Annotated in this window: 42 protein-coding genes, 3 rRNA genes and 1 riboswitch (2 of these 46 running past the window's edge); of the genes, 10 read left to right on the top strand and 35 right to left on the bottom strand. The window is 41.5% G+C overall.

Annotated elements, in window-relative coordinates; translation table 11 throughout:
* The 18 genes from SRRS_RS04635 to SRRS_RS04550 all read right to left on the bottom strand — a co-directional run.
* Positions 1 to 739 (bottom strand): 23S ribosomal RNA (locus SRRS_RS04635); it reaches 2,176 nt to the left of the window's first position.
* A 330-nt stretch (positions 740 to 1,069) separates the two neighbouring features.
* Positions 1,070 to 1,186: ribosomal RNA gene (gene rrf, locus SRRS_RS04630) — 5S ribosomal RNA — on the bottom strand.
* A gap of 196 nt (positions 1,187 to 1,382) precedes the next feature.
* Positions 1,383 to 3,030, bottom strand: a 16S ribosomal RNA gene (locus SRRS_RS04625).
* The 16S, 23S and 5S rRNA genes sit together here, the layout of an rRNA operon.
* A 542-nt stretch (positions 3,031 to 3,572) precedes the next feature.
* Positions 3,573 to 4,991, bottom strand: a complete 1,419-nt coding sequence (gene hydG, locus SRRS_RS04620; RefSeq protein WP_371366658.1) for a [FeFe] hydrogenase H-cluster radical SAM maturase HydG — start codon at positions 4,989 to 4,991, stop codon at positions 3,573 to 3,575.
* A 113-nt stretch (positions 4,992 to 5,104) separates the two neighbouring features.
* Complete coding sequence (locus SRRS_RS04615) at positions 5,105 to 5,368, bottom strand: TM1266 family iron-only hydrogenase system putative regulator (protein ID WP_371366656.1); 264 nt, start codon at positions 5,366 to 5,368, stop codon at positions 5,105 to 5,107.
* Positions 5,369 to 6,195: 827 nt separating this feature from the next.
* Positions 6,196 to 7,470, bottom strand: coding sequence for a sensor histidine kinase (locus SRRS_RS04610; RefSeq protein ID WP_371366654.1), 1,275 nt, complete (start codon positions 7,468 to 7,470; stop codon positions 6,196 to 6,198).
* A 1-nt stretch (position 7,471) separates the two neighbouring features.
* On the bottom strand, positions 7,472 to 8,146 hold the full coding sequence (locus SRRS_RS04605) for a response regulator transcription factor (RefSeq protein ID WP_371366652.1): 675 nt from the start codon (positions 8,144 to 8,146) through the stop codon (positions 7,472 to 7,474).
* Positions 8,147 to 8,237: 91 nt separating this feature from the next.
* Positions 8,238 to 8,495: a hypothetical protein gene (locus tag SRRS_RS04600; protein ID WP_371366651.1), complete on the bottom strand. Its 258-nt coding sequence runs from the start codon at positions 8,493 to 8,495 to the stop codon at positions 8,238 to 8,240.
* 156 nt (positions 8,496 to 8,651) lie between these two features.
* Positions 8,652 to 10,325, bottom strand: a complete 1,674-nt coding sequence (locus SRRS_RS04595) for a ribonuclease J (protein WP_371366649.1) — start codon at positions 10,323 to 10,325, stop codon at positions 8,652 to 8,654.
* 1,403 nt (positions 10,326 to 11,728) lie between these two features.
* On the bottom strand, positions 11,729 to 13,078 hold the full coding sequence (brnQ, locus tag SRRS_RS04590) for a branched-chain amino acid transport system II carrier protein (protein ID WP_371366647.1): 1,350 nt from the start codon (positions 13,076 to 13,078) through the stop codon (positions 11,729 to 11,731).
* Between the two features lie 204 nt (positions 13,079 to 13,282).
* Positions 13,283 to 14,029: an ABC transporter permease gene (locus tag SRRS_RS04585; RefSeq protein WP_371366645.1), complete on the bottom strand. Its 747-nt coding sequence runs from the start codon at positions 14,027 to 14,029 to the stop codon at positions 13,283 to 13,285.
* A complete protein-coding gene (locus tag SRRS_RS04580) occupies positions 14,026 to 14,778 on the bottom strand; it encodes an ABC transporter ATP-binding protein (RefSeq protein WP_371366643.1) in 753 nt (250 codons plus the stop codon). Before SRRS_RS04580 ends, SRRS_RS04585 begins: the two co-directional genes overlap by 4 nt.
* A gap of 2 nt (positions 14,779 to 14,780) precedes the next feature.
* A complete protein-coding gene (locus SRRS_RS04575; RefSeq protein ID WP_371366641.1) occupies positions 14,781 to 15,737 on the bottom strand; it encodes an ABC transporter substrate-binding protein in 957 nt (318 codons plus the stop codon).
* Between the two features lie 134 nt (positions 15,738 to 15,871).
* Positions 15,872 to 17,401, bottom strand: a complete 1,530-nt coding sequence (locus SRRS_RS04570) for a sensor histidine kinase (protein ID WP_371366639.1) — start codon at positions 17,399 to 17,401, stop codon at positions 15,872 to 15,874.
* Positions 17,382 to 18,062 carry a response regulator transcription factor gene (locus SRRS_RS04565; protein WP_371366637.1) on the bottom strand — a complete coding sequence of 227 codons (681 nt, stop codon included), beginning with the start codon at positions 18,060 to 18,062 and terminating at the stop codon, positions 17,382 to 17,384. The genes SRRS_RS04570 and SRRS_RS04565 overlap by 20 nt, the downstream gene beginning before the upstream one ends.
* Positions 18,063 to 18,181: 119 nt before the next feature.
* Complete coding sequence (locus tag SRRS_RS04560) at positions 18,182 to 18,655, bottom strand: DUF4342 domain-containing protein (RefSeq protein ID WP_371366635.1); 474 nt, start codon at positions 18,653 to 18,655, stop codon at positions 18,182 to 18,184.
* A gap of 176 nt (positions 18,656 to 18,831) precedes the next feature.
* Positions 18,832 to 19,767 (bottom strand): hypothetical protein, encoded by a 936-nt coding sequence (locus SRRS_RS04555; protein WP_371366633.1) that lies wholly within the window; start codon positions 19,765 to 19,767, stop codon positions 18,832 to 18,834.
* A gap of 405 nt (positions 19,768 to 20,172) precedes the next feature.
* On the bottom strand, positions 20,173 to 20,349 hold the full coding sequence (locus tag SRRS_RS04550) for a hypothetical protein (RefSeq protein ID WP_371366631.1): 177 nt from the start codon (positions 20,347 to 20,349) through the stop codon (positions 20,173 to 20,175).
* A 68-nt stretch (positions 20,350 to 20,417) separates the two neighbouring features.
* Here SRRS_RS04550 and SRRS_RS04545 point away from each other — a divergent pair, with 68 nt between their 5' ends.
* A complete protein-coding gene (locus SRRS_RS04545; RefSeq protein ID WP_371366630.1) occupies positions 20,418 to 21,125 on the top strand; it encodes a YetF domain-containing protein in 708 nt (235 codons plus the stop codon).
* Positions 21,126 to 21,308: 183 nt separating this feature from the next.
* Here SRRS_RS04545 and SRRS_RS04540 read toward each other — a convergent pair whose 3' ends face one another.
* The 8 genes from SRRS_RS04540 to SRRS_RS04505 all read right to left on the bottom strand — a co-directional run bounded on the left by SRRS_RS04540 (position 21,309) and on the right by SRRS_RS04505 (position 28,678).
* Complete coding sequence (locus SRRS_RS04540) at positions 21,309 to 21,608, bottom strand: zinc-ribbon domain containing protein (protein WP_371366628.1); 300 nt, start codon at positions 21,606 to 21,608, stop codon at positions 21,309 to 21,311.
* 202 nt (positions 21,609 to 21,810) lie between these two features.
* Positions 21,811 to 22,458 carry a trimeric intracellular cation channel family protein gene (locus SRRS_RS04535; protein WP_371366626.1) on the bottom strand — a complete coding sequence of 216 codons (648 nt, stop codon included), beginning with the start codon at positions 22,456 to 22,458 and terminating at the stop codon, positions 21,811 to 21,813.
* 206 nt (positions 22,459 to 22,664) lie between these two features.
* Positions 22,665 to 23,048: a fluoride efflux transporter CrcB gene (crcB, locus tag SRRS_RS04530; protein WP_371366624.1), complete on the bottom strand. Its 384-nt coding sequence runs from the start codon at positions 23,046 to 23,048 to the stop codon at positions 22,665 to 22,667.
* Positions 23,049 to 23,074: 26 nt separating this feature from the next.
* Complete coding sequence (locus tag SRRS_RS04525) at positions 23,075 to 23,422, bottom strand: DUF190 domain-containing protein (RefSeq protein ID WP_371366623.1); 348 nt, start codon at positions 23,420 to 23,422, stop codon at positions 23,075 to 23,077.
* A gap of 233 nt (positions 23,423 to 23,655) precedes the next feature.
* Positions 23,656 to 23,718: riboswitch (Fluoride riboswitch) on the bottom strand.
* Between the two features lie 776 nt (positions 23,719 to 24,494).
* A complete protein-coding gene (gene cas5b, locus SRRS_RS04520; protein ID WP_371366621.1) occupies positions 24,495 to 25,256 on the bottom strand; it encodes a type I-B CRISPR-associated protein Cas5b in 762 nt (253 codons plus the stop codon).
* A gap of 15 nt (positions 25,257 to 25,271) precedes the next feature.
* A complete protein-coding gene (locus SRRS_RS04515) occupies positions 25,272 to 26,243 on the bottom strand; it encodes a type I CRISPR-associated protein Cas7 (protein WP_371366619.1) in 972 nt (323 codons plus the stop codon).
* Between the two features lie 25 nt (positions 26,244 to 26,268).
* A complete protein-coding gene (locus SRRS_RS04510) occupies positions 26,269 to 27,981 on the bottom strand; it encodes a hypothetical protein (protein WP_371366617.1) in 1,713 nt (570 codons plus the stop codon).
* Positions 27,982 to 28,000: 19 nt separating this feature from the next.
* Positions 28,001 to 28,678 (bottom strand): CRISPR-associated endoribonuclease Cas6, encoded by a 678-nt coding sequence (locus SRRS_RS04505; protein ID WP_371366615.1) that lies wholly within the window; start codon positions 28,676 to 28,678, stop codon positions 28,001 to 28,003.
* A 242-nt stretch (positions 28,679 to 28,920) separates the two neighbouring features.
* Here SRRS_RS04505 and SRRS_RS04500 point away from each other — a divergent pair, with 242 nt between their 5' ends.
* The 3 genes from SRRS_RS04500 to SRRS_RS04490 all read left to right on the top strand — a co-directional run bounded on the left by SRRS_RS04500 (position 28,921) and on the right by SRRS_RS04490 (position 30,682).
* Positions 28,921 to 29,319 (top strand): DUF2935 domain-containing protein, encoded by a 399-nt coding sequence (locus SRRS_RS04500; RefSeq protein ID WP_371366614.1) that lies wholly within the window; start codon positions 28,921 to 28,923, stop codon positions 29,317 to 29,319.
* A complete protein-coding gene (locus SRRS_RS04495) occupies positions 29,316 to 29,759 on the top strand; it encodes a DUF2935 domain-containing protein (protein ID WP_371366612.1) in 444 nt (147 codons plus the stop codon). Before SRRS_RS04500 ends, SRRS_RS04495 begins: the two co-directional genes overlap by 4 nt.
* A gap of 242 nt (positions 29,760 to 30,001) precedes the next feature.
* Complete coding sequence (locus SRRS_RS04490) at positions 30,002 to 30,682, top strand: TMEM165/GDT1 family protein (RefSeq protein WP_371366610.1); 681 nt, start codon at positions 30,002 to 30,004, stop codon at positions 30,680 to 30,682.
* A 178-nt stretch (positions 30,683 to 30,860) separates the two neighbouring features.
* Here SRRS_RS04490 and SRRS_RS04485 read toward each other — a convergent pair whose 3' ends face one another.
* Entirely contained in the window at positions 30,861 to 31,247 is a 387-nt protein-coding gene (locus tag SRRS_RS04485; protein ID WP_371366608.1) for a MerR family transcriptional regulator, read from the bottom strand.
* A 251-nt stretch (positions 31,248 to 31,498) separates the two neighbouring features.
* On the opposite strand from SRRS_RS04485, the gene SRRS_RS04480 reads away from it, so the two are divergent.
* The gene (locus SRRS_RS04480; protein ID WP_371366606.1) at positions 31,499 to 32,638 is read left to right on the top strand and encodes an aldo/keto reductase; all 1,140 of its coding nucleotides are present in this window, start codon (positions 31,499 to 31,501) and stop codon (positions 32,636 to 32,638) included.
* A gap of 93 nt (positions 32,639 to 32,731) precedes the next feature.
* Here SRRS_RS04480 and larB read toward each other — a convergent pair whose 3' ends face one another.
* From larB to SRRS_RS04460, 4 genes are all read right to left on the bottom strand, one after another.
* The gene (gene larB / locus SRRS_RS04475; RefSeq protein WP_371366604.1) at positions 32,732 to 33,478 is read right to left on the bottom strand and encodes a nickel pincer cofactor biosynthesis protein LarB; all 747 of its coding nucleotides are present in this window, start codon (positions 33,476 to 33,478) and stop codon (positions 32,732 to 32,734) included.
* Positions 33,479 to 33,514: 36 nt separating this feature from the next.
* Complete coding sequence (gene larE / locus SRRS_RS04470) at positions 33,515 to 34,321, bottom strand: ATP-dependent sacrificial sulfur transferase LarE (protein WP_371366602.1); 807 nt, start codon at positions 34,319 to 34,321, stop codon at positions 33,515 to 33,517.
* Positions 34,308 to 35,579: a nickel pincer cofactor biosynthesis protein LarC gene (gene larC / locus SRRS_RS04465; RefSeq protein WP_371366600.1), complete on the bottom strand. Its 1,272-nt coding sequence runs from the start codon at positions 35,577 to 35,579 to the stop codon at positions 34,308 to 34,310. Before larC ends, larE begins: the two co-directional genes overlap by 14 nt.
* Before the next feature lie 106 nt (positions 35,580 to 35,685).
* On the bottom strand, positions 35,686 to 36,831 hold the full coding sequence (locus SRRS_RS04460; RefSeq protein WP_371369715.1) for an aldo/keto reductase: 1,146 nt from the start codon (positions 36,829 to 36,831) through the stop codon (positions 35,686 to 35,688).
* Positions 36,832 to 37,123: 292 nt separating this feature from the next.
* Between SRRS_RS04460 and SRRS_RS04455 the strand changes: the two genes are divergently transcribed.
* Together SRRS_RS04455 and SRRS_RS04450 are read left to right on the top strand one after the other, a co-directional pair.
* Positions 37,124 to 38,230, top strand: coding sequence for a DUF362 domain-containing protein (locus SRRS_RS04455; RefSeq protein WP_371366598.1), 1,107 nt, complete (start codon positions 37,124 to 37,126; stop codon positions 38,228 to 38,230).
* 551 nt (positions 38,231 to 38,781) lie between these two features.
* Positions 38,782 to 39,279: an N-acetyltransferase family protein gene (locus SRRS_RS04450; protein WP_371366596.1), complete on the top strand. Its 498-nt coding sequence runs from the start codon at positions 38,782 to 38,784 to the stop codon at positions 39,277 to 39,279.
* A 76-nt stretch (positions 39,280 to 39,355) separates the two neighbouring features.
* Here the strand turns inward: SRRS_RS04450 and SRRS_RS04445 are convergent, their stop codons facing one another.
* Positions 39,356 to 40,180 (bottom strand): arsenite methyltransferase, encoded by an 825-nt coding sequence (locus tag SRRS_RS04445; protein WP_371366595.1) that lies wholly within the window; start codon positions 40,178 to 40,180, stop codon positions 39,356 to 39,358.
* Positions 40,170 to 40,664 carry a MarR family winged helix-turn-helix transcriptional regulator gene (locus SRRS_RS04440; protein WP_371369713.1) on the bottom strand — a complete coding sequence of 165 codons (495 nt, stop codon included), beginning with the start codon at positions 40,662 to 40,664 and terminating at the stop codon, positions 40,170 to 40,172. Before SRRS_RS04440 ends, SRRS_RS04445 begins: the two co-directional genes overlap by 11 nt.
* A gap of 234 nt (positions 40,665 to 40,898) precedes the next feature.
* Here SRRS_RS04440 and SRRS_RS04435 point away from each other — a divergent pair, with 234 nt between their 5' ends.
* The 3 genes from SRRS_RS04435 (at position 40,899) to arsA (ending at position 43,506) form a co-directional block, all read left to right on the top strand.
* Entirely contained in the window at positions 40,899 to 41,213 is a 315-nt protein-coding gene (locus SRRS_RS04435) for an ArsR/SmtB family transcription factor (protein WP_371366594.1), read from the top strand.
* Between the two features lie 152 nt (positions 41,214 to 41,365).
* The gene (gene arsD / locus SRRS_RS04430; protein ID WP_371366592.1) at positions 41,366 to 41,722 is read left to right on the top strand and encodes an arsenite efflux transporter metallochaperone ArsD; all 357 of its coding nucleotides are present in this window, start codon (positions 41,366 to 41,368) and stop codon (positions 41,720 to 41,722) included.
* A 23-nt stretch (positions 41,723 to 41,745) separates the two neighbouring features.
* Positions 41,746 to 43,506: an arsenical pump-driving ATPase gene (gene arsA / locus SRRS_RS04425; protein ID WP_371369711.1), complete on the top strand. Its 1,761-nt coding sequence runs from the start codon at positions 41,746 to 41,748 to the stop codon at positions 43,504 to 43,506.
* A 34-nt stretch (positions 43,507 to 43,540) separates the two neighbouring features.
* Here the strand turns inward: arsA and SRRS_RS04420 are convergent, their stop codons facing one another.
* Positions 43,541 to 43,855, bottom strand: a complete 315-nt coding sequence (locus tag SRRS_RS04420; RefSeq protein ID WP_371366590.1) for an ArsR/SmtB family transcription factor — start codon at positions 43,853 to 43,855, stop codon at positions 43,541 to 43,543.
* A gap of 221 nt (positions 43,856 to 44,076) precedes the next feature.
* Positions 44,077 to 44,627: the 3' portion of an ACR3 family arsenite efflux transporter gene (gene arsB, locus SRRS_RS04415; protein ID WP_371369709.1), read on the bottom strand. The gene runs 511 nt beyond the window's last position; 551 of the gene's 1,062 nt are visible here — the last part of the coding sequence; its start codon lies off the right edge, out of view; the stop codon is at positions 44,077 to 44,079.

The following is a 44,627-nucleotide window of genomic DNA, read 5'->3' as shown; positions in this document are numbered from 1 at the left end:
TACCTGCGCTTCAACCTGGACATGGATAGATCACTGCGGTTTCGGGTCTACAATAACTAACTCTCGCCCTATTTAGACTCGCTTTCGCTTCGGCTCCGTGTTTTCCACTTAACCTCGCTAGTTACTGTAACTCGCCGGTTCATTCTTCAATAGGCACGCCGTCGACCACATAAGGGTCTTCGACTGCTTGTAGACATACGGTTTCAGGTTCTCTTTCACTCCCCTCCCGGGGTGCTTTTCACCTTTCCCTCACGGTACTATGCGCTATCGGTCGCCAAGGAGTATTTTGCCTTGGAGGGTGGTCCCCCCTGCTTCCCACAGGGTTCCTCGTGTCCCGTGGTACTCTGGATTCTGACCATTAGGCTCTGTCTTTCGCTTACAGGGCTTTTACCTTCTGCGGCCTACCTTTCCAGGTAGTTCGACTAGACCTGACCTAACTTCTGTCAGTCCTCAACCCCAAAGAGCAAAGCTCTCTGGTTTGGGCTCTTCCCCGTTCGCTCGCCGCTACTTAGGGAATCTCGTTTGATTACTTTTCCTCCGGGTACTTAGATGTTTCAGTTCCCCGGGTGCCCTCCTAGCATAAGCTAGGTGACGGTGCATTACCACCGCCGGGTTCCCCCATTCGGAAATTCATGGATCAATGTCTGCTTGCGACTCCCCATGACTTTTCGCAGCTTACCGCGTCCTTCTTCGGCTCTTGGCGCCTAGGCATCCACCGTATGCCCTTACTAACTTGACTTAGTTCAACTGTCTATTGCGCATCATCTGCTTCGTTGGTCCTCAGACGCTTGCTTACGTACTTGTCAGTACGCCGCGCTTCACGTCTTCCGGTCCGCCTCGCATCTGATACACACTAGCCAGTTTCACGTCGCCATATTCATAGCTTACGTTTTGCCTTCAGTATATCCTAATTGCGCGTAAAGAACTTCTCATATAATATATGAGGCATTACTTTACTTTTGCTTTCTTCTGTGCAGTTTTCAAGGAACACTTTCTCGACTTTCGATTTACGACTTTAGACTTTCGATTTTCATCGAATGTCGCAGGTCGATCGTCGAACATCGAGATGAACCAGCAACTTCCTAATCTCCCAGGCCGTTTCCAACCAAGTACCTTCGGCGTTTATGGGCTTAACTACTGTGTTCGGTATGGGAACAGGTGGAGCCCCACAGCTATCGTCACTGGATTCTTTTGTTTCAGGAATATCTATGTTATCATAGTCACTTGTGTATTTCAACAAGTAACTTATGGTAATTGGCATTCCCTCAAAACCAAACAATGTAAGTGCTTGTGCATCTGCCAAATGTACCGACCTAGAAGTAGCTCGATTTTTATGTCGAAAGTCAAAGGTCGACTATCGAACGTCGAGCAGTTCTCCCTAGAAAGGAGGTGATCCAGCCGCACCTTCCGATACGGCTACCTTGTTACGACTTCACCCCAATCATCGGCCCCACCTTAGACGGCTGACCCCGGTTCGACATTCGACCTTCGACTTTTGACTTTCGTAAGGTTCTTGCGGAGTTCCTTTTCCTTACGAATATCGTATGTCGAAAATCCAATGTCGAATCGGTTATCCCACCGGCTTCGGGTGTTTCCAACTTTCGTGGTGTGACGGGCGGTGTGTACAAGGCCCGGGAACGTATTCACCGCAGTATGCTGACCTGCGATTACTAGCGATTCCGACTTCACGGAGGCGAGTTGCAGCCTCCGATCCGAACTGAGAGCTTGTTTATGCGTTTGGCTTACCTTCGCAGGCTTGCTTCGCTTTGTTTAAGCCCATTGTAGTACGTGTGTAGCCCAGGACATAAGGGGCATGATGACTTGACGTCATCCCCGCCTTCCTCCGCATTGTCTGCGGCAGTCTCCTTTGAGTTCCCACCATTACGCGCTGGCAACAAAGGATAAGGGTTGCGCTCGTTGCGGGACTTAACCCAACATCTCACGACACGAGCTGACGACAGCCATGCACCACCTGTTTTCGTGTCCCCGAAGGGAGGAACTTATCTCTAAGTTTTTCACTCAATGTCAAGCCCTGGTAAGGTTCTTCGCGTTGCGTCGAATTAAACCACATACTCCACCGCTTGTGCGGGCCCCCGTCAATTCCTTTGAGTTTCAACCTTGCGGCCGTACTCCCCAGGCGGGGTACTTATTGCGTTAACTCCGGCACAGGAGGGGTCGATACCTCCTACACCTAGTACCCATCGTTTACGGCTAGGACTACCGGGGTATCTAATCCCGTTCGCTCCCCTAGCTTTCGCGCCTCAGTGTCAGACACAGTCCAGAAAGTCGCCTTCGCCACTGGTGTTCCTCCCAATATCTACGCATTTCACCGCTACACTGGGAATTCCACTTTCCTCTCCTGCACTCAAGATCCCCAGTTTCCTGCGCCCATACGGGGTTGAGCCCCGCACTTAGACACACGACTTAAGAATCCACCTACACGCCCTTTACGCCCAATAATTCCGGACAACGCTTGCCACCTACGTATTACCGCGGCTGCTGGCACGTAGTTAGCCGTGGCTTCCTCCTTTGGTACCGTCATTACTTTAGATTATTTACCCAAAGCACGTTCGTCCCAAACGACAGAGTTTTACGATCCGAAAACCTTCTTCACTCACGCGGCGTTGCTCCGTCAGACTTTCGTCCATTGCGGAAGATTCCCCACTGCTGCCTCCCGTAGGAGTCTGGGCCGTGTCTCAGTCCCAGTGTGGCCGTTCATCCTCTCAGACCGGCTACTGATCGTCGCCTTGGTGAGCCTTTACCTCACCAACTAGCTAATCAGACGCAGACCCATCTCTAAACGATAGCTTATATATAGAGGCCATCTTTCTTATCTCTATCATGCGATAAAGATACCACATTCGGTATTAGCACCACTTTCGCGGTGTTGTCCCCATTTTAGAGGCAGGTTATCTACGCGTTACTCACCCGTTCGCCACTAAGTTGTTATTGCTAACAACTCCGTTCGACTTGCATGTGTTAGGCACGCCGCCAGCGTTCGTCCTGAGCCAGGATCAAACTCTCCATAAAAATATATTTATGGAGCCTTGATGGCTCATAAAATTCAAAAAAAAGAAATTGTTTTGTGTGCTCAATGAGCACCGCACATCTGGCTTTCCGTACATTGTATTGAGGCGCCATAACACGACGGCTATACAGCCATGCATATTATGAGGCTCATACGATAGTACGCTATGATGCATTACTTACATTGTTCAGTTTTCAGGGAACGACGCGCACGGATGCGCTAGTGTCACGGACGTACCATGGACGGTACGCTTTGTCCGGGACCACTTTTGTTGTTACCGCTGCTTAACGGCGGAATATTATAATAACATTTTCATTTGTTTATGTCAACATTATTATTCATTCCAATTATTGGCGCCGCTATCAGCGACTTTTATAGATTATCACGATATTGGCATTAAGTCAACTGTAAATTTCTAGATGCTATTATCCTACTGGCAATATTCGAGACTCTCACCTTAGAAATAACCCAATTTAGTAACATATAAAGATAAAGAAACGCCAAACTTTGCAGCCTGGCGTTTCTTTTATTTATTTTTTTAATACTAGAAGCGGAAATCCCGTTTTCCGTCATGAAGTTCACGTAAATGTTCTATTGCAATTTTACGGACTTTTTCATTGGTAATGCGGGGAATCTCGTTGTCAATTACTGCCTCTCCTTTTATCCTGGTATCTTCCGAAGCATAATCCTCTAGGTATTCCTTAAGTGTCATAAGCGCATTTGGCTGACAACAGTTTGCAATTTGTCCGGATTTTACAAGACTCATAAACCGATCTCCTGTACGTCCTTCGCGGTAGCAGGCAGTACAGAAACTTGGAATATAACCCAGGCTTAATAACCAGTTGACTATTTCGTCCAAAGTGCGTGTATCACTTACATCAAATTGGGCCGAGTTATCCTCTTCTGCTTCAGGCTCGACATACCCACCCACACTAGTCCTAGAACCGCCGCTAATTTGAGATACCCCTAATTGCAGCACGCGTTCACGGGTTTTCTCAGATTCACGGGTGGATACAATCATTCCAGTATACGGAACCGCGATACGAAGCACTGTTACTATCTTAGCAAAAATATCATCAGAAATAGCATTAGAAAAGTCTTCTGGATTAATATCGTCCGCAGGGCGAATACGTGGAACACTGATAGTATGTGGGCCTACTCCGATTGCAGCCTCTAAATGTTCAGCATGCATAAGTAAGCCAACAAAATCGTAACGGTACATGTTTAAACCAAATAAAACCCCAATCCCAACATCGTCGATCCCAGCTTCCATTGCCCGGTCCATAGCCTCTGTATGATAGGCATAATCATGCTTCGGTCCGGTCGGATGCAACTCTTCATAACTTTTTTTGTTATAAGTTTCCTGAAAGAGTATATACGTACCGATACCGGCATCCCTTAACTTACGGTAGTTTTCTACAGTTGTTGCGGCAATGTTAACATTAACACGGCGGATAGCGCCATTTTTATGCTTGATGCCATAAATAGTTTTAATACTTTCTAAAACATATTCGATGGGGTTATTAACAGGGTCTTCTCCTGTCTCTAAAGCTAAGCGCTTATGCCCCATATCTTGTAAAGCAACTACTTCACGAGCAATTTCTCCCTGCGAAAGCTTCTTCCGGGAAATGTTTTTATTGCTATGGTGATACGGGCAGTATACACAACCATTTATACAGTAATTAGAAAGATATAAAGGTGCAAACATTACAATACGGTTTCCGTAGAACTTTTGTTTTATTTCCTTAGCCAGCGACATCATTTTTTCGTTCAAATCTTCCAAATCACATTCTAGAAGCACTGCCGCTTCACGATGGCTCAGTCCTTTACAATCCTTGGCCCGTTCCAAAATGCTGCTAATCAATTCGCGGTTGCTTTTGTTTTCTTGTGCATAAGCGAGTGTATCTAATATTTCGTGATCATCAATAAATTCGCTGGCATTTTTTGATTTGACGTTATACATTTTTAAGACTCCTTTACCCATAATTTTTATTAAAATTCCACTGTCCCTACAGCGGATAACCTACTCCGGTTACATATACATACATGCATCCCTTTACAAGAGTTTCGTACCTGTTAATTTTCTGTAGTTGACGATAACTTAGAATACACAGTTTTAATATTAACGTGAGGAATCATTCCCAACTTACCGGACAGAGCGCTGATAATATTGTTAGGCGCATCCATCACAATGCTGATTACGGCAACACCACGTTTGGGGTAGGGTATTCCCATTCTGCCTACGATATATTCTCCGTATTCATGAAGAATATCGTTTATTTTCTGGGATGAATCTTTATTCTCAACCACAATTCCGATTAGTGCAATTCTAGTCTCCATTAAATTGTCCTTTCGCTATAAAGTAGAGTTAAAAAGCTAGAATTCTTAGAGCGGTTTAATCACAGATATATAAAAAAACCTGCTAGCGCGGGCCTTTGATACCGAAATCCGGTACTCAAATCCATTAACCCCGGCAACTCCCGTAACCCCTGGCCCTTTGCCGGAGAAAACGTTCCGCAGGAGAAAAGCCGGGCGGTATTCCGTTAAGAAATCCGTACTGTTTGAGCGCAGCGAGTTTACGGATTTTAGGAGTACTGTCTGGCTTTTCAGCTTTTGGAGGCTTCGGGCCTAGACCTTTTGTTACTTTTGGGTCAATTGCCAAAAGTAAGATTCCGCAAACCCGCGCCATTCCTCCCGCCTCAGCCTCTGAAAACTTATACTTTCTTATCTTTAAAAAAACACGGCTTACGCCGAGCCTTGGCGAAAGCGGAAGCCGCTATTGCCCTTATCCAGGCAAAAGTTGTACTTTCTATCAAGATAAAAAATCCTTGTACCCAAATAGGCACAAGGATAGAATGACAATAATTAAGGGGAACATACACAATTATGCTCCTCTACATATTACCCCTATACTCTCGCCTTCTCATTTGGGACGAACCCTCATGTATTAGCACGATACTTTTTTTCAATTCATTAAAGAGGTTCACTACAAGAAAGAGTAGATCTCTCAATCTCAGACAGCTCACCCAAATATTGTATTTATATTAGCATGATTGCTGCAAAAAAACAAGGCTTGTTTTATTATTTTCTGAATTTTTAATACAATACTATTTGTAATCTTTATTCTTCATCCATATCAGTGATTAGGCAGAAATCTCCTCATCCGCCTAAAAAACTCTCTTAACCGGCAACATTATACTAAACTTAGTACCGCTGCCCAGCTTGCTCTCTACTGTTATTTTGCCGCCGTGCTTGTCAATAATCCATTTAGCAATAGCCAAACCCAGTCCGGTTCCGCCTTTTTCCCTTGAACGAGCTTTATCGCTGCGGAAGAAGCGGTCAAACACACGCTGCAAGTCTTCGGGTGGTATTCCCTGGCCGGAATCTTCAACAGCCACTGAAATATTGCCGCCATGTTTTGTCGCTGTTATAAAAATTTTCCCGGGCGGCAGGGTATATTTTATCGCATTGTCCAAAAGTATCACCAGTAACTGATGGAGGCGTTCCCTATCTGCGGTTAGTTCCAATTGTTCACTTATTTCCGCCTGCAGGGTGATGCCCTCCATTTCGGCCAACGGGACAAACTGTTCGGCAACAGCATTAATTAATTCGTTTACGCTCACCAGGCTAAGTTTTAACTCACTTTGGTTGGCATCAGACCTTGCCAGAGTAAGCAAGTCAGAAACCAGCTTAGTCATTCGCCTAGTTTCTCTAGCAATGTTGGTAACTCGAATACTTTCTTCTTCAATGGTATGATCCGGGTGCCTGAGCATCAATTCGGCATTGCTTTTTACCACAGCCAGTGGTGTCCTAAGTTCGTGGGAAGCATCAGCAACGAACTGTTGCTGGCGGTCCCAGGACTTCTGAATAGGAACCATTGCCCGCTTCGCCAGATAGTAGCCGGCAAGAATAATAATGAGAACCCCGGTTATCATGCCGCTCGCAATAATAATCAGCAAGTGTCGCAGCGAGGCCACTTCTGAATCCACTAATGTTATGGCAATAATGCCGTTGATAGCGATTGGGCCACGATCTGTCATCAATAAATTATCTTCGAACGGATAAGGAAAGGTTATAACCCGGTAAGAATGATTTTCGAATTCTTTAGTAACTATTCTATCATCCGGTTTCTGATCCTCCACCAGTTCGCTTAAGCGCGTGATGTCGTTATCATCAGTATAAAATATATTAACAGTTCCTCCATTAACATCGCGCAACATGATAATTACACGCGGATCAAATAAAAAACGGTTGCGGCTCTGCGGAATAATCCGACCATTGACTATTCGAAAGTTAGTTGCCTTGAGCCGCATGGCATCGTCAACTTTGTCAAAAAGTCGATAGGATATATAGCCGTAGATTACTGTCCCGAAAACCATGAAGATAATTAAAAAAACGATCGAATTCATAGCCGACAAACGACGTAATGTACGCTGAAACATCCTATTTCTCCTTAAACATAAAACCCGCGCCCCGCACAGTTTGCAGTAAACTTTCCCGCCCCATCGGGGCTAGCTTTTTGCGCAGATAATGAATATATAAATCAACAACACTAATTGTGGTTTCCGATTCGAAGCCCCACACTCGGTCAAAAATTTGTTCTCTAGTTAAAATCTGCTCTTTGTTTAAGACCAAGAATTCCAGCAATTCATATTCCTTGGCCGTTAACCCCAGTGGATGGTTATCAATAAACCCGTCGCGCAATTTGCTATCGACCCATATACCGCCATAACCAATCTTGCCGTCATTTGCAAGCGAACCACTGCGCCGTAAAAGCGCCTTAATTCTAGCCAAAAGCTCCTGAATGGCAAACGGCTTGACTAAATAATCATCCGCCCCTGTTTCTAATCCGCAAACCCTGTCATCTACACTGTCCCGCGCTGTTAACAATAAAATAGGCAGAGTATTGCCTTTAGACCGGATTCTTTTCACAATTTCAAGACCGTTAATCTCAGGCAGCATAATATCCAGTATCATTAAGTCATAAATACCCTGTTCAGCTAAGTATAATCCTTCATCACCGACGGCAGCTTCATCTATAAAATAGTTCTCCTCTTTTAATAGTGAAACGATGGCCTCCCGCAGTGCATGATCATCTTCCACAACTAAAATCTTCACCAAACCACTCCTTGTTCCTTACGCCGTATGTTCATAGCGCAGGTAAGAGCTTTCTGCCCACACATAGTACACTTACCCAAAGCGTAGGCCATTATTCCTTTTCTGTCAAGACATGCTTATTATCATCTACGGCTGCCGTATGTTGCTTAGACGAAATATATGTCAAGACACTATCCACCTGCGCATTCTTTTCCGCTATCGACACCGTTTGATCTTTTATACTAAAGCTTTCAGCCGCAATATCCGGTTCGGATATATAGACCATGGCCGCGACCGGCGAGGCCATAATCAAAAACGTCGTGACCAGACTTAGAAATCCGCTTACCATGCGATGTATTATTTTTTTCATTTTTTTCACCTCTTCCTCAGACTATTCGTTTCCTAAAATAATGTTTTCATTATACATTGCATTTTTTTGTTTTGTTTTAGAAAATCGCTCGTAAAAAATAAAAGACTGCGAAGACCCATACGGGCTCCACAGCCTTGTAGATTAGCTAAAACTATGTTATAGATCCATAATTATGGGCAAAATCATCGGTCTGCGCCCAGTCTTCGAGAACAAATACTTAGTCAGTGCTTCCCTAATACCTGATTTAAGTGGAGCCCACTCGGTAATCGGCTGATTTTCAAATCGCTCTAAAACACCTTTGACTATGTTGCGAGCTTCGTCAATCAACGCATCCGAATCCCGCACATATACAAATCCCCTGGAAACAATGTCCGGCCCATCCAAAATACAGCCTTTTGCCTTATCCAGTGTAACGACAACAATCAAAACCCCGTCCTGGGATAATTGCCGTCTGTCCCGGATTACAATATTGCCGACATCGCCAACCCCTAATCCATCTACAAAAATTTTTCCAGAAGCAACTTTACCAGCAAAGCGTCCTGTCTCAGCAGTAAATTCAAAAACATGACCATTCTCGCCAATAAAGACATTTTCTTTGGGTATTCCAATTTCATTGGCCAGCCTGCCATGTTGTTTAAGCATTCTGTGCTCGCCATGAACGGGAATAAGATACCTAGGCCGGGTTAGATTCAAAATAAGCTTAAGTTCTTCCTGGCTGCCATGGCCAGAAACGTGAATTCCTGATCCCCGCTCGTAAACAACATTTACGCCAAGTCGCATTAATGCGTCGATCGTCCTCCCGACTGAGCGTTCATTGCCAGGTATTGGTGTAGCGGCTATAAGTACGGTATCACCCGGAGTCAATTCTAAGCTGCGATGGTTTTTTGAGGCTAACCGGCTAAGAGCTGCCATGGGCTCACCCTGGCTGCCGGTAGTCAAGATCAGGATCTGATTATCAGGATAGCGGTTGATTTCTTCAACCCCAATCAAGACCCCCTCAGGTATGTCCATATACCCCAACTCGGCTGCCTTATTCACAACCGTAACCATACTCCGGCCAAGCAGAGCTACTTTACGTCCGTAAGTAATCGCTGAATTAATTGCCTGTTGTAATCTCGACACATTCGAGGCAAAAGTTGTCAATATAATCCGGCCTTTAGTCGACGCAAAATATTCATCCAAAACTTCGCTTACAGTACGTTCGGACTTAGTATAACCGGCGCGCTCGGCATTTGTACTATCAGAAAGTAATACCAGCACTCCCTGGTTACCTAATTCAGCAAATTTATGAATATCAATCATTTTGCCGTCAACCGGAGTTTGGTCTATCTTGAAATCCCCGGTATGAACAATCGTTCCAATCGGAGTTTTTAAAGAAATAGCCAATGCATCCGAAATCGAGTGGTTAACACGGATAAAACCAACCTCAAACTGGCCCAGTTTTATAGAATCACCAGGAGCAACAGGAATAAGCCTGCGGTCCGATACATCATATTCCTTTAAACGCCCCTCAACCAGACCTAAAGTCAGCGGCGATCCGTATACAGGCACATCTACCTGCCGCAGCAAATAAAACAACGAGCCAATATGATCTTCATGACCATGAGTTAAAACAACAGCCTTAATTTTGTCCTTATTTTCAATAAGATAAGTCATATCAGGTATTACTAAATCAATACCCAACATGTCTTCTTCGGGGAATGCCAGGCCTGAGTCAATAACAATTATATCGTCACCATAACGGAATACCGTCATGTTTTTTCCGATCTCACCAAGCCCCCCCAGCGGAATGATTAAAAGTTTTTCGTTAGTATTCAAGAGAACCTCCATAAAAATATATAATATTATTAAAATTCGATAAACAGTAGCAGCTTATCCTCATTTAGGCTTTTATTCCTCCATAAAAGTAGCTGCTTCTACCTGGACTATTTTTCTTTTAACTCCACTTAATCGGTTGGGAGTCTTAGAATAAGTTCAGCCCCAGGTAAATAAGACATGCTTGCGCCGTTCATTAGTTGACAGCGTAAATAACTTTTGCCAATAACAAAAATCAAGCTTGCTGTTGAGACAGAGTAGACTTAACTTCAGGCGGGGTTTAGCCTCATCTGAAAGTTATCGCCCTTATCCCGGGATTTATCCGATCGCCTATACCCGTACTTAGAGGTGGTTAATCGCAGGATAAATTTAGACTAGGACCCCGGCGGTCCTAGTTTTTACTCAACGTTACATTATCATCCGCACAATATGATTAAACTTAACGCCGATCTCTAACTAGTCCCTCTATTATATACAAATGACGCGTATTTTGCAAATTTTAGCGCAAATGGCTCATTGTTGGAAAAAGTAAACCAAGCTGTTTTAACTAAAAATCCTTTAGAATAATTAAGTTGCTTAAAGTCTTTTCACTATATATTATTTACATAATCCTATATAAATATTTACTGCAATACCATCATCCGCTAATTTAACAACTCTTACCTGCGACACAGGCAGTCCTCCTTGTCCATTTTCATCGATAAGCAAAGTGGGCGGCGATATTAGTAAAACTACTACAAGCATTAGCGCAAACCATATTCCCCATCTCAGAAATAGCACTTTGCGAAAGCGGACAAAATATCCATTGTACATAAATAAAAAAATAAGTCTTGCTTATAACAAGACTTATCCCTAAAAAATGCTTTATGCGAAAGATACGAGTACCATGGTTCTGTACATTATTGCTTATTGGTTTTTTCCTATCACACCTAGCCGCTTAATAAAAAAGATTTTCTCCAACAGGATAATCGCTTTGCGGTAGAGATCAGGCAAGTCCGGATGGTAATAAACAATTATACCGTCAACTATTTCTTTATTATAACGGTCTATACTATTGTTAACACCCAATCGCACGGATGGGCGGCGAGGTACCGGCCCGCAATTACCACCTTTTCAAATCCCCAGCGGCCGTTCAACAAGTTCAATAGAAACGACGGGGTCGGCGGCCTTATTGAGAATATAAGTTTTGGCTTCAGGTTCGATAATAATCTGCAAACAACGTTCCCCCTTCTCAATTACTTTCGTACTTACTATTGGCAACAGAGCCTGTTTTTCTTTCTCACTGAACATTGATATTATGAATTATTTTACCCACATAGCTAACATTCCTCCTTTTTATTAAAATGCCATTTTGATGCAAAAAGAGCGGGACTAAGTGCAGTCCTGCTCCTTTGTTCCTGTATGTATTTGGGCAATTACTAAATAGATTCAAGCTTAACTTCCGATTTTGCATTAGCCAGTGACAATAAGTATCCTAATACCGCTCCGACGATTGCGGGTACCAGCCACCCAAGACTAACATCGAATAACGGCACATACTTACTAAAGAACTTGTGTACAACACCCAAGGGAAGGTTAGCTGCCACCAGCCCGTCAACAACACTTACAATCGTTGTAAAAAGCAAGCTGCCGCGATACACTTCCGAACAGCTATTAAACAGCGGGTCCAAGAAAGAAAGAAAAATTAACACGATAACCAAGGGATAGATACTAACAAGCACAGGCACCGAAAAAGATATCAGCTGCGTTAAACCAACATTGGCAATAACAGTACTGAAAGCTGACAATATAAATACCAGCATCCGGTAATTCAGTTTTGGGAAAAATTGTGCGAAATACGTAGCACAGGAAGATACTAATCCGATACTTGTCGTTAAACACGCAAATAAAATTGCCAAACCTAAAACCAAGTTGCCAAAAGAGCCATAGTACAGATTCGCCGCCTTGGATAATATGATTCCGCCATTTGCTGCTTGCCCGATTGCCCCTACGCTGGTAGCGCCAAGATAAGCTAGTGAAACATAGACAATTCCCAGGAATGAGGCAGCTATCAAGCCGGCCCCTGTACAAACTTTGGTGATTTCTTTGGCGCTTTGTACACCTTTGCTCTTAATTGCGTTAATAACGATTATACCAAATACGATTGAGGCTAAGGTATCCATTGTTAAATACCCTTCCTGAAATCCCTTAAAGAAGGCATAGCTTTGATATTGGCCGGTCGGAGCCTGTGGTACTCCCATTGGGCTGATAAAAGCCTGGATTACCAAAAAGCCTAACATAATCAGCAGAGCCGGCGTTAATACCTTGCCAACCCTGTCAACAATTTTGGTGGGATTTAAGGCAAGCCAGCAGGTAACTGCAAAAAACACCAGCGAATAGATGATAAGTCCCACGCCTTGACTGGCAGCCTCGCCTGACAAAAAAGGCTTAATACCGATTTCATAGGAAACTGCCCCGGTACGAGGGATGGCGAACAAAGGTCCAATAGTTAAATATGTACTCACCATTAAAACAGTGGCAAACCGCGGATGAACTTTTCTGGCTAAAGCCCCGGCGTCACTACTCCCTGACAAACCGATAGCCAATACTCCTAAGAGCGGTAAGCCAACCCCGGTGAGTAGAAACCCAATCATAGCCGTCCATATATTACTACCTGCCGCTTGTCCCAAGGCAGGTGGAAAAATTAGATTTCCTGCGCCAAAGAAAAGAGAAAACAACATGAGCCCAATGGCCAGTGTATCCCCAAATGATATTTTTTTTGCCTCCATTTTAAACATCCTTTCCGTAGTTATATCGTACCATTATATTACATGTTTACAATAAAATCAATTTTATGTATCCTTATTTTGAACTTATATCTGTTACCACAGGCTATTTCCTCTTGAAATATAAAACCAGCAAGCCCTGCAGTGGCTTGCTGGTCTATGTTAGCAATTATTAGTTTGCTTTATTACATTTTTTAGGCAATATACTTATTGATATTGCCAACTACAAAGCTTTCTTTCCAGGTAGTCAATGGTGCTAAATAGCGTTAAACCAATGCTGCTTAACGCAACAATGCCTGAGTACATCTCCAGATAATTGACGCGCAGCCAGGCATCCATGATGAAATACCCCATCCCGTATTGAGTGCCGAAGGTTTCGGTAAAGAACAGCACCGATACGGCGGTAGCCATTGCTACCCGCAATGAGGTTAAAAACTTAGGCATCGAGGCTGGAATTAATATTTCCCGGAAAATATCAATGTAACTGGCCCCTAGCGAATACATGGGGAAGTACGCTTCCTTGGGAATGCTTTTCACACCGTCCCGAACTGCCACAATAACCTGGAAAACCACAATTAAGAATATCATCAATATCTTAGAAATTTCCTCAAGGCCAAAAATCAGCATAACAACAGGCAAAAGCGCAATTTTAGGAATAGGGTAGGTTAAATAGACAAGCGGTGAAAATAACTTGTCCCACGCGGAAAAGTAACCCATACAAAGCCCCAGAGATATGCCCACAAGTATAGCTAACAGCACTCCGGCGACAATCCGCCAAAGACTGTAAAAACCGTGAATAGCAATCTGAGACACAAAAATTTGGGTCAAGTTCACCATGACCGCTTTAGGAGAAGGAATAATCGGCAGATTAACCAAACTGGCAATAATCTGCCAAATTACAAAGAATATAATTGTGCCATATAGATACCAAACTCCCGGTCCTCTTTCGTTCACTTTGACCAATCCTCTTTTATCATCTTTCTTAGCTCAATACACAACTCAAAAAAAGCTTGTTGATTTCGGACGTCTTCCAGCCCGAACAAGGGATTATCAATAACCTTGCTGACAGTTCCGGGAGCCGCTGACAAAATTACAATTTTCCGTCCCAAATAGACGGCTTCTTCAACATGGTGGGTAACTAAAATAGTCGAAACAGAATGTTGCCGCCATACCTGAAGAAATACGTTTTGGATTTCCTCACGAGTCATAGCGTCAAGCGCAGAAAAAGGTTCATCCATTAATAACAAGTCAGGATCTAAGAGAAAAGCGCGCGCTAAAGCCACCCGCTGCTGCTGACCGCCGCTTAACTCCCCCGGATAACGGTATTCGAGGCCGCTAAGTCCTAACAGTTGCAGCATGGCTGATAAATTCTGGCCACTATCCTTAGTATTTTTATGCTTTAGTTTTACTCCAAGACGAATGTTCTCATAAATGGTTTTCCAGGGCAGCAGCCCGTAATTCTGCGGAATAAAACCAATAGTCTGCTGTTTTGGTGTGACCGGCTGACCACTTATTTCAACAAGGCCGTCGTACCGGGTAACTATCCCTGCCATTACCTTGAGCAGCGTTGATTTACCACAACCGGACGGGCCAATGATAGCACAAGTTTCACCTGCGGCAAACTCCAGGTTTATGTCTTTGAGCACAGGATACGAAACCCCTCTAGCCTCATAAGAGACGCTTAACTGCTTGATCTGAATCATAGTTATTGCCTGATGAACCGGTTATCAACCAAGTCAGAATAAGTATATTTGCTCTGAATAAGCTGCCTAGTGAAGAGCCAGTTCACGACATCATCAACATCTTTTTGTTCTGGCGCCATGGCCTTTTTATAGTTCGGCAATACCAGTGTGCCCTTCACATCTTTCGGGAAGCCGGCTTTTTCGATAACCAAATCTATATAATTTTCCATCGGTTCTTTGGCCAAATAATCGATGGCCTTATTATAAGCCCGGTACATAGCTTGCAGCTCTTTTTCCTTTTCGGTTACTGCTTTCGTCGTGAACAGCATAACACCAGGATTAATGCCCAGTTTATCCGAGGAGTTAATTAGTTTGGCGCCATTCTTAATTGCTACAGTTGCCATAGGTTCCGGCAAAGTCGCTGCGGCAATCTTACCATTTTGCAGCATTTCCAGCCGTGCAGGAATTTGCGGAATAACTACTTTATTAATTGCATTGGCAGACAAACCGCCCTCGGTGGCAATCCTATCAGTTACATAATCAATAATAGTATTTTTGGAAATAGCCACATCTTTACCTTTTAGTTCCTGAATAGAAGCCGCTGTCTCATTTTTGCCGGCAACCATTTTATAACTGCCGGTAGTGAGTGAGGTAATTTTGGTATCAAACCCACCGGCTTTAGCAAAGGTTTCGGCCAGCATATCTGAGACAGCTCCGTCAAGATTACCGCTTTGCAGAGCACTATCCCGCTCCATCGCGCTCTTAAACGGTTTTAGCGTTACCGTCAATCCTTCTTCTTTAAAGAAACCTTTTTCCTGGGCAATGATAAAAGGAATAGAATCAACATCAGGCATAAGTCCAATGGTAAGTGCTTGCAACTGCCCTTGCTTCTGGGGAGCAGTTTCTTTTTTATCGCCGCCGCAGCCTGTTACTATAAGCATCATCATAGCGACAAACAATACAATGACCTTTCTTAGCATTTTCAGTCCTCTTTTCTTAATTTCGTCATTTTAGCATAATACTTCGACAATTACTTTGCTCTTACCTCCAAAACTTTTGTTAATCGCATTATTAAACCGCACAAGTGACATTATCAAAACTTCTCCCCAAACTTTCACCCTAGGGGAAAATTGACAATAACGCTTGTTCCCTGATCAACTGTACTATCCACCCGAATAGTCCCATCATGTTTCTCTATTATCCATTTTGCAATCGCCAGACCTAGACCGGTGCCCCCGGTTTGCCGGGTCCGAGACTTGTCACAACGGTAAAATCGGTCAAATATGTAAGGCAATTCCTCCGGCGCTATGCCCGCCCCCGTATCTTGAACAGTTACCTGCAGTTTATCGCCTCTACGCCTGTTGCTAATCGTTATCTGCCCACCGGCCGGGGTGTATTTAATGCTGTTATCCAAAAATATACGCAAAACCTGTTTTATTAGCTGCCTGTCAGCATAAATAACGGTTGGTTCATTAGCATCTTTCACCAAGGTATGCTCAGAATCTACTAATGCCGTTTCAGTAACCACTTCCTGTATTAGTTCATCCATGGCAAAAGTGGTTTTGACAATAGCCTGCGTAGCTTGTTCAGCCCTGGCAAGAAACAAGAGCTTTTCTATTAAATCTTTCATATGTTCGGTTTCACTGGCAATGGCATTTACGGCTTCCTCCAGCACCGCCTGGTCATCTTTCCCCCACCGTCTTAATAGGTTGGCGTACCCTTGAATAACAGAAATGGGCGTTCTAAGTTCATGGGACGCATCAGATACAAATTGTTTTTGTTGGTCGTAGGATGCTTCAATACGGTCAAGCATCTGATTAAATGTCTCCGCTAATTCCTTTAATTCATCATGTGAACGCACAACATCCAGCCGTGTGCGAAGATCGCTGGCAGAAATAGAGCGGGCAGTGCGGGTCATATTATCAATAGGCTTAAGCATTTTTCGTCCATTCCAGTAACCAATAATGGCAGCAAATAATACGGCCAACATAGAAAAGAGTCCTAAAAACAGCAGCAATATGGCTAGATATATTTTTTCCTTATGTATGGCTTGAGATAATTGTATTTCATAGACGTCATTACCAGCTTCGGGATAAACCCTAAGATTCATAAATTGATACCTGTCATCAAACCAAACCCCAGGTACTCCGTTAGGCCCCGTACCCAAAAAGGGTCGGCCTGACAATGTAGTTCTGGTCACGGCTTCCACGGGATAAGCGTAAAGGATCTTCCCAGTTTTATCAAGCAATATAAGCTGGATATCCTCCATTTCGGCATACGCCGTAATCGTCTCTACCGGCACCACTGCATTTTGCTTTATTTCATAGGCTATTACTTTAGCCTTGTTTTCCAGGGTAATCTGAGTTTGTATTGCCAAAAACAAGCCAAACACGCCCGTAAGAGCAAGACTCCCGGTGAACAATAGCAAGGAGAAAATTACTGCGTACATGCTTGTAGTTTTAAAGGTAATGGAAACTCTAAGCCGCTTGCTGATCTGCTGCCATAGGTACCGAAACGGGCCGGCAGCGATAGACCAGAGGAAACCCACGATGCAAAATGGCAGAGTTATCAGAAACCATATACCGAAAACTATACTTTTTACCCGTTGTATAAAACCCCAATACTTATTCATGTCTGAGGACATATCCTATTCCTCGTACAGTATGGATAAATTTTTTGTTATATTTATCATCAATTTTGCTTCGCAAATACCGGACATACACATCAACTACATTGGTATCTCCCTGATATTCGTATCCCCAAACGGCCTCAAGAATTTTGTCTCGAGACAAAACAACATTTTTATTTTCTGCTAAGTAATGCAAGAGATCAAATTCTTTTTTCGTCAAATCTACTCCCTCACCGTCCAGGCGTACCGAACGCTCGCTGCTATCAATGATCAAATCACCAATTGCAACCTGTATTTTTGCGATTGTCAACCCTCTTTTCTTAAGTGCAACCCGTAGTCTGGCCAGCAATTCTTCTATAGCGAACGGTTTCGTCAAATAATCATCCGCTCCCATGTCCAGGCCCATAACTTTATCAGTGACAGCATCTTTTGCTGTCAGCATAATAACGGGAATATCGGTCGACTGGCGCAAACGCCGTAACACCTCCATGCCGTTTAACCCTGGCAGCATAACATCCAATATTACCAAATCAAACTGCCCCTGTATTACTTTATCAAGTCCGGCGCGGCCGTCGTGGGCCTGCTCTACCAGATAGCCTTCATGAGTAAGTTCCAATTCTAAAAACCGGGCGATTTTAACTTCGTCTTCGATAATCAAAATGTGTTCCCCTGACATTTCGTTCCTCCCATTCTGATGCCGTTCATACCTATTATACCAACTTTTCAAATAACTTCTGACAACATTTCGCTAAAATATGTAAGACGGGGAGCCTCAATGGCTCCCCGCAATTTTGATTACTTATTCAAGGCGGCAGTTACTTTATCACCAACAGCACCGGTAACAGCAGAGACTTTTTCTAAGGCCTCATTCACATTAACGTCCCCGCCGTCCGATTTTTCAAACCGCAGTGTATGTTTCGTGAATAACGCAAGTAAAGCGGCACCGATCATGATCGGCGGAAAAAGGATAATGGCTATGGCCAAAATAGAAACCGGTATATTAATTACGATATTATCGGATTTCTTAATTACAAATTTGTACTCGTTTCCTGTTCTGATGATAGATTTAGCGGTATCCTTTATTGCAGTCCAAACAGTTTTAGACGTATCTGCGTTCTGGGAAGGTGTATTTACTTTATTTTGTTTCTCAAGATGCACAAGCGTCTCGACAATATCGTAATTGCACAATTCCAGTGCTTCCTTAGCTTCGGCATAGGTAACATTGGCTCTTTCTCTGATGATTTCAATTTGTTCAAGCAAGTTTTGCATTACTGTGTCCTCCATTTAGTTAATTATTTAGGCTATGAGCTAAGTATAATCTCCTACCATTAAAGAACTTTTAAATGAAGATTAGAATTTGATTAAAATTTTAATCTTCAATTCGCGTTAGCATAAAAAAACCGAGTGCAGCCGAAAGCCGGCACCCGGTTACTACTCATTCTGTCTTAGCGAAATTCCTGCGAAGCTTTATTTCTATATTCTTGTACTTCTGTCGTTAATTTATAGTCATTTTTCTTTAATACGGACAAATAATCACTCATTACTTTAGAAAAGTTGCCGTTCGTTGCGGTAAAGGAAGCTGACAAATAGGCTTGCTTGGCTTCCGCGGTCATTTGGTTATCTTCGTAACTAAACAACGGTGTATTGTTTGCTCCATAGAGTGCAAACACAGTATATCGTTTGAGCAACTCCTGCACATCCTCCACTTTAGCAGAGTTGCCGAATTCTTTAATAAACCGTTCTTGGTCTGAAGCCCGTTTGAGTATCTCAGTCCAGCTGATCATCAGTCCGGCATCCTTAACAGGTGTCTTATCCGATTCCACCGCCATGATATCGATATATGCAGCTATATCCTGAGGCATAGCACTGCAATATTTCTTGTAGGCAGAATAGTCGATAACCGGGAAAAACATGCCTTCGGCGGTTTCCACCTTGAAGCCGCTGTTCTTGACCTCAAGCAATAAGTCTTTTACTGTTTTGTCTTGTACAGTATGGAGGTAGCTGTCGGATATGCCCTGCCGAAAGCCTTTCGCCACAACTTGCTGCACTTGTTCACCAGCAAATTTATCTTGAAATTGCGACAGCCTTTCCTTTTGTATTTGTTCCAGACCGCTGAGCATAGCCGCCGCATTCTCCGAAGAGACAGCTGTCAAATTGCTGTCAATAAACGTAATGATTTCCGGAATTGTGACCGTTTGCTTCTTAAGCAGCGCCGAAAAATCATCCATAATGGCCTTTTCCTTGGCCGCTGTATCTTGGATCGCCTGTTGTTTAGCAGGATCGGCGACAGAGCCGGACGCTTTGTCGGTCCCCCCTCCTATTGCCATCGCCAATGCCAAAACCAACGCTATTCCCGTTAACTTTTTTATCATTTTAATCACATTATGTTCCTCCAAAGTCTAATGTTTATACATTATTATAAACGTAAAAACCTCACCAAGGTAACGGAAACTGTTATGACAAATTTATTCCAAACACAGATTTGTTGAATCCTATCTAAAAACCATCACAGTTTTTTCTAAATTATTTATTTGTAAAATTGCGAAAATTAACTTGAAGAAACAAATTTCAAATGAAATTCTAAAAATTAATCTATATAATAACCATCAGTACAGACCATTCTAAACTTCAAATAAAGGGGGATACCACAATGTTTAGTGGTTTACTAATCGCCGTATTAATTGTGGGCTACCTATTCTTCTTATATCAAGTCAACAGAATTCTCAATTTAAGTTAAGATACAGTAGACTAACCTCCGCTGGGGTTTAATCCCGCCTGGTGGTTAGTCATCGGATAAAGGTCAGCTCACAAAATGCAGGGTCTACAACAGGCCCTGCGTTTTTTTCATCCTGATAGAAAATATAACTTTCGCCTGGATAAGAGCAATATCGACTTTCTGCTTTCGCCAAAGGCTCGGCGCAAGCCGTGTTTTCGTTATAGTTATTTATAAGAATCTGCACCATGATAGTTCCTCTCTTACCGCATATACTAAGTAAACCTTTGTAGTAATTGATAGTAGGGAGGATTATAAATGCACGATGATTTACTGGTTATTGGCAGTACACTATTTACATTGGGGTTACTGCTATTAATCACCCGGATATTGGGAAGAAGAACATTATCTGAGCTTACCTTTTACGATTTCGTAATCGGCTTAATTATCGGCCAAATTGGCGGATCAATGATTACTGACCCGGAGTTTAGCCTGCGTAAAGGCACAGTGGGCTTAGTATTGGCTACATTATGGATTTTAGCTCTAAATCTACTGTCTTTAAAATCGATACCGGCCCGGAAACTCATTGAGGCAGAACCGTTAATGGTCATACACAAAGGCAATATCCTAGAAGACAACCTCAAAAAACGGTACTACAATGTCAATGATCTGCTAGAAATGCTTCGTGAGCAGGGAACCTTTAACCCTCAGGAAGTGGAATTGGCAATCATAGAATCTGACGGCCAACTTAGTATCTTGAAAAAACAAGAATATCAGCCAGTAACAGGCAAAGACCTGAACTTGTCTGGTCAACCCCTCAGTACCTCTTCTTATTTAACCGGTAAGGAGCTAATCATTAACGGAAAATTCATCGAACAAAACCTTACCCGGATTGGTTTAACGACAGAGCAGCTCAATCAACAATTAGTTACCCTCGGTATTACTAATGTAGCTGAAATAACTCTAGCCATGATCACCCCTGATGGTAAGCTGTATGTTGACAAAAAGAGGGATCCTATATCTTGACATACCGTTTGCCTTTGTGTCCCCCAAATTCCACCTTTCCTCGTTATAGTTCCAGCTTGAATATTATCAACGCTTGCCGAGCCTTAGCGAAAGTGGAAGCCGCTGCTCTTATTCAGGCAAAAGTTATGCCTTCCATCAGGACTAAAAAAAACTCCCCTGCCGATAGCAGGGGAGTTACTTTTCTTAGTAGTTTTTGTTGCTTTGGAAGCAGTCTCTGCAATAAACAGGACGGTCATTGCTCGGACGGAAAGGAACCTGAGTTTGAGCACCACAAGCAGAGCAAGTTACATCAAACATTTCGCGTTGTTGGAAACCGCCGCTGCGGCCGCCACGGTTGTTTTGTTGCTTACGGGCTGCTCGGCATTCCGGGCAACGGCCAGGTTCGTTGGTGAAACCTTTTTCTGCATAAAAATCTTGCTCCGAAGCAGTGAATACGAAGTTTGCACCGCAATCGCGGCAGGTTAATTCTTTGTCTTGTGCCATATTAAATAGCCTCCTCAAATTTTGTTACCCCAATAGTCCTTAAAAATCACTCATTGGGCATCTCGACAATGCTTGAGAAGACTAATGATAATTTACCATTTCTATTATAAGGGCTATTTAAGTATACTATAAGACCTAATAAAAGTAAAGCTCATATCCGGAATTTTTTTGAAAATATTCTTTAAAGTCTGTAAAATTGCTACTAATTCCCAGATTTATGACCACCGGAAGCCATTCCCGCCGGCTTTATACCAATTACGGGAAAGTTCCAGCCGTATTTGATACAACAAAGACGTAAACCGGTAGTCACAGCAAAACAAACATATAAGGGTATATTGCCGGTAAAATAAAATTGCAAATAGAAAAAACTGATAGCGCCTACAATTGTTGTCATGGCATAAACCTCTTGCCTGAAAACATACGGGATTTCCTTAACAAAAACATCCCGTAAAACCCCACCGCCAATACCAGTAATAACAGCTACTGTTGTTACAGCAAAAACTGTGCTCAAATTATGGACCAGAGCAAGATTGGCGCTAGTCGCGGTAAAAGCCCCCAAGCCGATGGCATCGCATATTTGGATGGTATTTTTAAATTTGTCCAGCCAACGGTAGGTAAAACAAGCACCCATAGCGGATAAAGCGCTGACGATAAAAAAAGTCGGATCACGAAAAGTCAGTGGCGGAGTATTTCCAAGAATTACGTCCCTTAAAATACCACCGCCGATCGCAGTGGTTAAGGCCAGTACCAGAACACCGAAGATATCCAGCCTTTTGTTTATTCCCGCCATTGCTCCGGAGATAGCAAAAGCAATAACTCCTATAATTTCAAATATACTCCAAGCTGTCATTTTCAAATTCTCTCCTATAAAGTAGACTGCAACTACTATTTAATTAAGCCGCAACAGAAACCCCCATAACGTAAATTGTTATAGGGGCCTTGATTTTTATACTACAAGATTCAGTTTACCAGCTCAAGAAAACACCGTCAATTATTATTTAAACAACGTATACAGTATACAATGTTTTTAAGCAAAGTTCAATACAGTTACTTCTGCTAAATTAATGTCAAATACTTAGCAAAACTAATGCCTACCCAGGTGGCAAAAAAGCCAATTATACAATTTCCCAAAATATTATAGGCCGCAAATGCAGTATCGGCCTCTTGCAGTAATTTAATAGTTTCATAACTGAAAGATGAAAACGTTGTTAGTCCTCCCAAAAAACCGGTAGTTATAAACAGCCGCCACTCCGGCTTGGTAACAACCTTCTCAGTAACCAACGCCATAAAAAAACCAATTATGAAGCAGCCAGCAACATTAACAAATAAAGTGCCATAGGGAAAATCAGAACCAAAGCGGCCGGCAGCCCACGAAGACACCAAGTATCTTGCCACCGAGCCGATCCCGCCTCCAACTGCAACTATAAGAACGCTTTCCACTGTATCAACTTCCTTGTCTGCAAACCCTACCGTTTCGGTGGTTCTTTGCCGTATTTTATTACTTCAATATCTTCTATCGTAACTAAGCCTTCCTGCATCATTTCATCTAAAAAAGGCAGAAATTTATTAATGTATTCTTCACTATCAACAATTTCAACAAGAATGGGTAAATCGCTGGATAAGTCAACAATACTTGCCGTATGGATCCTACTGTTGGCCCCATACCCCATTAACCCGCGAAATACCGTAGCTCCCGCTAAATCCAATTCCTTTGCCTTTTCAACCAGGGCATGATATAAAGAACGGTGTTGCCAACGGTCTGATTCCCCGATATAAATCCGTAATCGTTTTGCTTGACTTGCAATTTTCGGCATTAAGATCCCTCCTTAAAGTCTTCTAATAGACTCCCGTTCTTCCTTCTTTTATCCGATGACTAGCCCGCTCTAAAACTCCCCCTTCTCCAGCGGGAGTTAGAGCGGCTAAGTCCCTGGCTAAGGGCGACTAACCTTCAGTTGGGGTTAAACCCCCTCTGAAGCTAAGTCTACTTTATGCTGGTAGGAAGACTTTTACTCTATGCATTCAAAAGCAAAACAACAAACTCCTACCATCACTGGTAGGAGTCATCATTGCTTATAGCAAATTTGCGGCGAACTCCATCGCCCAAAGCACTCAATTATAGGTAAATTATAGCAGTAAAAATAGCCTGAAGTCAATGTGCAGATAAAAAACAAAAAAAGAGCCCGAAGGCTCTTATAAGTTTTTCTACAAACATCTATGTTTATTCTCTAAATAAGCTTCAACTTTGATTACTAGAACTAAGAAAATAACGCAGGCTGACAACGTTATCGCTATCCCAGTAATCATTGCGTACACCTCCTTATTTAATTAGTTCTGTTAACTTTAGTATACAACAACCGACCTTGTTTTTCAATCTTCAGTCTATTAAAACCTAGTTATGTAGCCTCTTGCTGTTAACTTAGTTTTTTCTTCAAAAATAAGACTGTTCCTTCGGTAATAATGTATGCACCATATTACCATTGAGGAACAGTTGATCGCACAAATATTTATCTTAGCAAAAAAATTCATAGTTTACTTCAATACATCTAATGTTTCGGTTGCCCGTCTAGTTTCGCCTTGGCTGGCGCAAATAGTAACTTATTTCAATACATCCAATGTTTCGGGTTGCACACCTCCGCTATTGATATACTGTGTCAGATTAATACATCTAATGTATCGGTTACCCAAAATAAACTGACGGGTTAGATACACATTGACTGATGCATTTCAATACATCTAATGTGCAGGTTACCCAGAGCTTGCTTTCTGCCCTGCGTAGAAAAAGCATATTCAATACATCTAATGATCCAATCACAAAATTACTATTTACAAGCCTTTCGCCGCCCTTCCCAACAAACCCTGCTGATAAGACAGGCAAAATGCTCCCGATTAGAAAAAGTATAATATCCTATTGCCATCCTGCAGCAAATCACCATTTTTAACTTGTTTTACAGCGCAGTTGGTAAAGAACAGTTGATCAAATATATAAAAGTTATGGTCTGGCTGCAACGCTACCGGAGCACGCTCGGCAAATATGTAAGCTGGTCTATCCGCAAAAGTTTGCGAATCGTCGATTGCATCCAAATCACCGGCGAATAACGAATTTATAAATTGCAATCCAGCGCGTTCCATAGATACTAAATCGCAACATTCTACATTAGTAATTGCGGCCGGAAAATCATTTTTCCCAAGATAGGGTATATAGACACACCGTTGTCCGGTTAGATAAGCTAAAAGCTTGTCCCCTAACTCTTGCTCAATATCTCCTCTTATAAGATATATTGTCCAGGCGGGATTTTCCAACCATTGTTCATACACCTGCAAATTTCCGCCAGCTTCTCTGGAAGCATGGCCACTGCTGTTATTAAAGTATTGAACTTTCTTGGCAAAATAACCCCGTTCCGCTTCCGGTACTATTGCCAGCTTAATTCCTGTGAGCCTTGCATAGAATTCCGGAAAAGTCTTCTTATGTTCACCATATAGCCTGTTTTCCCGGTAGCCGCTCAACCCCAGTATAGCACCCAATAAACCTAACAAGGCTATCCGGTGGATGTTATTATAGGTAAAATATACTTTCTCATTTACATCCGGCTTGCGAAAGCAGGCTGCATCTCCTGATAATCTGAACTTTACAGCTTTGATTTTATTCATCTATGCCTCGCACCCTTAACTTTTCTTGGCTATTGCCCGCCCAAACAAATCAAACTTCTTGCACGATAAACTGCCAAACTCAATATCAGTATCCACGGGATTGTAGTAAACTTCAATATTATCAATATTTACCTCTAATCCCTTGAGCAAATCGGCGACCTTAACTAAACTAATCGTATTACGGCCATTTTTCTTACTAAATTCGACATACCGATCCAGATTTGGCAAGTACAACTCACTGTTTTCTTTGCAGGTGACAAATAAAGCAAACTCATTCTCACTACCGTTCTTACTGTTGGTATGAAAAGCAGTTGCCGCTACCAAACAGCCTTGCTTAAACTTATTGTAGGCTTCCTTAGTATAGCCTTCAAAGCTTTCTATATCTAGGTCCAGGTATTCCAGATAATTGCCTGGGTTTACTGCAACCGGGTAAAAATAATGAGCTTCATCTGTTACTATCTTGCTTCCAACCGTTGAAGCCGTTGCGTCTTCCCTCTTCTCACTCGAGTTGCGGTATGGTGAAAGTATTTCCTGCGTTTCAATCTGCGTTTCTGTATATTTGTTAAAACCCTGACCGACTTGTACGGCTCCGGTTATGCTGATATTTTGTTTTCTTTCAGCAAATGTAACGCCAAAATTCATAACATCAATAGCCGAAAATAGATTTTTTAGCACTTCCTTAGCAGACGTTTTATCATTAATAGCCGTATTAAAAATTTGTTCATACCGTTCCTGCAAATCCCTTGGCTGCAGTTTTCCAGCCTCATCGTCATTTTTAGTTTTTGCGCTGATTTTGTAAGACTTTATTGCTAAAACTTTTTCCCCCGCTGCCAACCACATTCTTTTAATTGGATACTTAAACGCTTTATCACTGCCAAAGATAGTGCCGTTGGAAATGCTTTTCGGTCTGGCGCTGAAATCAGCATTCCAGTTGGCCATAATGCTACGGATTGCCACAACACCATAAACACGATTATTCATTTTCATTGACTAACTCTCCTCATTCTTTACATCAAATCATATTTTTGGAGGCTACTCCAGCTAAAAACAGATCAAAGCCGGTTATTTCATCGGTTACACCATCATAAGCCATAACTGCAGCCAATATTCTGTTATAGCGATCACTTTCCAGACTCAATAAATAACTATACTTTTTATGCAATTTAACAATTTCCTGTTTAAACCTGTCAACATCTCTGGCATCTGTTACCTGATCAATAATAGCATAAGTCCGGTTTTGCGCCTGACTAACCGAAACAAGATAGCGCACTATTTGTCCGGCATAATAATAAAACTCCTGATCATTTTCGCAGACAATGTTCTCATCAGTCTTACAGACACTCAACTTATCTTTAAGACCCTCTGCTAAAGATCTTAACCGGTCACCCATTCCGTTCTTCTCCTTTATGTTGCAATATTTAAGCAGCGAAAGGCGTAGGTTAAGACCTAATGCTATTTTAGTATGCTCTACTCTTTTATAAGACTCAGTAAGCAACATTTCTTTCAGCATGCTTCGCGACAGCCTGTCAATACAACTGACAAAACCCTGCTTATCACCTTTACGAAAATAATTACGCAATGCTTCCTTGTAGCGAATCAACAAATTTACCTGAGAACTGGAAAACCAATTATTCGGTCGAGGTGCTTGACTAAAATAATTTCTTATCAAATTTTTATTGAACAACCAATCATCTACGATACTTTCCAGATCCACCAGCCTATGAACAGTTTCCGGGCTACTATTATCCAGCATCAAAAAATTTTCCAATTCTAGCGGCGGAACTAATTCACTTATCATACCTGGCAAAAAGTCGTATTCATCAATAACCGGCTGCTTGCCCCGTTCCAAATGCAAGTAGTGGACATTACGTGGTTGGGAATTGAACTTTATCGATGAAAATTCATTGCCTGTATGAATGGGCAAATACCTTTCCACCAACGGTTTCCCTTCCGCATCCTGCTGACTATCCAACCAAGTAAGCATATTTTTTGCTTCGAGCGCATCATCTATAGTTAATCGGAATGGTACGCGAAATGCTGTTGTTTTATGCTCTAAATAAGGCTTTTTCGCATTCATTCCCATGTTGCAATTTGACAAGCCGTAAAGTTTACCGGCAATATCTACATTATATTCATTTCTATTGAAAATTTTCGGGATCAAATATCGTTTGCTTTCTTGAATATACTCGGCAATATCTGCCACGAAATAGAGTTTAATATAAACATTGCTGCTTATTTTACACTTAGAAATCTGTTTCTTAAGATAGGGAATCAGGCTTACTACATATTCCTGATTATGCGTTACTATTTGATCATCAGGAGACGTAAATTGATAATTGCTTACTAGCTTGGCATCATTTGTTTGAGCAGAATACAAAGCCTGATAATATCTAATGACACTAACTTTAAAATTTTCTTCTGCATTAGCGCCTTCTGTCAATAAAGCGGCTTTAAAGGCGATTGAATAAATATTATTGCTATGAATCTGCTTTTTGGGATCAACCGACTTATTCATATCTACCAGTTGGCTATAGAAATCGGCTGTTCTAATAAACTCCCAGAGTTCTCCGCTATAGGAACCTCTTTTTTCTATATGCAGAATGTCCGGATTTTTATGATAACCATACAGTCTAAAGTACAAACCTTCTCTAAGCTGGTAGTTCTCTGTCACCAAGCTGTCACCGACCGCATTTTTTCGATAGACATCAAGCAAGTCTAGAATCATTCTTTCACCGCCTTTATATCTACTCGTAAATGCAGTAGCCCATACCGATGGAGTTTTTCTCTAATAACCCGGCGCCAAGGGCGGCAAACGCCAATTTTTGCGAAACCGGATCACTTTTCACCCCTATAATTAGCTTGTGTCCTAAAAAAGAGTTAGATTTATAAGGGATTTTTATTGGCTTTTCATTGATAATTTGAATACTTTCAATAAAAAATTCCTGCGGCTCTTCCATATCAGCAATAAAGGCACGGTATTTTTTTAAGCAATTAATATGTATCCTCTCCATTAACAATTTCAGTCCGTTTGACCTTGTCCATGACCTATTATTTACCGTCGCTACTACCGGGGTAAGACTTTTTAACTGAGCGATAGGACGATATTGAAAGTTCTTAAGTTCGGTGGCAATAATACCTGTTTTAAGCTGCGGCAACAGATATCTAAGTTTCAAAAGAAATTCCGCACTGAAAGACCGGATATGAAAAACATACGCCCGTCCTTTTTTGTAAATCCTATCAGCTTCACATGGATATAAGTTACACAGACAATAGTTTTTTAAGGTTTTCTGCCCGTGCAGTTCCTTAAGAGCGTTGTCATTGAGCATCGCCCGGGCAATCATTTTTGCCAAATATTCATACCCTTGCATTGCTTCTACGTCTTCTTGTAACAAAATAGTAGCTATTAACTCATGGTAACGCAAATTTTCACCCCCTCCTCTTTTGTTCTATACCCAGTTCATTCCAAAATCCTAATATTCCTGCCTACATTCCCATATCCACCAAACTTTTGCTAATAATTAAAATATTCTGTTCTTTGTATAAAGTTACAATATGCCCCAAAAAGAACGAAAGTATTTATTCCACTCTCCCTTCTACCAAAGTAACTATTGTAATGTATTTTACATATTATGTATTAAAAAGTTATTAGTAGGAGGGACTACCCTTGGACATTTTCTGTAAAGACGTTAAGCCATTTGTTCCCCTCACTATTCACGAGGTTAAATTTTGGCTCCGCATAATGAAAGAGCATTCCCTGTTCATCAAACTTGGCCTTCCCTGCGACCAAACTGAATTAATTAATGAAGCACAGGAATTCTATAACGTATTCGAAGACCTTCAAAAAAAAGCCTGTCGTATTGACTGTGAAGAAGATTTCAACTGTTTTATCGAACACGTAATGGTAGCTGTTAAAAGAATTTTTTGTTTCAAAAGACATCTGCTGCACTTGCTGATTGAATGCAGAATCCGTGGCGGTGCTAACTATCCTCTTCTTATTGATCATATTTCCCGGGAAGCTATGTATTTCCATAAGATACTAGAAAAATTAAGTGCGGCGATATGAAATATCCCGTTGACGCAATAGTAAGTGAAAACGTATTTTGGCTCAGAATTATGGCCGACCATATCAAGTTTATTCGTGGCCTGCTCGATCCATCTGAACGCGAAGTCTTAACTACCACTGATACCCTTAGCAATAAATTTGACCAGCTGCAGTTGCATGCACGTGATTTTGACAGTATGCTTTGGCACTTCCGCCCCAACAATGATTTTAAGCGTTTTCAAACAGAAGTAACTAATTCAATGGAAGAATTGCGAGATTTCAAAGAAACTGCCGAGGAGTTAATCAAACAATGTTCAGTGCTGTCACTCATTCCACCACTACTCGCCGATCATGTCCGTCGTGAAGCCGAGCACTTCCTTGAGATTCTTGCATTAATTCAAGATGAAATGGATGATTGCGAGCCTCCGCAAATCATTGGCTGTGACTCTGAATATCGTTAAAGGTAATGTTGTTAGAGCAAGCAGATATGTGATATTGACATATCTGCTTGTCTGTTATATCATAGAAAGAAAAAAATTAACTCCTAAAGGGGAGTAGCTCTTAGAACAGAGTCAACATACTGATGAGAAATCATCTGGCTCTGTTGTTGACATTTGTCAATTAGCGAGACCTTTAGTATGGCTATTTTTGTCATACTAGAGGTCTCGTTTTTTATATATAAGTAAACTTAGGAGGATTCATAATGACTGCATTTTTAACTTCGCTTGTGTTTGTAATTCTTGCAGAGATGGGCGACAAAACACAACTCTTGGCTATGGCCTTCGCAACCCGGTACAAATGGCAAACAGTCATGTGGGGCGTATTCGTTGCCACTATTTTCAACCATTTATTTGCCGTAGTTGTAGGCAGCTATCTTACCCACTTTATCCCTATGAATTACATCCAGATTGCCGCCGCAGTATCTTTTATTATCTTCGGTCTGTGGACAATACGTGGCGACGAACTCGATGGTGAAGATAAAGCTTCCAAACGGAGTCCCTTCTGGACTGTGGCCATAGCATTTTTCATCGCTGAGATGGGAGACAAAACCCAATTAGCTACCGTTGCGCTGGCAGCTCAATTTAATACAATTTTACCGGTATGGCTTGGAACTACTACCGGTATGATGGTAGCAGACGGTATTGGCATAATCATCGGTATCGTCCTTGGCAAAAGAATTCCGGAGCGAACAGTTAAATGGTTTGCCGCTATTATCTTTATTTTGTTTGGCCTCTTTGGTCTTTACGAATACTTACCGAATCAATATTTAACACCGGAAATAATTGCCGGCGGCCTGGTGACCACTGTCTTATTGATATACCTTGTATCGAGGATAAGCAATAGCACAGATAAACTTCCACAAAAAACAGTACGTGAAGAATAAGTCTCCATACAACGCGTACAGGCCACTCTGCCCGCATAAAAGCGGTCCCATAGGTATATCCTAAACTAATTTTTAGTTGATCCTCTATATACAAAGTACCCTATAGGGCAGACTTTTATTGTCTGCTCTATAGGGTACTTTTGTTTTTACTTAAACTGCCGTAATAGGTCATAAAAGACTAATACTCCGGTCTTCTAAGTGCTTTTTCTTTTTCAACGATTCCCTGTTCATAGACCGCAATTTTATAGTCAAGGCGTTCCAGTGTTTTCTTCATATCTTCTATTTTTGCTATGAGCTGCCTACGCTGCTCAATAAAGAGTTCTTTTCTGGCCTCAATGGTTCCATCACCTTGTTGAAACAGCCCAACATACTCAATCAATACTTCTATCGGAAGACCTGCACCGCGCATACATTTGATAAATTCGACCCACTTACAGTCTTCTTCCGTATAATCCCTAATTCCACTCTTAGTGCGGTTTACACGTGGAATTAGCCCAATGCGTTCATAATAGCGGAGTGTATCCTGGGGAATATCAAATTTTTCACTTACTTCTGTAATCGTCATACCCTTTCGCCTCCTACTATCCGGTATTATAATACTTGGAGTTAACTCCAAGTCAAGCATTTTTTTGGGGACACAGTTAAATGCATTCCCCTCCAGGATTTTGGCGGTTGCAATTCGGGCAAGCTTTTCTACAATTGATTATCGGGGTGGTTTTGGGTAAAAAAATTTATAAAAGCTCTTGACTTTGAGTGTACTCAAAGTTGTAGCATATAAAATAAACTATCAATTTGAAAATGAAGAAGGAGAATATCATGACAAAAAAATTGGGATTTGGATGTATGAGGCTGCCACTTCTGGACAAAAATGACCAAATATCTTTTGATACAGAAACAATAAACAAAATGGTAGATACATTTTTAGACAGAGGCTTTACTTACTTTGATACAGCCTATGTATATCATGGCTTTAAGAGTGAAGAAGCTGTAAGAGAAGCTTTAGTTAAAAGACATAATAGAACTGAATTTACCATTGCTACAAAACTTCCCCCCAGACTTCTACAAGCCGTGGAAGACCAGGAAAGAATCTTTAATGAACAATTAGAAAAATGCGGCGTTGCTTATTTTGATTATTACCTGGTTCACAATATTGGTGTAAGTTCCTATCAGCAAGCATGCAAATACGATACTTTCGGATTTGTTTTGAACAAAAAGAAAGAAGGTAAAATAAAACATGTTGGCATGTCTTTTCATGACACACCGGAATTACTCGAAGAAGTGTTAACTGCTCATCCCGAACTGGATTTTGTTCAATTGCAAATCAATTACATTGACTGGGACAATCCCGGCATTCAATCAAGAAGATGCTATGAAGTGGCAAGAAAGTATAACAAACCTATTATTGTAATGGAACCCTGCAAGGGTGGAAGTCTTGCCTTAGTTCCTGAAAAAGCAGAAGCACTGATGAAAGCATATAATCCCGATGCCTCCATTCCATCTTGGGCAATGAGATTCGCGGCCAGTCAAGAAGGCGTTATAATGGTACTCAGCGGCATGTCTACCATTGAACAAATCCTCGATAATACCTCATATATGACAGACTTTAAGCCGCTTAACGAGGAAGAATATAAGATTATCAATCAAGTAATTGATATTATCAATGATGATACTGCTGTTCCTTGTACTACTTGCAGATATTGTGTAGAGGGCTGCCCTAAGAATATTGCAATTCCTGATTACTTTGCCTTATATAACAGCGCTAAGCGTGCTACCAGCGATAATTTTTCAAGTCAGTTTGTTTATTATACGAACCTTACTTCCAATTACGGTAAGGCGAGTGATTGTATAGAATGTAAACAATGTGAGAAATTATGTCCTCAGCATCTCAAGATAACAGAGCACTTAAAAGATGTTTCAAAGACATTTGAAACTGCACCACCATTACCTACAAAGTAAAATGAAAAATCAAATATAGACAATAAATAATGCCATCAGATGCTATGAAATCTGATGGCATTATTACTGTCATTTTTCTAGGTAACAAATTTCTTATAGTTTATTAATTATACTGGCATTATAAGCAGCGCCGAAACCATTATCGATGTTAACTACACTGACACCGCTTGCACAACTGTTCAGCATGGATAACAAAGCCGAAAGACCCCCAAAGTTTGCCCCATAGCCAACACTTGTAGGAACGGCAATAACGGGTTTATCTACAAGCCCTCCGATAATGCTGGCCAGCGCGCCTTCCATGCCGGCAATTACAATGACTACCTTGGCGCCTCGAATGATATCCAATTTAGCGAACAGTCTATGAATACCCGCCACTCCCACATCAATAATTTTTTCCACACGATTGCCCAGAATCCTTGCTGTTTCTACTGCTTCCTCCACCACGGGCAGATCAGAAGTTCCCGCCGCAACAATGGCAATATAACTGTCAGTAGGCGGTTCCTCTCGTTTTTGGATGGTGATTGTCCTTCCCAAGGCGTTATATCTGGCATCCGCACAGATAGATTCTACCACCTCGTACATCTTTTCGTTAGCGCGGGTTGCCAATATATTATTATCCTTAGTCAGCATGAACTCTATAATGCTTTTAACTTGTTCTACTGTCTTGCCTTCGCAATAGATTACTTCCGGATATCCTACCCGTATCTCGCGATGATTATCGATCTTAGCAAAGCCTAATTCCTTATAAGGTAAATCTTCAAGAATTCCCAGGGCTGCTTCGACTTCCAGCTCATTATTCTTTATTTTTTCCAGTAGTTTTCTTATATCCGCTTTATTCATTATTGCCTCCCGCAATAGCGTAAGCTATAGGCCATACTATTTGTTTTCTCTTGTCTCGTTAAAGCTGCCAACCCGATACCCTTCCAAGTCTAACGTTACATACGTAAAGCCGAATTCCTTGAGCTTACCAGCTATTTCTTCGAGGAGTTCTGCATTGAATAACTTGCTTTTATCCTTTTTATCCACTTCAATTCTTGCCAGATTGCCGTGGCATCTAACCCGAACTGCCCGGAAGCCTCTGGCCATCATATACTTTTCGGCTTTTTCTATTTTGACGAAATCTTCTTCTTTCAGTTCGTTGCCATAGGGTATTCTTGTCAACAAACAGGCATAGGGCGGTTTATCCCAAGTGTTAAGCCCCAGTTCCTTAGATAAGTCTCTAATTTCCTGTTTTGTCAATTGACACTCTAATAAAGGACTTTTTATATTCAGTTCTGCCAGTGCCTTTAACCCCGGCCGATAGTCACCGATATCATCAAAATTGGTACCGTCGATCACATAGGGATAGCCTTCCCGCTGCGCAATGTCTTTGATCTTGCTAAATACCGCCTTTTTACAAAGATAACATCTGTTTTCCGGGTTGTGCCTGATTTCATCAATAATAGGGGCTTCCAGGATTTCAAACGTTACCCCCAGTTGTGCTACCAATTGCTTGGCCTCTTCGATTTCCCATTTGGGAATATAGGGAGATTGTATAGTCACTGCTTTGAGGTTACCGCCCAAGGCTTCTTGGGCTGCTTTCAGCAAAAAAGTACTGTCTACGCCGCCGGAGAAAGCCAGGATGACTCTTTCCATTTTTTTTAAATGATTAATCAATTTTATATATTTTTCATTTTTTATCACGTTCGTTAGCCTCCATCCTTTTCTGGACTTCTTGATATACTTTAGTAATGGGTATATTTTTTTCGCTTGCTATCCTTTTGCAATCTTCATACTCCGGTTTATACTTCACTTTTTCGCCTTGATAATATGAATTTTTAATAGTTACCTCGCCGTACTCCGTACTAATCTTGGCGAAATCTCTTTGCAGCATAATTTTTTCAACCCTGTATTTTCTAACGCCGATGGAAGTGGTCTCGCGAAAAATTACATCAAGTACTTTTTCTTCCTGCTTGGCATCGACCAATACGCTAAGTTTTGTCGCAGCCCTGCCCTTTTTCATGGAGATTGCTGTCTTAAATACATCCAAAGCCCCCTGGGCAAAAAGTTTTTCTTCTATATAACCGTATAGTTCCGGGTTCATATCATCAATATTGGTTTCCAATATATATTTTTCTTCTTTTATATCATTTCTTTGCCTAAAACCAAGATATACCCGTAAAACATTGGGGATCTCAAGCTCTCTATGTCCTATCCCATAACCAATCTTTTCAATGGAAAAGTCCATATGATCTGTAAACATGCTTACATTTGCCGCCAATATCGCAGCTCCAGTGGGCGTCGTTGTCTCAAACGGCACTATACCTGATTTCACGGGAAAATTCTTTAAAATTTCAACGGTTGCCGGAGCAGGAATGGGAATGATACCATGCGCACATTTTACAAAACCTCCTCCTAGCTGAACCGACGAAGCCATAATCTGATCCACTTGTAAATAATCTAAACACACCGCAGCTCCGACAATATCAATAATCGAGTCAACTGCTCCAACCTCATGAAAATGCACTTCATATAGAGGTTTTCCGTGAACCTTTGCCTCAGCCTCTGCAACTTTCATAAAAATAGCTAAACTTAGCTTTTTTACCCTTTCATTTAAACTGCTGTTTATGATTATACTTTCAATATCCTTTAAATTTCTATGTTCATGATGAATATGGTGATTGTCAGACTCTATACCGGTCTGAACTTCATGATGATGATGGTGGTGCTGGTGGTGGTTATGATTGTTATCGTGCATTACACTTTTTAAGACTACATTCACTCTAGTTCCGCTAATTCCTTTTTTGTTAGCCTTTTCTACCTGCAGCTCATATTCAGCATCCAGATTTAGCTTAGACAACTCCTGCCTTAGGTAAGCTTCATCCACACCCAAATCCACTAAGGCACCAAGATTCATATCGCCACTGATGCCGCAAAAACAATCGTAATACAACACTTTCATTGTCGAGCTCTCCATTACATAATTTTTATCATCTGTATCTATTTTACCAATCATTCTATTTTGTCATTAGAATAGCATCCTAATTATGTCTGCAGCTTTCTTATAGCTATTCAAACAATTCTACGACATTCTTTAATTGCTTACGAATTTCAAGCCCCTGTGGGCAATGACTTTCACATTTGCCACAGTCTACACACTTAGAGGCAAGTGCCCCCATCTTCGACCAGGCTCCATACATAAATTTTGCTTCCGGCGCACCGTCAAAAACCCAATGGTCATTATAGGTAGAAAAACTCATCGGGATATTAATACCGGCGGGACAAGGCATACAGTAAGCGCATCCTGTACAATCAACTTTTACTTTTTCTTTAAAAATTTTCTTCACTGCTTCAACAATAGCTATTTCTTTTGCTGTTAAAGAATTGGCCTCAGCTTCTTGAGCCACCTTAATATTCTCGGTTACATGATCCATGGTAGTCATGCCGCTGAGTACCACTGATACCTCAGGGTGATTCCATACCCACCTCAATGCCCATTCCGCCGGAGTTCTTTTAACGTCGGCTTGATCAATAACAGCTTTTGCTTCTTCGGGCAGTCTGGTCAGGTTACCACCTCTTAGCGGTTCCATAATGACAACGCCTAACTCTTTCTTGGCAGCATACTCCAGCCCTTCTTTTCCCGCTTGGTAGTTTTCATCTAAGTAATTATACTGGATTTGACAAAATGACCAATCATAATAATCTACTATTTCTTTGAATAATCCACCCTGATCATGAAAGGAAAATCCGGCATATCTGATTTTGCCATCCTTAATAGCCTGATCCAAAAACTCCTTAACTCCGGCCTCTTTTACCTGCGGCCAAACTTTATCATTCAAAGAATGGACTAAATAAAAATCAATTACGTCGGTCTCAAGCCGTTCCAATTGCTCATGTAAATATCGATCCATATCAGCCCTTGTTTTTATCAGCCAACTCGGAAGCTTAGTCGCTACATTGACTTTCTTCCTATAGCCGTCTTTCAGAGCTTTAGCAACAAAAGGCTCGCTTGCTCCCCCCTGGGTAAAACCGGTTCCGTGATAAGGATAGGCAGTGTCAATATAGTTGACTCCCGAATCAATCGCATGCCGGATCATAGGTATTGCTTTTTCTTCATCGATTTTAGTTGGATCATTGTCAATAACCGGCAGTCTCATACAGCCAAAACCTAAAGCAGAAACCATTTCATTTGTTTTTCCAAACTTTCTATACAACAAAATAAACCCCACCTTTCTTATTCTACTAGTAATCAAAAAATCCCCCATGGGATGCCACACTTTATCTCCTTGAAATATAGACTAGCACTTGGAGTTAAGTCCATGTCAAGTATTTTTTGAGTCGGTTGACTGCACTCCTATCCTATACAAAGACCATACCAACTGCACGGAGCCTTTCTTTATCATTAATTTTGGTTAAAATTTATAAAACCTATTGACTTTGAGTGGACTCAAAGTTGTAGCATAAAGCTGGAAACAAATTAGTAATGTTAGAGAGGGGAAAGATAACATGTCCAGCAAAGTATATTTTGTAAATTTGCGCGCCAGAACAGATAAGAGTAATAAGATCAGTAGAATTAGAACCTTGTTTGATCGTGCGGGCTTGAACGAGCTTATTCAAAAGGATGACCTGACCGCGATAAAATTGCACTTCGGCGAGCGCGGATCAGATGGCTTTATTAACCCTGTTTTTGTACGTCAAGTAGTGGATAAAATAAAGGAACAGGGTGCTAAAGCTTTTTTAACCGATACTAACACTCTCTATTCAGGAAGTCGGCATAATGCAGTTGATCATTTACTGACTGCGTTGGAACATGGTTTTGATTATACGGTCACAGGGGCACCCGTTATTATAGCCGATGGACTACGCGGTGAAAATATTACAGAAGTACAGATTGATAAAAAACACTTTAGCACGGTAAAACTAGCTAAAGACATTGTTAGTGCCGACAGCGTAATTGTATTATCTCACTTTAAGGGGCATGAAATGGCAGGCTTCGGCGGAGCAATAAAAAATCTTGCTATGGGTGGCGCACCGGCGGTTGGAAAAAAAGAGCAGCACGCAACCAAGATTGTAGTCGATCAAGATAAATGTGTAGGTTGTGAAAAATGCACTGCCGTTTGTCCGGAAAAAGCGATTACTGTAACCGAAAAGAAGGCAAATATAGCATTAGATAAATGCATTGGCTGCGGTGAATGTTTAACCGTTTGTCCGGTAAAGGCCACCGGCATGGATTGGAATACCGATCTACCCACTATGCTTGAACGAATGACCGAATACGGATATGGATTTGCCAAAGCACATGCGAAGCGTATCGGTTATATCAACTTTCTACTAAATATCACGCCTGATTGTGATTGTGTGCCCTGGAGCGATGCCCCTATTGTTCCCGATATCGGTTTTTTAGCTTCCACAGATCCTGTAGCTATTGATCAGGCAAGTTATGATCTAGTAAATAACCAGCTTGGCTTCTCTGCTTCCCTTCTTTCTTGCAATCATGAGACTGGTGCAGATAAGTTCCAGGGTTTGCGTTCCTATATCGACGGCACTATTCAATTACAATACGGCGAAGAAATTGGTATGGGCAGCCGCGATTATGAATTAGTCGTCCTGTAGTGATATAGACGGACAAGGCAAGCCGATATCGTCAAAGAGAATGGAGAGTATGGATGAAAAGAAAAACAAAAAAAATCATTACAGCAATAATCATTGCGGGAGTGATATTATTCTTTCATAGTATATACTCAAATTACTTTGCCGACATCTTCTATACAATGACAGACGAACAATATGCACACGAAGCACAAAACATTGTGGACTACAGTCTTCCGCCCTGTCAATTTCACACAGACAGAACGGAATGACCAAGTCTCAACTTGCCTATCGACCGTTTTTCTGGAGGCGTAAAAAATACTTCCAAAAAAGCACAACAATAAAAAGAAGCAGGGTGTATACCTATAAAAAGGCATACACCCTGGCACCTAACATAAATGGCTAGCTCGTTCTCAGATTATTAATGCAAGATTATGGGTTTTGTTTTTTATTCCGACGTGATATAATTTTAGTAATAGTTAGGATTCGGTTGATTGACCAAAGACGTTCAAAGCACCGTTGTTTTTTCGGTGCTTTTTTTTATTACCCAAAATATTTTTAAGGAGGAATCTTGCATGGAAAAATATTGTTTTCATGAAATGAATGACAAATATCTCGATGAGGTGCTGCAAATTTATACCCACTATGTCTTACATACCTCCGCGACATTTCATGCGCGACCACTGACACGACAAGAGATGAGAAAACTAGTTTTCTTTGATGGCGAAAAATACAAGACATTTGTAATATGCGCAGATGCGGGTGTCTGTGGTTATGTTCTTATAGCTCAACATAAAAATAGAGAAGCATACGATGGCACTGCCGAAATAACAGTTTATTTGAAACCAACGTGTACAGGCCAAGGTCTCGGCAGCATGGCAATAAGTTATATTGAAGAATATGCAAAGAGACAAAAGCTGCACGTACTTGTAGCTACCATATGCGGACAAAATGAAGCAAGCATAAGGTTATTTGAAAAGAATGGGTACAGCCAATGTGCCCACTATAAAGAGGTGGGACAAAAATTCGGGCAATTGCTTGATGTTGTTGCCTACCAGAAAATAATTAACTGATCTACGTAGTACAGATTATTCCAACTCCAGCCTCATACAGGAGCTACAGCAGGAACAGGCGGAATGTAACGCCGAATTATCGAGCTGTTTTAGGCTTACGCGCTCTGATAAATGAACTTACCACTGCTCCCTCTAACTTAGTTAATTCTTCTTTCGATAACTTCGAAAACAGTTCAGACTCGGAATCGGTAAAATCATAAGCCCGAGTTACCTGGAGTTCCACACTTTCGAACCCGGCCGCCGCCAGCTTATTCTGATATTCAGTGTCACTAAGAGCTCCGGCTATGCACCCTGCCCATGCGGTCAAATCCTGCTGTAATTGGGGAGGTAAAGGTTTTTTTAAAACGATATCAGACACAGCGAATCGTCCACCTGGTTTTAACACCCGGAAGCATTCTTTAAGCACTTTGTCTTTATCTGCGGATAAATTAATAACACAATTAGAGATAATCACATCTACTGAGTTGTCAGGCAAGGGTATGTCTTCAATATGTCCTCTTAAAAATTCGGCATTCGTAATTCCTGATTTTTTCTGATTCTCTCTGGCCTCTTGCAACATCTCGTCCGTCATATCTAATCCGTACGCCTTACCGAAAGGTCCTACTCTCTTAGCAGATAGCAAGACATCGAGCCCGGCACCGCTGCCTAGATCTAATACGGTCTCACCCGGGTAAAGTTCGGCCAGCGCCGTTGGATTTCCGCAACCAAAAGAGGTCGCAATCATGTCTGTTGATAAACCTTCGATATTCGTTTCCGAGTATAAATTGCCTGTGATCTTTTGCGTAGCCTTACTAAGACTTGTATCACAACAGGAACTGCCCGCACCGCAGCATCCTTTCTTTCCGGTAATAGCCTCAGCATATTTTTTCTTTACGATCTCTCTGATAGTATCACTCATCATTACGGCCTCCTTCTTCATGGTTAGTTCCACAACATGCTTGTTGTCCGGCAAATTCAAGTTCTGTGTCTCTTACGGCAGTTAAAAGATAAGGTAAAGCCTCAACTACGGTTTCACGCTTCTCCTGGGGAATGAAACGTAAAATACGTTCAAAGTAATCCTCTATACTGCTATTGATTGATTCAACCATTTCAACGCCCTTTGCGGTTAGCGTTATTTTAGCGTATCGTCTGTCCGCATTATCAATTTTTCTTTCGACCAGGCCAGTTTTAACCAGATTGTCAACGGTCCGGCTCATGGTACTTTTGTCAAGAGTAAGAGACTCTGACAACTCATTCAACGACAATCCTTCCGTTCTGCCAATTTCCACTAACGTGTGGCATTGAGCAACCGTAATCCCACAACAGGCCGTATCCGCCTTTTGTAGTAGCCCCAGCTTCCGTACGCAAGTCTTAACAATTTCCCTAAAAATTTTGGCACTACTCATGTCTGCCAAGACAATCACCCGCTTTCCTTTTTCACACAGCTACCACATTTCTTTTTATTCCGTATATTTCCAAAATAATTGTACTACGAAACAGTTGCTTGTTACAACTATTATTTTTTAATAATTCTCTACTGAAATTTATTTAGGTTAGCAGTTGCGTTACCCGAATCTACATCATATAATATAAATATATATATTCCAATATGGGAATATACTACTATTAGGTGGTGAATTATGAAAATCGTCGATGTTTTAAAAGCTCTGGCAGATAATAACCGTTTGGCTATTATGTGTTATTTGCAAAGTGGTACACGCTGCGTTTGCGAAATTGAACAAATCTTATCCATAACCCAGTCCGCCACCTCCAAGCACCTTAACAAATTACGCCTGGTAGGTCTTATTAAAGCGGAAAAAAAGGCGCAATGGGTCCACTATAGTATTCCTGATGACGTCTACGTCGAATATCCATTCCTGGAAAAACTGCTTTCTGATGCGAATAAGCTTTATGTGTTTGATGCAGGTAAAGTAAAAGAATTCTACGATTGTTAAGAATAAGTTCAGGAGTAGGTGGAGTGAAAAAAGCAACTTTTATCTGTGTTCACAATTCATGCCGCCCCCAGATGGCTGAAGCCTTTGGCAAAGTTTTGGGACTAGGTGTATTTCTAATGGATAAAAAATAAAAAATACTGGAGCGTGATACTATGAAGAAATTAGCGATTTATGACCCAGCCATGTGCTGTTCTACCGGAGTTTGCGGTGCAAGCGTTGACCCGGAACTACTGAGAGTAGCAACCGTTATTGAAAGCCTCAAACAAAACGGTGCAGATATCAGCCGTTTTAACCTTTCTGGTCAGCCTAATGCCTTTGTAGAGAACCAATTAATAAATGAACAATTGAAACAATATGGCCCTGAGATACTGCCAATTACTTTAGTAGATGGTCAAATAGTAAAGACGAAGGGCTATCCTACCAATGAAGAATTCGCAGAATGGACCGGAGTAGAACTAAACATTAAGCCGAAAAAATCCGGTTGTTGCTGCGAGGGCGGGTGCTGTTAATCATGTCAAAAGAAGACACGACGATGCCTGCCTATAAACCATCGCAGCTAAATCTCACAAAGTATTTCTTCTTTACAGGTAAAGGAGGCGTTGGCAAAACATCTGCCGCTTGTGCTACAGCCGTTAACCTCGCTGATAGTGGTAAAGAAGTAATGTTAATCAGCACCGATCCTGCTTCTAATTTACAGGATGTATTCGGCGTTGCATTAGACAATAAAGGAACTTCCATACCTGATGTCCTCCATCTTACCGTTGTTAACTTAGATCCGATAGAAGCAGCTCGTGAATATAAAGAGAAAGTAATCGGACCATATAAAGGATTATTACCAGACGCGGCAATTGCCAATATGGAAGAACAGTTATCCGGATCCTGTACCGTAGAAATTGCTGCCTTTAATGAATTTTCCCATTATCTAACCGATAAAACGATTAAAGATAAATATGACTTTGTTATCTTCGATACAGCGCCAACCGGGCATACGCTGAGAATGCTCCAGCTTCCTTCGGCCTGGAGTAATTTTATCAGTGAAAACAAGCATGGTGCCTCCTGCTTAGGACAATTATCAGGCCTAGAAGAAAACAAACAGATGTACAAAAGCGCGGTTGAAACTTTGGCTGATCGCAGTATGACAACCGTTATGCTGGTATCAAGGCCGGAGAAAACTCCATTGTTAGAAGCAAAACGGGCATCAGAAGAACTGAGAGATCTTGGCGTTACCAATCAGACTTTGATTATTAACGGAGTTATGGAACTTGACACTCCAGACGATGAGATAGCACTCAGGTTATATAACAAACAGCAGCAAGCGCTTCGTGACATGCCGGATTACTTGCGCAGCCTTACAACGTACTATATTCCTCTACGCGCTTATAATGTCTATGGGGTAAAAAATATACAAAAAATGCTGGTTGACAACTATATAGACGCAGATCCAGCACCTGCTAAGATGAAAGACGTTTACTCGCTAAGCACGCTAATTGAAGATATGTATACTTCGCGCAAAAAGGTTATTTTTACTATGGGCAAAGGCGGCGTAGGCAAAACTACATTAGCGGCAGCGATTGCTCTAGGATTAGTAGAAAAAGGCGCCAACGTACACCTGACAACCACCGACCCGGCCCATCATTTAAAATTTATGCTTAATGACAGCGACAATTTAAAAATCAGCCATATTGATGAAGCCCAGGAACTTGAGAAGTATAAGGAAGAAGTACTTGCCAAGGCCCGGGAATCGCTGGGAGATGCAGACTTAGCTTATATTGAAGAAGATTTAAGATCACCATGCACACAAGAAATAGCCGTATTCAGAGCCTTTGCCGAAATTGTGGAACATGCCACAGATAATCAAGTAGTAGTGATTGATACGGCACCTACCGGTCACACTCTGCTACTACTGGATGCTACGCAGAGCTATCATAAAGAAATTCAAAAAAGCCAAGGCGATATTCCCGAAAGCGTAAAAAAACTGCTGCCCAGATTAAGGAATGCCGCCGAGACGGAAGTCGTAATTGTAACCCTTCCGGAAGCGACCCCCGTCCATGAGGCTATGCGACTTTCTGATGATTTACAGCGAGCAGGTATCCATGCCAAATGGTGGGTGGTAAACTCTAGCCTCTATCTTACGAAAACCAAGAGCCCATTATTAAAAGCTAAATCACAAAGTGAAGTTGAGTGGATCAATAAAGTCGTTGAAACCTCGCAGGGGCATACTGTCTTAATTAAGTGGCATGGCGAAGAGTTGCAAGGACACGATCTTCAAGGATTGATTAAAATTGAAGCTTAGGATTAAGAAAACTCCCTGAAAGGGAGTTTTTCTGCTATATCATTCGATTAGGGGAACATGGCACACAGGTAATATTTTCGTTCTCGTGAGTCATTATATTCTCGATAAAATTCTTAATTACTTTTACTTGTTCGTAGTTGATACGATAGAATACCCATTTACCTTCTTTTCGGTCTTGTAATAAATCAGCGTGTTTTAGAATCTTCAAATGATGGGAAATTGCAGGCTGAGATTTATTGCAAGCATCGATTATATCACATACACATAGTTCTTTTCCAAGAAGCATAGTAATAATCTCCAAGCGAGTCTCATCACCCAAGGCCTTGTAAATCTCAGCTATCTTCCTCATATCCAACACTCCAATTAGCAGTTATCAATTCAATATATCAATTTTTTTGATATGTTTTTACAATATACTTAATCGTTTTAGCTGTCAATAGGCAGTACATAAAAGGAAGACTACATTCAGTAGTCTTCCTTTTGCCTAACCCTATTCTTAACTAGCTGCATAGATTTTAATCAAATAAAGTTAATACCACGGGATACATAAATTCATAACTAGGATGACTTTTACATTGACTTTTGATTGCTTTCACTCGGGAACCAATCTCGTGTTTTATTACAGAAGTTACAGACTGATAGCATCACAGGCACTTCTACAAGAACACCTACAACAGTGGCTAACGTAGCTCCAGACTGTAGTCCGAAAAGCGAAATCGTTACCGCTACCGCCAGTTCAAAGAAATTGCTTGCACCAATCAGCGCACCAGGTGCAGCAATAGAATGGGGAACGTTTAAGAATTTTGACAAACCATAAGCTAACGAAGAATTAAAGTACACCTGGATAGTAATCGGAACAGCAATCAGGATAATATTAAACCAGTTACTTAAAATAATCTCTCCTTGGAAAGCAAAAATAATTACTAACGTAGCTAACAAAGCAAGAATAGTAACCGGCTTTAAAGGCGCTAAAAACCTGGTATTAAACCATTCCTCACCTTTTGATTGAAGCAGCAAACGCCTAGTCAAATATCCTGCAGCCAACGGAATAACAATATAGAGCAAAACCGACATAAACAATACGTCTTTCGGCACTACGATATTTGATACTCCTAACAAGA

Source organism: Sporomusa rhizae (assembly GCF_041428845.1).
GTDB lineage: Bacteria > Bacillota > Negativicutes > Sporomusales > Sporomusaceae > Sporomusa > Sporomusa rhizae.
Note: the sequence above shows the minus strand (reverse complement) of the source record. Positions and strands in the feature narration are given on the sequence as shown.

Bases quoted from the DNA above. Each gene is read 5' to 3' on its own strand.
- hydG (WP_371366658.1), bottom strand. From the start codon at position 4,991: ATGTATAACGTCAAATCAAAAAATGCCAGCGAATTTATTGATGATCAC.
- SRRS_RS04615 (WP_371366656.1), bottom strand. From the start codon at position 5,368: ATGGAGACTAGAATTGCACTAATCGGAATTGTGGTTGAGAATAAAGAT.
- SRRS_RS04610 (WP_371366654.1), bottom strand. From the start codon at position 7,470: ATGTTTCAGCGTACATTACGTCGTTTGTCGGCTATGAATTCGATCGTT.
- SRRS_RS04600 (WP_371366651.1), bottom strand. From the start codon at position 8,495: ATGAAAAAAATAATACATCGCATGGTAAGCGGATTTCTAAGTCTGGTC.
- SRRS_RS04595 (WP_371366649.1), bottom strand. From the start codon at position 10,325: ATGGAGGTTCTCTTGAATACTAACGAAAAACTTTTAATCATTCCGCTG.
- brnQ (WP_371366647.1), bottom strand. From the start codon at position 13,078: ATGGAGGCAAAAAAAATATCATTTGGGGATACACTGGCCATTGGGCTC.
- SRRS_RS04580 (WP_371366643.1), bottom strand. From the start codon at position 14,778: ATGATTCAGATCAAGCAGTTAAGCGTCTCTTATGAGGCTAGAGGGGTT.
- SRRS_RS04575 (WP_371366641.1), bottom strand. From the start codon at position 15,737: ATGCTAAGAAAGGTCATTGTATTGTTTGTCGCTATGATGATGCTTATA.
- SRRS_RS04570 (WP_371366639.1), bottom strand. From the start codon at position 17,401: ATGTCCTCAGACATGAATAAGTATTGGGGTTTTATACAACGGGTAAAA.
- SRRS_RS04565 (WP_371366637.1), bottom strand. From the start codon at position 18,062: ATGTCAGGGGAACACATTTTGATTATCGAAGACGAAGTTAAAATCGCC.
- SRRS_RS04560 (WP_371366635.1), bottom strand. From the start codon at position 18,655: ATGCAAAACTTGCTTGAACAAATTGAAATCATCAGAGAAAGAGCCAAT.
- SRRS_RS04550 (WP_371366631.1), bottom strand. From the start codon at position 20,349: ATGGTGCAGATTCTTATAAATAACTATAACGAAAACACGGCTTGCGCC.
- SRRS_RS04545 (WP_371366630.1), top strand. From the start codon at position 20,418: ATGCACGATGATTTACTGGTTATTGGCAGTACACTATTTACATTGGGG.
- SRRS_RS04540 (WP_371366628.1), bottom strand. From the start codon at position 21,608: ATGGCACAAGACAAAGAATTAACCTGCCGCGATTGCGGTGCAAACTTC.
- SRRS_RS04535 (WP_371366626.1), bottom strand. From the start codon at position 22,458: ATGACAGCTTGGAGTATATTTGAAATTATAGGAGTTATTGCTTTTGCT.
- SRRS_RS04525 (WP_371366623.1), bottom strand. From the start codon at position 23,422: ATGCCGAAAATTGCAAGTCAAGCAAAACGATTACGGATTTATATCGGG.
- cas5b (WP_371366621.1), bottom strand. From the start codon at position 25,256: ATGAATAAAATCAAAGCTGTAAAGTTCAGATTATCAGGAGATGCAGCC.
- SRRS_RS04515 (WP_371366619.1), bottom strand. From the start codon at position 26,243: ATGAAAATGAATAATCGTGTTTATGGTGTTGTGGCAATCCGTAGCATT.
- SRRS_RS04510 (WP_371366617.1), bottom strand. From the start codon at position 27,981: ATGATTCTAGACTTGCTTGATGTCTATCGAAAAAATGCGGTCGGTGAC.
- SRRS_RS04495 (WP_371366612.1), top strand. From the start codon at position 29,316: ATGAAATATCCCGTTGACGCAATAGTAAGTGAAAACGTATTTTGGCTC.
- SRRS_RS04490 (WP_371366610.1), top strand. From the start codon at position 30,002: ATGACTGCATTTTTAACTTCGCTTGTGTTTGTAATTCTTGCAGAGATG.
- SRRS_RS04485 (WP_371366608.1), bottom strand. From the start codon at position 31,247: ATGACGATTACAGAAGTAAGTGAAAAATTTGATATTCCCCAGGATACA.
- SRRS_RS04480 (WP_371366606.1), top strand. From the start codon at position 31,499: ATGACAAAAAAATTGGGATTTGGATGTATGAGGCTGCCACTTCTGGAC.
- larB (WP_371366604.1), bottom strand. From the start codon at position 33,478: ATGAATAAAGCGGATATAAGAAAACTACTGGAAAAAATAAAGAATAAT.
- larC (WP_371366600.1), bottom strand. From the start codon at position 35,579: ATGAAAGTGTTGTATTACGATTGTTTTTGCGGCATCAGTGGCGATATG.
- SRRS_RS04455 (WP_371366598.1), top strand. From the start codon at position 37,124: ATGTCCAGCAAAGTATATTTTGTAAATTTGCGCGCCAGAACAGATAAG.
- SRRS_RS04450 (WP_371366596.1), top strand. From the start codon at position 38,782: ATGGAAAAATATTGTTTTCATGAAATGAATGACAAATATCTCGATGAG.
- SRRS_RS04445 (WP_371366595.1), bottom strand. From the start codon at position 40,180: ATGATGAGTGATACTATCAGAGAGATCGTAAAGAAAAAATATGCTGAG.
- SRRS_RS04440 (WP_371369713.1), bottom strand. From the start codon at position 40,664: ATGAGTAGTGCCAAAATTTTTAGGGAAATTGTTAAGACTTGCGTACGG.
- SRRS_RS04435 (WP_371366594.1), top strand. From the start codon at position 40,899: ATGAAAATCGTCGATGTTTTAAAAGCTCTGGCAGATAATAACCGTTTG.
- arsD (WP_371366592.1), top strand. From the start codon at position 41,366: ATGAAGAAATTAGCGATTTATGACCCAGCCATGTGCTGTTCTACCGGA.
- arsA (WP_371369711.1), top strand. From the start codon at position 41,746: ATGCCTGCCTATAAACCATCGCAGCTAAATCTCACAAAGTATTTCTTC.
- SRRS_RS04420 (WP_371366590.1), bottom strand. From the start codon at position 43,855: ATGAGGAAGATAGCTGAGATTTACAAGGCCTTGGGTGATGAGACTCGC.